The following is a 57671-nucleotide window of genomic DNA, read 5'->3' as shown; positions in this document are numbered from 1 at the left end:
ACTACCTGTGATTTTGTACGTTCTGCAAGTATCTCTGCCAAAGCCCGTGGATCGTCCGCACAGTTCTTCAGAACACTGACCTTAATCAGTTCTCTTGCATTTAATGCCTCTTCAACAGCTTTTGTGAGCTCAGGCGTCATACTATTTTTTCCAATCTGAAAAATCGGATCCATCGTCATCGCAAGGCTTTTCAAATATGCTCTTTGCTTTGTCGTCATCTTTTTACTCCTTCATCTCTATATCGTCATTTATTTATAGTAATCAAACTGTAATCCATACATACGCACGGTATCACCTTCCTGAATTCCAGCTTCTTCCAATTCATCCAGAATACCTGTATCTTTTAAAAACTTCTGGAAAAAAGCAAATCCTTTCTCCGAATCCAGATTTGTGTAACCAAGCATTTTTTCAATCTTTGGACCTTCTACAACATAGATTCCCTCTTCCACTTCGACAGTATACGGAAGATCTTCATATATTAATTCTTCTTCAGGGAAATATTCCTGTTCAAAGATAACTGGTGCTTGGTCTAGTTCTTTTAATCGATCTGAAACATAATATAAGAGTTCCTGAATTCCCTTTCCTGTTACACCTGAAATCGGAAATACTTTGATTCCCTTTGGTTCAAATTCATCTTTCAGACGCTTTAACGGATCTTCCCCATCAGGGTAAATTACATCAATCTTGTTGGCCGCAATAACTTGTGGACGCTGTGCTATCTCAGGATTATAGGCTTCCAATTCTGCATTTATTTTATAAATATCATCTACTGGATCTCGTCCTTCAGTACCTGCCGCATCAACAACATGTATCATAAGTTTTGTACGTTCAATATGGCGTAAGAACTCATGTCCAAGTCCTACACCTTCAGATGCGCCTTCAATCAGGCCCGGAATATCTGCCATAACAAATCCTCTTCCATCAGGAAGATCGACGACTCCCAGATTCGGATTCAGAGTTGTAAAATGATAATTTGCAATTTTAGGCTGAGCATTTGTCACACGTGACAGCAATGTGGATTTCCCTACGTTAGGGAATCCTACAAGTCCAACATCTGCTATAACTTTCAATTCCAGATTTACCCAGAGTTCACGGGAAGGCTGCCCTGGCTGCGCATATTTAGGAACCTGCATGGTCGCTGTTGCATAATGTTGATTGCCCAGGCCACCTTTTCCGCCTTTTAATATAATCTGGCGTCGATTATCCCCAGACATATCGGCAATGACTTTTCCAGATTCTGCTTCTTTTATGACTGTGCCTTCTGGAACCTTCAATATAATATCTTCTGCATCTGCACCATGACATCTGCGTTTCCCGCCCGGCTCTCCATCTTTAGCGGTATATTTTCTTTTATGACGAAAATCCTGCAATGTATTCAGTCCTTCATCAACCTCAAAAATAACATCGCCGCCGCGTCCTCCATCGCCACCGTCTGGGCCTCCATTTGGTACATATAACTCCCGGCGAAAGCTTACATGGCCGTCACCGCCTTTTCCTGATCTGATAAATATCTTTGCTCTGTCTGCAAACATATACTTATTCCTCTCTTATTTACAAAAAAGAGTGCTGCTATATAACTGAATGTCAGTTATCCTGCAACACTCTCTTCAACTCATAACTACTTAAGCTACCGGATAGATAGAAACCTGTTTCTTATCTCTTCCTTTTCTCTCAAATCTTACAACGCCATCTACAAGTGCGAACAATGTATCATCACCGCCACGTCCAACGTTAACACCTGGGTGAATCTTTGTTCCGCGCTGTCTGTAAAGGATATTACCAGCTTTTACAAACTGTCCGTCTGCTCTCTTGGCACCAAGTCTCTTAGACTCAGAATCTCTACCATTCTTTGTAGAACCAACACCTTTTTTATGAGCGAAAAACTGAAGGTTTAATTTCATCATGGTTGCTGCACCTCCTCGAATGTTAAATCAATATATTCTGCATAGTTTTCATCATCCACCATTTGTTCCAATCCGAGAATCATAGTTTTTAACAACAACTCTGCTTCTTTCGAAGGTGAATCACTTAAATAAAAAGCAATTATCCCTTCTTCCTGATCACTGTCCACAGAAAACTCATCTTCTGCATACAGATCAATCGCATTTATTGTATTCAGCACCAGCACTGAAGCTGCGGCACATACGATATCCTGTCCTTCATCCGCATATTCAGCATGCCCTTTTGTCTGAAACCCTATGCATTCTTTTCTGTCGTTCTGAAAAATGGTTACATGAATCATGGATCTTCTCCAAATTAAGCATTGATTTTGTCAATCTTTACTGCTGTATACTGCTGTCTGTGACCGTTTTTCTTATGGTATCCAGTTTTTCTCTTATACTTGTAAACGATGACTTTCTTAGCTTTGCCGTTCTCTACAACAGAAGCTTCTACTGTTGCTCCTTCAACGGTTGGATTACCAACTTTTAATTCGTTGTCACTTACTGCAAGCACCTGGTCAAATGTATAAGTTTCACCAGCTTCTACACCAAGTTTTTCTACTTTAATGATATCGCCTTCGGCTACTTTGTACTGTTTACCACCTGTTGCTATAATTGCGTACATATGGCACCTCCTATTATCATTACTCGCCAACTACGGTGTCCGTTACGGACTTATAAACCTCGTTGTGCGGCATACTGGTATATAATAGCATATGATCTTTCAAAAATCAAGTATTCTTATGAAAATTTATTTGCAAAAAAATCAATGCACTTACTACTAGAATGATCCCGAATATATTGTAGATATTCAACGTCTCCTGATACAAAAGGACACCCCAAAGACTGGCTGCGACTACTTCAAAAGAAGCTATGATTGGAGCTTTGCTGCTCTCCATATATTTAAGTCCAATGGAATAAAAGATATATGGAAATGCCAGTGTTACCACACTCCCTACAATCACCAATGGCATTTTGGAAAGATGATCCGATATTAAGCGAATTGTGTCAACTGGTTCACAAATGATCAGCGTTGCAAAAGATGCAAATAAAAATGTATAAAATGTCAAAGTAAGCGAATCATATTTATCCATTATTGCTTTTCCAAGGATTGTATAGAGAGAATATCCTAGCCCTGAACAAAGACCAATGAATAAAGTGATCATCTTGTGTTCTCCCAGACCCGTGTCGGACAGTCCGACAACCAGAACACAGCCGACAAATGACATCAGTAATGCAACAATCTTCTGAAACGTTATCTTTTCCTTAAAAAATATTACTGATAAAATCATAACAAAAAAAGGAGCTGTATATAATAAGACCACTGCTACAGAAAGAGATGCCCTCTGTACAGTCTCTGCATATGCCAGGTTATTGACAAACAGACTTCCGATCCCTGTTCCCAAGAACCATTGAATATCTTTTTTTTCAATTTTTAATTTCTTACGATCTGTAAGCAATAGAAATATTGCTAAAACAATCGTTGAAACACAGATTCTGACAGCCGTTATCTGACGAGTATGGAAACCGATATCTGCAATATATCGAGTAACTATTCCCATAGATCCCCAGAGGACAGACGCAAGTAAAACAAAAAATGGAGCAGTTTTCTTCATAGATTCTCCTTAAAGATACTCTCTTTATAAATTTAACAATTTGCAGGCATTTTTAGAAAATATCATTTCTTTTTCTTCTTCTGTCAACGGCATATTGGATAGGATTTCTACAAATTCCTTCTGCCCTCCCCACGGTGAATCCGTTGCAAATAATATTTTATCTGCGCCATGATTTCTCACGATCCGAACAAACTGTTCTTCTGGCATACGATCTAACACTACTCCAGTATCAAAATACACATCTTGACCGACCAGATAATCCTCCACATCATCCCACAGTTCATTTCCACCCATATGGGCAAGAATCATCTTTTCAGGTTCCACTTCTTTTAATACCTCGCAAGCCATCTGTGGTGTACAGTGAACATCTTCTGGACACTTCGGATCTACACCTGCATGTACAACAATAATAAATCCCAGCTCAGATGCATAAGAAATTAATCTTTTGAAACATATATCATTAAAATACATATCCTGATAATCTGGATGCAGTTTTATTCCTTTCATTCCCATAGATTTGATTTCGCGAAGCTGTTCCTTATAATTAATACTTGCAGGATGAATACCTCCAAAAGAAATAACCGATCCTTCCAGATACTTCGCTGCGAACCGATTGACCGATTCAATCTGCGATACTTTCGTGACTGCCGGAAGTGCCACTGAGATATCAATACCAGCTTCTTCTGTTGATTCCAGCAACCCATGATAAGTGCCGTCTGTAAATGGTCTGATCTGACAGACATTTTGTAAAAATTCTATGGTTCCTTTCGCTATCTTATCTGGAAACATATGTGTATGAAAATCAATAATCATCTAATCCTCACATTCTTTCATCTTATCATAGCAATATCCAATGATATCACGTCTTGTTATAATTCCAATAAAATGTCCCTGATCATCCACAACCGGGACAAAATTCTGTTCCATAGCTTTACCGATCAAATCTTCCATATTGGATTTTGCAGTCACACATTGATAGTCAAGTCTGCGCTCGACTTTCATAATACTAATATCTTCTGCATCTTTCAAATTCAATATATTCCACTTTTTCAAAGACCACAAAAGATCACCTTCAGTAATAGACCCTACATATTTCCCCTCTTTATTTAAGATCGGTACAGAAGAATACTTGTGGTATTCCATGATCTCCAGCGCCTGCCGCAGAGTATGGTAGTCATAAATATACGCCAGTTCGCTTTTAGGCTTAATAAAAAACAAAATATTCATGATGAAGACCTCCCCAAGTCTTTATAAGTTAAATCATTGTATTAACAAATATGTCATAAATCGCATTAATTGCAACACTGAAATCATGGTTTCTTACACCAATGATAATATTCAATTCACTGGACCCCTGATCAATCATTTTTACATTCACATTTGCATGTGCCAACGCAGAGAATATTCTTCCAGAGGTTCCCCTAGTCGCACGCATACCTCTTCCTACAACAGCAATCAAAGCAAGATCGGATTCTAACTCGAGAAAATCCGGCTCTACAGCTCTGTGAATACCTGCAATAACTTTCTGCTCTTTCTCTTCAAATTCATCCTGATGAACAAAAATTGTCATTGTGTCAATTCCAGAAGGCATATGCTCAATAGAGATATCATTTTCTTCAAAAACTTCCAACACTTTTTTACAGAATCCTACTTCCGAGTTCATCATTGCCTTTTCTACCGTAATAGAGGCAAAGTCTTTCTTACCGGCAACTCCTGTGATTACGAATCTTGGCTTTCTGCAAGTGTCTTCGACAATTAATGTTCCTTTATCCTCTGGTGCATTTGTATTACGTATATTAATAGGAATTCCTTCCTTTCGAACTGGGAAAATCGCATCTTCATGCAAAACAGATGCTCCCATATAAGACAATTCTCGCAATTCCCGATATGTAATCACATCGATCGATTTTGGATTCTTTACAACCCTCGGATCTGCAATCAGAAAACCTGATACATCTGTCCAGTTTTCATACATCTCTGCGTGAACAGCTTTTGCAACAATCGAACCTGTAACATCTGATCCGCCTCTTGAAAATGTTTTAATTCTTCCGTCTGGCATAGATCCATAGAAACCCGGAATAACAGCACGCTCTGTCTTGGCAAGTCTCGCAGAAAGAATTGCATCCGTTTTTTCACTGTCAAAATTGCCATCTTCATCAAATTTAATTACATCTGCAGCATCAATAAATTCATATCCCAAATATGCTGCCATAACGATACCATTTAAATATTCACCTCTTGATGCAGCATAATCTCTTCCGATCTTACGGCTGAAGTTGGTACGGATCGTCTTAAATTCATCGTCCAGACTAATCGACAGACCAAGGCCCTGGATAATCTCATCATAACGTGCCTTAATTGCCAATAGCTGCTTTTCTACTTCTTCTTCATATTCATCATGGTCTAAAATAGCAATCCCATAACAACTATATAACATATCCGTAACCTTTGTATCATCTGGCGTACGTTTTCCAGGTGCTGAAGGAACAACGTATTTTCTACTTTCTTCCTTCCGGATAATTCTGCCAACTTTTTTAAACTGCTCGGCACTTGCCAACGAACTTCCACCAAATTTTACAACCTTCTTCATCTTTTCTGTAATCCTCCAAACTGCTTTTTCTACTGGTTTTACTTATACTCTTTCCATATATTACATCATTTTCCAGACATCTGCAATGGACTATCTTCATGAAATTTAATACTGAACAACATCTGCAAATGTAGCATTTGATGCTTTTTGCAAATCAGCAGGTCTTAACTTAATCTGCATTCCAAGTTTTCCCCCACTTACATGCATATACTCTAATGCTTCTGCTGATTCCTGAATAACCGTTGGAAATTGCTTTTTCATACCAATTGCCGTACATCCTCCACGCACATAGCCTGTAACTTTTGTCAAATCCTTCAGATGAAGCATTTCCAAAGATTTTTCACCGACAACTTTAGCTGCTTTCTTAAAATCAATCTCTTCTTCAATCGGAATTACAAACACATAATGCTGTCCTGTCTTCCCCGTTGTCACCAGGGTCTTATATACAAGCGAATGATCATATCCCAATTTATCTGCCACCTGGATTCCATCTGTAAACTCATCACATTCATATTCCTCATATTCATAAGGAATCTTTTGACGATCTAACATACGCATTGCATTAGTCTTTACTTCTTTTTTACTCATAAGATTCAACTCCTAATATGATATCTGTTCCTAATGATTCCAGCGAAACAAAAGCCTCTTCTGATGAAGTATCCGAATTCTCAGCATATACTTCCAATCGATGAAAATGAAGCGGCACTTCTTCTGGATTCTCCCCAATATATGACAAAAAAGCTTCCATAACAAGATTCGGCTTCAGATTCTGTTCGCTTCCTGTAGCTAATAAAAGATATATATTATCTTCTGACACCTGCATTTTATAGATCATCGGTTTGATATCTACTTCTTTTTCACTACGTTTTGTTTTCTTCCATACAACAATTTGTGGTTGGGCCATAAAGGAATCAACCTTTTCTGACCAATCCCGCGGAACAGGTAGCATGACATCAGACGACTTAAAAGACTCCAAAAGTGTCACTTTATAATCGGCAGCATCAACAATAGTCATACCACTATATTTCTTATCATCCGGGATCTGTCGAAAGCTTACGATCTCAATCCCCTCTACCATAACCTGATTCATTCTGCGTACAGCCTCTTTTGAATCAATCGGTTCCTTTAATTCGATATCCAGATACTCACCATCACTAGTAATGCCTACACCCAGAGGCTGCGCAAAAGACATAATCATATGCGGGCTGTACCCGCCAGTGAAAGCGATAGGAATATCCGCCCGCCGCATAACCTTCTGAAAGAATCGCATAACATCCAGATGACCTATAAACTTCATAATCCCATATTTTCGAAATTTAATTCTTGCCTTCAAAACAGACACCTCCTCCGAATGTTGCTGCTCCACAACCAGAGCACTGGATCCTACAATTCGGTGTGGTTTCCCCCCTCATTGCACGTTCCCATTCTCTTCTCAAAAATGCTTTGGTTACTCCGATATCAATAAAATCCCATGGGAAGATCTCGGATTCATCGCGTTCTCTTAAGTTATAGAACCCTATATCAATTCCCGTATTTTCAAATGCTTTCATCCACTTTTCGTTATCAAAAGTCTCACTCCAGGAATCGTAGATACATCCTGACTGATAGGCTTCCAAGAGCACTTTACTGACTCTCCTGTCTCCACGGGCAAATACACCTTCCAATACTGTAACTTCCGCATCATGCCAGTGATACTTTAAGCTCTTACGGTTTAATTGCTCTTGAAATTCATGTTTTACAACTGCTGCTCTGGCAATGTATTCCTCATTCGTATACATTCTCGCCCATTGAAAAGGAGTAAAAGGCTTTGGAATAAAGAAAGAAGTACTTGTCGTTATCTGACACTTTCCATTACGTTGATCCTTAGGAATCTCATAATAACGTCTTGCAATCTTATCTGCAAGCCTTGGGATCTCTTTCATGTCCTCTTCTGTCTCCGTCGGAAGTCCCAACATGAAATAAAGCTTGACCTTATTCCATCCACCTTCAAATGCCTGTCCGGCACCATCCAGAATAATTTCTTCTGTAAGACCTTTGTTGATTACATCTCTCATACGCTGAGAGCCAGCCTCCGGCGCAAATGTCAGACTGCTCTTACGAATATCCTGAACCTTCCCCATTACATCCAGAGAAAATGCATCGATTCTAAGAGAAGGCAAAGAGATATTGATTCCCTGATCTTTAAATTCATCTATCAAAAAAGTAACGAGTTCTTTTAACTGACTATAATCACTGGAACTTAAAGAGCTTAATGAAATCTCTTCATGTCCGGTATTTTTTAACATATCGTATGCACATTGCTTGAGCATCTCAACATCACGTTCTCGTGTTGGGCGATACAACATACCAGCCTGACAAAACCGACATCCCCGGATACATCCCCGCTGAATCTCTAATACCACTCTGTCCTGTGTCGCTTTAATGAATGGAACTACAGGAGCCTGTGGATAAAACGTTTCGGTCACATCTAATACCATCTGCTTGTGAATCTTCTCTTTTGCGTGTGGATTATTCGGAATAAATGAAGCAATCGTCCCATCCTCTTTATATTCTACATCATAAAATGCCGGGATATAGACACCTTCTATTTCCGCAGCTTTTTCAAAGTAGTTCTTTTTAGAACCACCATTTTTCTTGTTTTCTTTATAAAGATCCATCAATTCATAATATACGGTCTCACCTTCACCGATATAGAACATATCAAAAAATTCGGCAAGCGGTTCTGGATTATAAGTACAAGGTCCTCCCCCAATTATAATCGGATCATCCTCCGTACGTTCACTGGATTTTAATGGAATCCCGCTAAGATCCAGTACCTGAAGAATGTTTGTATAACACATTTCATACTGAATCGTAATTCCCAGAAAATCAAATTCTTTGATTGGATCCTGTGATTCTAAGGCGAAAAGTGGGATATGCTCCTCTCGCATGATTTGATCCAGATCCATCCAGGGGGAATAGACTCGCTCACACCATATGTCCTCTCTTCGGTTAAACATATCATACAATATCTGTATTCCCAGATGAGACATTCCAATCTCATAGACGTCTGGGAAACACATCGCAAATCTAATATCTATGTTTTCTTTAGATTTCATCACGGAGTTTACTTCTCCTCCGATATAACGTGCTGGTTTTTCTATTTTCATTAAAATATCATCACTTAACGCCAGTTTTCTCACTAATTAACACCTCATTATCATAAAATTAACATAAACTCTGACCATCTATCTGCTCACTTCTTCAAATTGTACTATAACAAATCAGATATGTCAAAAACGATATTCGGTTTTTCATATATAAGCAAAGAAAAACGACCAACTATCATAGCTGATCGTTCCCTAATTATATTATTACTTTACATCGCTTCCCATTTCTTTCTGTTTTCTCGACTCTTTCCCAGAATTGTTAAATACTTCTCGATCTAAAGCTTTATTTTGATTAGCAACAATCGTTGTACATACTGCATCACCTGTAATGTTAACAGCAGTTCTGGTCATATCCAGAATACGGTCAATACCCATGATAAGACCGATTGCTTCTACCGGAAGTCCTACGGAGTTAAATACCATTGTCAGTGTAACAAGGCCAACACTTGGAACACCCGCTGTTCCAATAGATGCCAGAGTTGCAGTACCAATAACCGTTAGATAATCTGTCAAACTAAGATGAATCCCAAATGCCTGTGCCGCAAAAACAACTGCCACACCTTGCATAATTGCTGTTCCATCCATATTGATCGTAGCACCAAGAGGAATCGTGAATGAAGAAATCTTCTTAGACACACCCATCTTTTTGCTCAAAGTGTCAATGGACATTGGGATCGTCGCATTAGATGTTGCCGTTGAAAACGCAAATGCCATGACAGGGAAGAAATTCTTAATGAATATAATCGGATTCAGCCCGGTAAATACTTTCAATAGCGCCATATATACTACGAAACACTGAATTGCAAGAGCAATCAATACACCTATCATATATTTCGCCAGTGGAACAAATGCGCTGAAACCAATATTCGCAAAAGTTCTGGAAATCAGGCAAAACACCCCTATTGGTGCCAGACTCATGACCATCATAGTCATTTCCATCATAATATCATTGAACTGACTGAAGAAGTTACCGACGGTCTCTGTGCGCTCTCCTAATTTTGCAAGAATAATACCTACAATCAACGCAAACACAATAATCTGTAGCATATTTCCATTCGCAAGTGAATTGATCGGATTATCAGGAATAATATTCAATAATGTATCCGTAAGGCTTGTAGCTTCCATGCTCTGCACATCCGCCGCATTGGACTGAACCGCACTCATATCCAATCCAACACCTGGATTAATAATATTTCCAACAGAAAGTGCTACCGTAACAGCAAGGGCTGTTGTAAAGAGATAAAAAACCAAAGTACGCACACCGACAGTTCCTAATTTCTTCGTATCACCGATAGACATACTTCCACATACCAGAGAACAGAATACCAAAGGAACAACCAGCATCTTCATCAGACGAATGAAGCCTTGTCCAATTACATATAATATTCCTTCTACAATTATGTCATCTTTTATATGGCTGGATGGTACCATATAACATAATATAATTCCAAATATTGCTCCCAAGATCAACGAAATAAATATCTTCGTTGTAAGCCCTATCTTTTTCTTTTCTTTTGCTTTTTTCATATTACACCACCTCATTCATATATTCCTTTAATGAATCCTTCCAATCCGGCATCTCATAAACATCTATGATCCTAAGGATAAAATTATCAAGCACCGCATATGCCGGTCTGGCAGAAGAAAGATCAGATTCATTGGTAGGAACGGTTTTTAATTCTGCATTCTTACCTGCAAGTCTCAATATCTCCAGCGCAAATTCATATCGATTACATACACCTTTGCAAGTAGCATGATATGTTCCATATTCGTTGGTCTGAATCAGATATAGAATAATTCTTGCAAGATCCTTGGCACTTGTCGGAGAACCAAACTGATCTGATGCTACAGATAGTACCTTCCCTTCCTCAGCAGCTGCAAGGACTCTGGTCACAAAATTATTTCCTCTTCCATAGACCCAATTACTTCGAACGATAAAATGCTTGTGTGTGAACTCTTTTACATAATTCTCGCCAGCTCTTTTCGAACGTCCATACACAGTCTTGGGATTGGTATCATCAAACTCACTATAAGGAGTCTTACTCAGTCCATCGAACACATCATCTGTGGACAGCTGCACCATCTTCGCACCCACCTTACGTGCCACGATACTCAAGTTTCTCGCACCCAGTGCATTGACTCTATATGCCAGTTCCGGTTCCCTCTCACACAGATCAACATCCGTAACTCCGGAACAGTTAATAATGACATCTGGACGATTGATCTCTCCGAAACTAAGTACTTCGTCTGTCTTAGTGATGTCCAATTCTTCTTTATCTGTGTTAAACACTTCCATTTCCAAAGGATCAATCACATCGTTAATTGCAGTTCCAAGCTGCCCGTTCGAACCTACAATCCATACTTTTAACATATAAAAACCTCCTCAACATACGAAAAGCGTTGATTTTACTATAATCAACGCTTTATCTTCTCATTACGAATATTATATCAATTTCAATAAACAGTGTCAAGTTATAGGTTTTTCCATACTTCTGCCACATCCAGATCATAAGTAATTTCTTCCACAATGCGATCGCTGTCTACATTCAACACTTCCTTTTCCTGGGTCTTCATAGTTACAAACACCGCAAAAAGCATAAAACATAGAAATGCACGTAACCCAAGTGTTCCCCGTACAGGTATCTGGTCTTCTCCATATATTTCTCGATATGCCATTCCATAACGAGGATGAACGGCCGGTATTGATCTACGGTCACTATAAAGTTCCCTCGTCTGCTCCAATAATTGCCTTCTACGCTTTTCTGAATCATTCAAGAATATCACCCCGATAAACTATATGATTCAGAAATCCTTTCTATTCATCTTCAGACACTAGCGTTCAGCCAATTCTTTGATAATATCTTCCCAGGTAATTCCTTTTTCTACCATTAATACCATGGCATGGTAGAGGAAGTCCGATAATTCATACTTTACCTCTTCCGGATTCGGATTCTTTGCCGCAATAACAACTTCTGTAGCTTCTTCTCCAACTTTCTTCAGAATCTTATCAATTCCTTTGTCAAACAGATAATTCGTATAAGAACCCTCTTTTGGATTCATTTTTCGGTCGACAATAGTAGCATATACCGACTCAAATACCTTTAACGGATTGGTCTCATCATAATCCGTTCCTGCAAGCGGCTGGAAAAAGCATGTTGGATTTCCTGTATGACACGCCACACCAACCTGATCTACCTTTGCAAGCAATGTATCATAATCGCAGTCAATTGTCAGAGACTTTACATACTGAAAATGCCCACTTGTCTCACCTTTGACCCAAAGCTGTTGTCTACTCCTGCTAAAATAGGTCATCTTACCTGTCTTAATCGTCTGATTAAACGCTTCTTCATTCATATAAGCCAGCATCAATACTTCCTGTGTTTTGTAGTGTTGAACAACCACAGGAAGTAAGCCCTGCTCATTGGTTTTAAATTGGGAAAATTCCATAATACTCTCAAAAGAAGTCATTGCAATATCTTCTTTTCCACATTTCGTCTTAAATGCATCAAAATCCATATCCGTCTGACTGACATATTTCCCGGACAGTCCTTTCACACCAGAACATTTCAGGATTTTGAATAACTCATCTTCTTCCATCGTATCCGTCACAATTACACATGGAACATCCGTTACATTAACAACAGAATTCAAGTCTAATCTATGCATAAATACAATTTCACTGCAGCATTCCTGAATAATGTGCTGATGTTTGAATAATGCATCAAAATCCTGCAAGGAAACTGCCAGTTTTTCCTTACCAAATCTCTTGGCAGCATCTTCCAGAAGCTTTCCACTTCCTTGCTTTGAAAAATTGACCATTGCTCGTTTTGCACCTGCATATAATATTTTCTTAATATCTTCCTGTCTCTTTACATTACCACCAGCTACCATTGGAATACGAATCACACGATTCATACGTTTCATCAAATCTATCGACTCATCATGTTCCTCATCCGATTCTGATAAATCAAATATCAATAATTCATCCGCTCCATTGTCACTATAACTCTTCGCAAGTGCAACAGCATCTTCTGAAATTACAGTATGGTCATCGAACCATTTTACAGCTTTTCCTCCTGCAATAAACAGGCAAGGAATCAATTTTTTAAAATTCATATCTATCTTCTCCTTTTATAGGCTTCCTTTTGTCGTCCATGCTTCCTGTATTCTCGGCTCATCCATCGTTGCCATGTCCAGAGCTTTTCCAAAACTTTTAAACAGTGCTTCTGCCTTGTGATGATTGTTCTCGCCATCTAAAACACGAAGATGAATATTCATCATGGCACTATAAGATACCGCATAGAAGAATTCCTTTATCATTTCAGTGTCCATATCTCCAATGCAATCGACCGTAAATTCAGAATCAAATCTTAGATACGGTCTTCCTGACAAATCTACGGCACACAATGCCAAGGTCTCATCCATTGGAAGGATAAAATGACCATAACGCCTAATTCCGACTTTATCGCCAATTGCTTCCATTATTGCCTGTCCTAACACAATCCCAGTATCTTCAATAGTATGATGGCAGTCCACCTCGAGATCACCTTTTACCTTTACAGTTAAGTCAAATAATCCATGTCTGGCAAATCCATCCAGCATATGATTAAAAAAGCCGACCCCTGTATCAATATTTGTTTTTCCGGTGCCATCCAGATTCAATGTTACCATAATATCTGTTTCTTTTGTTTTTCTTGTACAACTGGCTGTCCGCTCCATATTACGCGCCTCCTATTTTATCTCTGTTCTTATTCAAAACGAACCTTGATGGAATTTGCATGCGCAGTTAATTGCTCTGCTTTTGCAAAATTCTCAATATCTTCATGGATCTCTTCCAGCGCTTCTCTTGAATATGCAATAATGCTTGATTTTTTGATAAAATCATCCACTGATAATGGAGAGAAAAATTTTGCAGTTCCATTCGTAGGAAGGACATGGTTTGGTCCAGCAAAATAATCTCCCAGAGGCTCACTGGAATATTCGCCTATAAAAATCGCTCCGGCATTGCGGATTTTTGTCATCACATCATAAGGATTCTTTGTCTGAATCTCCAAATGTTCTGACGCAATATCATTTGCAATCTCAATCACTTCTTCCATGGTATCTGCCACAAGGATATATCCATAATTATCCAAAGACTTCTGTATAATTTCTTTTCGGGATAATACTTTTACGAATTCATCCACTTCGTCCGATACCTTTTGTGCCAATTCTTCACTTGTCGTTACCAGAATTGCAGATGCTAATTCATCATGTTCTGCCTGCGACAGCAGATCCGCTGCAACATATCTGGGATTGGCCGTATCATCTGCAATGACGAGAATCTCACTTGGTCCTGCAATGGCATCAATACTGACATGACCATAAACTGCTTTCTTCGCCAACGCTACATATATATTGCCAGGTCCCACAATCTTATCTACTTTTGGAATACTTTCCGTACCATAGGCTAATGCTCCGATTGCCTGCGCTCCTCCTACTTTGTAGATCGCATCTGCACCTGCCTCGCAGGCCGCAATCAGAGTATTCGGCGTAACTTTACCATCCCTTCCCGGAGGTGTCACCATAATAATTTCATCCACACCGGCTACCTTTGCCGGAACAATATTCATCAATACAGAAGACGGATAGACAGCTTTCCCGCCCGGCACATACACGCCAACTCTATGTAATGGTGTTACCTTCTGTCCAAGCATCGTCCCATCTGGTTTACTGTCAAACCAACTGTATTGTCTCTGCTTCTCATGATAAGTCTTAATATTATGCAGTGCCTTTCGGATAATGTCGACCAATGCCGGATCTGCCAGATCATATGCCTCCTGAATCTCTTCTTCTGTAACCCGGATATTCTCAGCAGATATAATTGCTTGATCAAACTTCTTCGTATAATCAAAAAGTGCCTGGTCTTTTTCTGTTTTCACGCGTTCTAAGATCTCAGCGACTCCCTGTTCATACTGACCATAATTATTAGGACTTCTCTTTAAAAGATCTTCCAAAAGATTCTGTCTCGTATCTTTATCCAAATGTTGTATTCTCATACAATCGCATCCTTTCTATATTATCTATATCTGTATCTGTGTACGAAGCTTTGTAAGAAGTGACTTAATTCTGTCGCTTTCCATACGCATGCTCACTGGATTCACGATCATTCTTGCAGACAGAGGACATACTTCTTCTAATACTTCCAGACCATTTTCCTTCAAGGTAGACCCAGTCTCAACAATATCTACAATTACTTCTGACAATCCTACAATCGGAGCAAGCTCAATAGAACCATTTAACTTAATGATCTCTACCGTCTGATGCTTGGTATTATAGAAATAGTCCTTAGCAATGTTCGGATATTTCGTCGCAACGCGAATCAACTCATGATGTTGAAGTAATGGTGCTGCATCCTTATAACCACAGACACACATTCTGCACTTTCCATATCCAAGATCAAGCACCTCGTGGACTTTACGCCCCTCCTCAAGGATGGTATCTTTTCCTACAACTCCGATATCAGCTGCACCATACTCTACATAAGTAGGAACATCAGGACCCTTTGCAAGAAAGAATCGAAGTTTTAATTCTTCGTTTGTAAAGATTAATTTTCTTGAATCTTTATCTTTCATTTCCTCACAGGTAATTCCAATCTTTTCAAATAATTCCAGTGTCTGTTTTGCCAGACGTCCTTTTCCCAAAGCAAATGTAAGGTATCTCATGTTGTCACTAACTCCTATCTGTACTATTCACAATCTTATGCTCACCAGTCACCAGATTAATCATGGTAATTTCCCCTGATTTCTTGATGTAAATCAGATTGCCGGCATAATATTCTTTTCCATATGCTACATAATCTTCTAATAGCTTTCCTTTGTCTTTCTTAATAAGTTCTGCATTCTTTGCCTTTCTTCGGAAATCTTTTGCGAGGGCAATAGCCTCTCTTTGTTTTCCTTCATCGTATATGATCATTGTATTCTTTCTGGTATATACAATGCGAATTTTCTGGCGAGTCAAAGCATTCATCAATTCATCCAGTACAATAGCAAAGCCTATAGACGGAGATTGCTTGCCGAACTTTTCAATCAAATGATCATATCGTCCACCTTTTACAATCGCATCTCCTGTTCCGAATGTATATCCCCGGAAAATAATACCTGTATAATATCCATACGTACCTGTCATACTCAAATCAAAGTTCACGAACTTTTCTACCCCGTATAGCTTTAATGTATCATAGATCTTTTCCAGGCGGCGAATTGCCATTACACCTTTTGAATTCGGTGCAATATTTTTAGCATGAACGAGAATATCTACGCCACCGACCAACTCGTTTAGTGCAGCGAACGCCTCTTTAGAACTTCTCTTCACCTGGATACTCTCAAGAAATTCTTCTACTCCAAAGTAATTACGATTATTGATCAATTCTCTGACACGCTCTTCTGCTTCTTCATCCAGGCAGGCATCTTCTATCAGGCTCTGAAAGAAGTCTACATTTCCCACATTTAACTGAAATTCTTTTAATCCTATCGTAAGCAGAGATTCAATGACCAGTGCAAGCATCTCAGCATCTGCCTCAACAGAATCATCTCCCATTAACTCAGCACCCATCTGAGTTGTCTCACGCAGACGTCCCTGATAATTAGAATGGTTTACAAACGTGTTTCCGGTATAACAAAGACGAATCGGCAATTCTTCTTCTTTGAATAAGGTTGCAACTGCACGCGCGATGGACGGAGTGATATCCGGACGCAGTGCAAGTGTATTCCCGTCTTTATCAAAAAACTTATATAAATCTTTGGATGGAATGGTACCAATCTCTTTTCCAAACACATCAAAATATTCAAATGTCGGTGGCTGGATATCATGGTATCCGTAGAGGTGAAATACCTTTTTAAGACGTCCTTCCAGCGCAAGTCTTTTTCCACATTCTACATTGTATATATCTCTGACTCCTTCCGGAGTATGCAATACTTTTTTCATATTTCCTCCAAAATCATTGTAATCTTTCCACTTTAACATGCTACCACGTTAAAAACCTTATTGAATTATAAGCATTTTCCTACTCTTTGTCAAGTTCCTCTCTCAGTTCCAAATCTAAGTTTATTGCGTCGAGATAAGGGACGTAACATCCATGATGAAATTCCATAAAAAACCGGTCATCCAACTCTTCCAAGCGAAAACTTTTTCTGCCGCCTTCTTTTGCCCTCTTCCAGAACACCAACAATTCTTTAAGGCGCATATAATATAAAATATTTTTCGCTGAATAATAGATTAATATAAAAGCAATTCCATCCTGTTTTTCAAAATTAATCATGAACTGAATCTGATGCTCATGAATATTCTGCAGTGGAAATGTATCCGCCACACATTCCTTTGCGTCAAAACACACAGGGATGCCTTGAACTGCTCCAATATAATCAATCGTACTTCTCTGATCAAAATATGCCAACGTAATATGACGATGTTCCTTATCCATTTTTACCGGCGTGATTGGTGTCGGAATCTTCTGCATCAACGCCAGTCCTTTTTCCAGATACCATTCATTGGTCCGATTGACCATCTCTTCTAATGTTGAACCTCTAAGGCCTCTTGAGTTCCATGTTGCCATGCTGTCTCCTTTATTACTTTCCAAAATTCTGTCGGTACTTTCGCTGTATAAGTTTTTCTCGAAACATCTTCAAACGGAGATGTCAGCTCTGGAAATTCAAGCTGATATGCATGCAGCAGCTGAGATGTAACCTTATACTTTTTCCGAAAAGAATCATTCCAGACGCAATCTCCATACTTGTAATCTCCCAAAAGTGGGTGTCCTTCAGATGCAAGATGAGCACGGATTTGATGAGTTTTTCCGGTAATCAGATGAACACGCAGCAATGTCATCGAATCATTCCAGGCAATCGGAACATATTCTGTCTCAATCGGAACATCACCAGACTTACTTACCGTTACTTTATTCGTTCTCTCATCTTTTTGAATATATCCATAAATATGCCTGGGCTTTAGAATTCTTCCTTTTACAATGCACAGATAATACTTTTTCAATGTTCTTTCTTTCAAAAGATGTCCCATGGTCTGTAGACAAATGAGTGTCTTTCCAGCCACAATCAATCCGCTGGTATTGCGATCCAGTCGATTACAAATAGAAGGTCTGAATGTCTTCAAATCCTCTTCGCTGATTTCTTTCTTATTAATAAGATATGATATCACATATTCTACTACAGAAATATCACTCTTTTCAGCCCTTTGTGACAACATACCAGAAGGCTTATTGATTAGCAGTATCTGTTTGTCTTCATATACAATATCCAAAGGAACAGATTCTATTCTATCGACAGAAGAATTCTGGAATGGAGAAGAAAACTTTTGAATTGTTTCATCAGCCAAAAATAACTTCACACTGTCTCCAACAGATAATTTTTCATTTCCCGTTGCTTTCTTACCATTCAGCACAATATTTTTCTTTCGAAGCATCTTATATATGAAACTGCATGGTGCCTCACTTAAGTATTTTTTCAATAGTTTATCCAGTCTTTGTCCAGCTTCATTAGGTTTTATTACAATCTCTTTCATAGTAGTCCTTTTTAGAAACACTTATATTACATAGAAATACTTAAGATAATATTCTTAATTTCTCGTTCTTTCTTCCTTGAGTTCGGCTTATCGACCGCCGCAATATTATTCATTCCCTCTGCCCGCGATAAAAACGCAACATAATCATGAAATATTTTCACCGTCATCTTATCATATCGATGATTTTTTAAAATATTCTTGATATGCTTTGCAAGTGCTGTTTCATCCGTCTTAGGGCTGCTCGTATAACCACATACTATATGGTCTGAGATTACGATTGCATCAACCGGCATTACTTTTTCACTGCTTGTGATGACCATATCATAAACTTGTGTGAGAAGATTAGCTTTCTCATGAATTTCCTGATATTTTTCCGGCTCAATACTCTTATGCGGTGCCATTGTAATAAACTCAACTAACATCTTTGCTGCCGGAAGGCAGCCTACAACCGCAATTACCGTAAACAAATTCAAACGTGTTTTTGTCTGTACATATCCCAGTACAAAAATTGCAATTACAATTCCAAATTCCAGAATAGACCAAATCAGATATTTTGTTTTTTGTGATTTGATATACCCCGGATGCCCTTTTTCAATTTTCATCTTTAAGTACACTCCCTGCTATATTTCACTTATTTTGTTTGCAGCTCCCATAATATCAGTTATCCATGTATATGGCAGCAGTTTCGTCAATCCCCTTGCGCTCTTCATTGCATATCCATAGACAGATACAGGTTTTTTCCTCACAGAATCCATGAGTGCCAGTTTTACCACTTCTTTAGAAGACACTTTCACAGATGATTTAAAGGAATTTGGCAAAGATCCTGAGCGTTCAAAAAATTCTGTATCAACAGGTCCCGGACATACGGCTGTTACAAAAATGCCCCTACTTTTCAGTTCTGTTCTCAACGCCAGCGACAAACTGTACACATACGATTTCGAAGCCGCATACACAGCAAATCCAGGCTGCGGAGCAAAAGCAGCCGCAGATGCAACATTAAGAATTCTACTTCCCTTCGAAAAATAAGGCAGACAGATTTGAATCATTTTTGTCAACGCTTTACAATTCAAATCAATCATTCCACTTTGTTCTTTTATATCAACCTTTGCAAAGCATCCCATCTTGCCATATCCTGCCGCATTCACAAGCATGCGGACATCTGCCTGATGGCGATCCAATTCTCTTTCCACTCGTTCAAATATATATTCTCTTTGAAGATCACCGTCAAATGTTCTGACCGGAAGCGTCAATTGTTCCTGAAGCTCTTTTAAACGTTCGGTTCTCCTAGCTACTACCCATAATTCATCCAGATTCTTATATAATCTCGAAATCTGGCAGGCAAACGCTCTTCCCATTCCAGAGGATGCGCCTGTTATAATTGCGATTCTCACTGCAATCATCTCCTTGTATCTCTGTTATTATTTTGTTTTCTTTTTGTGAACATTGCGAATTGCTTTTTTCTTTTTCGGCTTGCCTTTTTGATTCCTGTCATTCTTTTGGTTCGGAATAAAATCAGAATGTCTTGGACGTATCAGACAATGCTTGTCATATCCGACCAGATCCATTCTTCCTGCTTTTTTCAAAGCTTCCAGTACCAAATCATAATTCTTTGGATTACGATACTGAATAAGAGCTCTCTGCATCGCCTTTTCATGAGGATTTTTCGGCACGTAGACAGGTTTCATATCTCGTGGATCCACACCCGTATAATACATACATGTAGATATCGTCGACGGAGTCGGATAAAAATCCTGCACCTGTTCTGGCATATACCCAAGATCTCTCAGATATTCCGCTAATTCAATTGCTTCCTTCATCGTTGAACCCGGATGCGAAGACATCAGATACGGCACCAGATACTGTTCTTTGTGAATTTCTTGATTAATCTTTTTATATTTTTTTACAAAAGCCTGATAAACGCTGTTTTCAGGTTTTCCCATCTTCTGAAGAACTGCATCCGACACATGTTCCGGTGCAACTTTTAACTGTCCACTTACATGAAATTCACACAATTCGCGGAAAAATGTATCATCTTTATCTGCCATCACATAATCAAATCGAATTCCCGAACGAATAAATACTTTTTTAACATTTGGCAGTTCTCTTAATTTTCTCAGTAATTGAATATAATCCTGATGATCCGCTTTCAGGTTCCGACATGGACGTGGGAACAAGCACTGCTTCTCCTTACATACTCCTCGAGTCAACTGCTTTTCACAAGAAGGATGTCGAAAGTTCGCTGTAGGTCCCCCTACATCGTGTATATAGCCTTTAAAATCCTTATCCCAGATAAACTGTCTCGCTTCAGCCAGCAGTGATTCGTGACTCCTTGTCTGCAGAATTCTTCCCTGATGAAAGGTCAAAGCACAGAAATTGCAGCCGCCAAAGCATCCACGATTGCTGATTAGACTAAACTTCACTTCTGAGATTGCCGGAACCCCTCCCATCGCTTCGTAAGATGGATGGTAAGTACGCATATAGGGGTAACTGTAAATTCTGTCCATTTCCGCCTGGCTCAATGGTCTGGCCGGCGGATTCTGAACCACATAGAGATGCTCTTCATAAGGCTCTACCAGACGTTTTCCCACGAAAGGATCCGTATTACAATACTGTGTATAAAAACTTCGGGCATAGTTCAACTTGTCCGCTTTTAAATCTTCAAAACCAGGAAGTGTAATCGCATCATATACACTATCCAGATTCTTAGCTTTATAAACAGTTCCTGGAATAAATGTAATATCTTTGACATCAATTCCACTATCCAACGCCTCAGCAATCTCTACAATAGATCGTTCTCCCATTCCATAAGACACCAAGTCCGCACCCGAATCCAAAAGCACCGACCTTTTTAAGCGATCAGACCAGTAGTCATAATGTGCCAGACGCCTTAAGCTTGCTTCAATTCCTCCCAAAATAATCGGTGTTTTCTTATATACCTGGCGAATCAGATTACTATAAACAACCGCAGCATAATCGGGCCTCTTTCCCATAACGCCGCCAGGGGTAAATGCATCTGTTTTTCTACGTTTCTTGGATACCGAATAATGATTCACCATAGAATCCATATTACCGGCAGAAACAAGGAATCCTAATCTAGGCTCACCATATTCCATAATGCTGGATTTATCCTTCCAATCCGGCTGAGCAATGATTCCTATCTTGAATCCATGTGCCTCCAGAACACGTGTAATAATTGCATGGCCAAACGATGGATGATCCACATATGCATCTCCAGATACATAGACGAAATCTACCTGCTTCCAGCCACGAGCTTCCATATCCTGTCTGCAAATAGGCAAAAAACCTTTTTCCATTCTTAAAGCACCTCATAAGTTTCTTTTTTTATTTCATCAAAACTAAATATATAATAATCTGCAAGTTCTCGTTTTTTTGCTTCTTGTGGTCTTGAAAAATCATCATCCACAGCGCATACTTTCATCCCAGCATTTTTTCCTGCCAGAATTCCCATTGGAACATCTTCAAAGACCAGGCACCGCTTTGGATCTACACCTAATTCCTGAGCAACCCTAAGGTATACATCGGGAGATGGCTTCCCAGCTGAAACTTCACAGGCACTTCGAACCACATCAAACAGTTCTGCCACATTCAAAGCTTCCAGTGTATCATCTGCAAGCCCTTTATCATTACTCGTGGCAATGCCAATTTTCTTCCCAAGGTTTCGCATCTCCAGAATAAATTCATAGACACCTTCTTTCAGAAATACTTGTGTCATATATTTATCATGCGCCATATCCATCCATTCATCCATAACCTGCTCTCGTGTACAATTCAGCTGTGGGTATGTATCCAGAAAAAACTGGGCCACTTCAATATAACTCTTTCCTTCCATGTCTTCATGGAAATTTTCAGGCTTTGTCAAATGATATTTTGCCAGATAATCATCATCAATAGATGGCCAGATCCACATAGAATCTACCAATGTTCCATCTAAATCAAATATAATTGCATCAACATCTCTAAGCATCTTAGTAGGCAATCTCTTCCAACTCCTTCTTCGTAAGCGGCCGATATTCTCCTGGTTTTAGGTTTTCATCTAGCTGAAGCTGTCCCATACTTTCTCGTTTAAGATAGACAACCTCTTTTCCCACAGCTTGAAACATACGCTTCACCTGATGGTACTTACCTTCCTGTATCGTTAATAATATCTCCGATTCTTCGCCACTTTTCAGTATTTCCAATTTTCCCGGTCTTGTCCACTCTTCTTTTTCACAAGTTCCGATATTCACTCCTCTGGCAAACGCCTCTACATCATCCAGTGTCACTTTCCCCGAAACTTTCGCGAAATAGATTTTATCTACATGTTTTTTAGGAGACAACAAAAGATGAGATAGCTGCCCATCATTCGTGATCAGCATCAGTCCCTCTGTATCTTTATCCAATCTTCCAACGGGGAAAAGATCCTTTCTCTTTTTTCCCCGAATCAGTTCAACGACCGTCTTATCCTTCCCATCTTCAGTCGCAGAGATGACCCCAGCCGGTTTATTCAACATATAGTATTCGAAAACAGCATAGGAAATTTCTTCTTTGTCAAGGGTAACACAGTCTTTTGTTTCATCCACTTTTAATTCCGGCGATTTTATAGTGTTCCCATTTACAGCCACTCTTCCCTGACGAATATATTTTTTTACTTCCTGGCGTGTCCCGACCCCCATATCCGCCATATACTTATCCAAACGAATCATCAACACAGCCTCCATCCCGGCAAATATTTATTTTTAAGAGTTCCATTTGTAAGCTTTCCCCATCCAAGCGGATAACCATCCACACATACAAGCTGCCATCCCTTTTTACTGGTTCCCGTCAGATCTTCGACGTCCACTGTTTCTCCCTTTAAATACCTCGCAACTCTGCAATCTTGCGCCGCCAGATCAATGCAATGCGCATACTCTTCTTTTTTCAGGCACATAGCCAAAGCCTGACTTGGTTCAAAACGATTTTTTTTCAGCTCCCCGAGCAACAATCCTGTTCGTAAAAAACGAATTCCTCGAACATCCGGAATATCTTCCGGCATATAATAGATTCGTTCTCCATGAATATCCAGGCGTGAGCTATCCAACTCCCAGGAGACATCTTTCATAAACTTTTCCAGATCCTCAGGAATTCTTTTGGCATTCTTCTTTTTTAATTTTAATTCTTTTTCCCGCAATGAGTCTCCCTTTTGCAAAAGAGCTACATAATGTCCCTCACCTTTCATTTTGTGAGGAAAAATTCGCACAGTTCTTTTAATATCTTCTATCTTTCCTTCTGTAAACTGTAGCATTCCCTGGCAGAATCCTTCGTATGGTAAAACATCCAGAATCCGAAACTCTGGATATTTCTCAAGCAACTGTTCAATAATTCTTTCATTCTCACGGCTATCGAACGTACAGGTCGAATAGAGCATCATTCCCCCTGGTTTTAGCATTCTTGCAGCCTGGAGGATAATACTTTTCTGAATATTACTAAAAAATTCTGGTCCATGTTCTTCCCAGGCCTTTACCATTTTTTTATCCTTGCGGAACATTCCTTCTCCAGAACACGGAGCATCTATAAGGATTTTATCAAAATATTCTACGAAATAATCTTCCAGCCTTCCCGGTTCCTCGCTCAATACCAATACATTTCCAATTCCAAAAACTTCAATATTTTTCAAAAGGCCTTTCGCTCTGGAGCTACTGATATCATTCGCGACAAGTACTCCTTGTCCCTGAAGCTTTGCTCCCAATTCTGTAGCCTTGCCTCCAGGTGCCGCACAGACATCCAAAACCCTGTCCCCTGGCTCAACAGGGAGCCGATTGGCCGGTGTCATTGCACTTGGCTCTTGCAGATAATATAATCCAGCAAAATAATACGGATGCTTGGCAGGAGATATCCGGTCCCCATCATAATAAAATCCATTCTCTATCCACGGAATCGGTGTAATCTCAAACGGACATATTTTTTGAAATTCTTCTACAGAGATCTTCCCCGTATTGACACGAAGACCATAGTATCTTGGCTCATCATAACAGGCAATATATTCATCAAACTCTTCACCCAAGAGTTCTTTCATCTTTTCTTCAAACACACTAGGCAGATTCATTATTCTTCCTCCATATTTACATACATAGCTTAGTATAACATATTCTTTCGTATAACTCTAGAAATAAGCATACTTTAATTTCTTATTTTCCAAAGAACGCAAAACGTAATATGGATTCACACTAATCTCTTCCCCGTCCTTATATGAATAGATTCCTACATGAAGATGTACAGCGAATTTGCCTTTTGTACCTTCCGGGCCATATCCAGAATCTCCCATATATCCCAACAGTTCCCCTGCTATCACTTGTTCTCCTTCTGAAATTCCGGCATAAGAGTCCAGGTGGGCGTAGTAATAATAAGTACCACTCTCTGATGTTATGCCAATTCGATATCCTCCTTTTTCAAGCCATCCCAGGTTTGTGACAGTTCCATCCGTCATACTCACTACTGGATAGATTCCCCTTTCATTGATCGATGCCATAATATCGGTCCCTTCATGTCCAGTTGTTCCTTTGTATTTACGCTCCATCATCCAGCTGTCTGTATAGAATGTTTTCAGTGACTTATCCACAGTCGATTCGGGAATTGGAAAATAACTCACTTCTTTTTCCACATTTTGGAGTAATGTTTTACACTCATCCGATAAAAGCTCTTCTTTTTCTCTCATAGATGACGAAAAAAAATCCCTTCGATATTCTGTATCTTTGATTGTTTTCTTTTGTAGACCATAATACTTTCCCATTTCCATAAGATGACCTGTTTCCAACACAGTAAAAAGAGAGAGCAAAAACAATAGAACTATAATTTTTCGTGTTTTTTTCTTTTTCATAAAAAAACTCTTTTTAATCACTATATGAACAGGACCAGTCCCCTATTCACCAGGGAACCGGTCCTATAAAATTTTAAAATATTAAGATCTTTTATTTATAGTTTTTGAGAATTCATTATTCCTTATAGCGAATCTTTCTTCATAAAACATCTATGCACTCCATAGAATAAAACAAAAGCAATTTTCCGGTGTCCCAATATGTCAATTCAACGTTTTCTGTCTACACTATCCGTCCTTCTTCTGTTTCTTTCCATGCTAATTTTTCCACAAGGTGTATTCCAAGGGGCAAGCTCTGGAATTCTTCTGTGGTTCAATACAGTACTTCCTACACTCCTCCCTTTTATCATACTGTCTAATCTATTGCTTCGTACTCCGGCTATCGACTGGATCGCCAGCTTCACAGCTCCTTTTATGTGCAGATTCTTCCATGTATCCTCATATGGTGCATTTGCGATTTTAACGGGTTTTTTATGTGGTTATCCAATGGGAAGCAAAGTAACTGCTGATCTCCTGAAACATAATTATATTTCAAAGAATGAAGGGCAATATCTACTTTCATTCTGCAATAACACAAGCCCGATGTTCATTATCAGTTACATTGTGTGGCAGAATTTGCAAAATAGTGCCTTAACACTTCCTGTTTTATTTATCCTTATGCTTTCTCCTATATTTTGCAGCTTTTTCTTTCGAAGATTCCACCAGATTCCTTTCAAAACATCAACATCCGTTCATCCGTTTTCAAAAGTCCATTATGGCTCAGAGACTCTTGAAAACCTTATAGACAAATGTATCATGGACGGATTTGAAACAATCACAAAAGTTGGTGGGTATATCATGCTTTTTTCTATTCTTATAGCATTAATAGAATATATTCCTTATCACTCTGTTCTCATCACTTCCATTATTTTACCATCACTGGAAATTACAACAGGAATAAAGATTCTATGTTCCGCACCAATCAGGCCGAATACCCAGATTGCATTCGTTCTCGCCCTCACTGCATTCGGCGGATGGTGCTCTGTCGCTCAGACAAAATCCATGATACACGGGACTGGTCTTTCCATTCTTCCTTATATAATAGAAAAGCTGATTACCGCATTGGTAACCAGCCTGTTTGCTTCCATCTATCTGTTACTGTTGATCTAATTCTTCATCATCTATCTCATATTCCATATCCGAACCCTGGTCGCCATACTCTGCTTCCAATCCACGGGATGACTGCTCCGGTATCTCCAATTCTGAACGATTGTTGCGAACCATGTCATAGCATTCCTGCAAAGAATTCACAAGACCATCATACTTGGTTGTATAGCTATCCAATGTATGACCGATAATGCTTTCTGCATTCGCCAACAAATCATCCGTGTACTGCAATGCGCCAATTCGAATATCATTAGCATCACTAGTTGCATTATCCAGAATCTGCTGTGCCTGTTCTGTTGCTGCCGTAACAATCTCATTAGCCTGCGCATACGCCTGCTGCATGATCTCATGTTCACTGACAAGCTCACTTGTATGAATCTGTGCTTCTTCGATCAGACTGTCTGCTTTTGCCTGGGCATCTGCAAGGATTGCATCTTTATTTGCAATAATTTTCTGATATCTCTTAATCTCATCAGGTGTCTTCATGCGTAGCTCACGAAGCAATTCATCCATCTGATCTTTATTTACAATAATTTTCGATGTAGATAACGGCTGGAACTTACAACTGTCGATATACTCTTCAATCTCTTCAATAATCTGTTCAATACGGCTGCTCATAATTTACACTCTCCTTTTTTGATTCATCTTCTCTTCTATTCTGTCTGCAACATAGTCTGGTACAAACTGAGAAATGTCCCCTCCAAAAGCTGCCACTTCTTTTACCGTGGTAGAACTTAAATATGAATACTTCAAATTAGTCGTCAAAAATACAGTCTCTACATCCGGTTCCATCTTATGATTCGTCTGAGCCATCTGCAATTCATATTCAAAATCTGTAATCGCCCTCAATCCACGAATAACCATTCCTGCATCCATCTTACGGGCAAAATCTACTAACAGCCCTTCAAACGGAATTATCTTTACATTCGGCATATCTTTTGTTACTTCATCTAACATTCTAACACGTTCTTCTACGGAAAACAACGGACTTTTTGCTTTATTATTCAAGACTCCGACAATTAATTCATCCACCAATTTTGCAGATCTTTTTATCACATCCAAATGTCCAAATGTTACCGGATCAAAACTTCCCGGATATATTGCTCTTAACATATGTCTTTCCTTCCTGCCGACTCAATAAATACGTGTTTATTCGTCTTATACTCTTTGGTTTTAATAATAGAAAATCCCAGATCTTCCACATAGTCAAATTCTGTATTCTTAGATGCCTCAACAATAATAACTCCATCTTCTGCCAACAGGCTGGAATCTGACAAATATTCTAAAACTCTTCGTTCAAATTCATGTCCGTAAGGAGGATCCATAAAGATATAGTCAAACTGCTTTTCCCCCTCTAACTTATATAATGCTGTCATTACATCCATCGACATCGTCATTCCCTTAGATTCCAAATGCGTACGTTTCAAATTGTCCTTTACGCACGCCATTGCTTTTGGATTCTTTTCTACAAAGACAGCCTCCATGGCACCTCGACTCAAAGCTTCGATTCCGATACCTCCACTTCCTGCAAACAAATCCAAAAATATGCAATCATACAAATATGGTGCAATCATATTGAATAATGTCTCTTTGATTCGATCTGTCGTCGGTCTGGTATCCATACCGTCCAATGTCTTTAACGTAATTCTTCTTGCATTTCCTGCAATTACTCTCATAGAAATAACCCCTTATACTTATGCAACTTTCTTGTCCATTATAAATTTCTAACAAAAAAAAGTCAATTCATTCCCAAACAGATGATATTATTTTTTTCCATATGTTCCCAGATGGCGATAGCGATTCAGACATGCATATATCTCTTGCTTTCTTGGCATCGCCATATTCCCCGGAAGATATCCTCCGTCAGATACTATTCCAAAACCCTGATGAACCAGTTTTTTATATAGTTCTTCTATTATATATCCCAAAGTCTTTTCACCATCAAACACATTCTCCTCAAGATATTTCACAATGTATCCTAGAGATGTCAATTGTTCCACATCCATCAGTTGCTCTACATATCTCAAATCTATCGTCTCATGATTAAGCATTATGCCATCCCGGCCTAATGTTTTTAGCTTAATTCTTCCTCGCTTACTCAATCCCTGATTGACTTGAATCTTTCTGTCAAAAGAAGGCATCACTGGTTTTTCTTCCGGTAACTGAAGTTTTGGATAATTCTGTGCTGCATTTTTTGCAATTGCCGTGATTTCCCTTGGCACATAACGATCCATCTGTATAATAATATCGGCCACTTGAAAATACGCTCCAGAACTGCCTGCAACAAGAATTGTTGAGATTCCAAACTCTCCATAAAGATCCCTCACTCGTTCAATAAATGGAGTAATTGGCTCCATATCCCTGTGAATGACTTGCTGCATCAATTCATCTCGTACCATAAAATTTGTAGCACTCGTATCCTCATCGATCAAAAATGTCTTCGCACCAGCTTCTATACTCTCCACCACATTGGCCGCCTGGGAAGTACTTCCGCTGGCATCTTCCGTATCAAATGTCACCGTATCTTTACCATTGGGAAGATCATTAATAAACATAGAAATATCTGTATGCCTGATACTTCGTCCATCTTCCGCTCGAATCTTCATCGCAGTAGGATCCGTCACGACATATTCTCTTCCATCACCAGCAATATGTGGATACACACCGGCTTCTAATGCTTTTAAGAGTGTAGACTTCCCATGATAGCCTCCACCTACAATCAATGTGACACCCTTTTGAATACCCATTCCAGTAATCTTTCCCTTATGAGGGAGATTCATCTCTACCTTCACAGATTCTGGTGAACGAAACGGAACAGCTCCCTTCATAGGACGCTGTGACACTCCAGATTCCCGCGGAAGGATCGAACCATCCGCCACAAAAGCCACCAGGTTATACTCCTCCAGATGAGACCGAATATATTCCTGATCTACCGACAGTTCCATGACCTTTTGGACTTTTTGTTGATCCAATCTGTTATAATATAATGTTTTTCCCACACATACCGGGAGAAAATCATAGAAAATTTTTATTAATTCTCTGGCATTAATCGTACGGCCATTCGCCGGAAATCCGACCTCAAACCGAACTATGATATCTCCCGTTTTTTCCTGTACAGTACAAGCTGTTCTCTCCAAAATCTCCTGACCACATCTGGAAACAGAAATCACACCGCTCTTGCCTGAACCTTTCGCCTGAAAAGAATATTGTTCAATTTGTTTTGCAAAAATACGAATCAAATGATCTTGAAGGGCAATTTTTTTATAATTCCGATCATACAATTCTGCCGGAAATCCAGCAATTTTTCCAGGTACTTTGATGCTTAATTTTGAGGGTGCCGCAAACGGATCTCCCTGCACATGATCAATAGATAATACATACGCCTGAAACTGATAGGTTCCCCTGGTATCCTTATAGGCAGGATAACTTCTATGATCAATCTTATTCAATAATTGCCTTAAATCTTCTGCCGACTTCATCTATCCACTCTTCTCCTAATATTCTATTGCTTCTTCCCGTGTCATCCAAAAATGAATTCCTGTCGTCGAATCCATCCATCGATCCTCGTTAAAATCTCTTACTTCCACCCATTGTCCTTTTCGATAGACAAAGTTCTCATCTACCAGGGACCAGGCTTCCTCGAACTCTTCTGTAGAATCAAAGCTTTTAATTGTCAGAACTTTTGCTTTATTACATCTACAAGATGGAAGTGTCGCCGATGTCCGTTTCGCGTCTGCCGGAATCAACAGCTGTACCAGACGGTCATTCACACATTTTTTATACCCCAGAATCGGTCCAGTCTCCGGACAATGCATGCGAAACCACTGGGTTCTGTCATCTGATAGAATCCCGTCTAATCTTGCATATTCCAGAACAGCCCCGAACAAATTAGCCCCACATATATTTGCCTCTTCAAGATCACAATACCGAAAAGATGCTGTCTTCATGTTCGCATTCCGAAAATCCGCCCCATGAAGCGGACACCCGTCAAATAATGCATTTTCCACGCTGCTATTGCAAAAATTCACACCATTTAATATGCTGCCATGAAAAGAACTCAATGTAAAATCTATTCCACTTAAATTCCATCCGGTCAAATCTGCATGATGAATTTCCACTTCCCGGAACTCTAGTTTCTCGTCAGGCTTTTTCTTTGCAATGCTTTCTTTTAACTCATCTATTGACACACTACGCATAATAGCTATCCTCTTTTATAAATCTACGATTCTCGCTCTGTGATGGATCGCCGGAAGAAATTTATTCAGCAGATCTTTTGTCTTAAACTTAAGATGGCTGGTATTGATGCCAGGATTACATCCAAACCATTCCGATTCAGCCACTTCCTTATCTACGATTACCTGCACATAATCATCTTCATCCGTCAATAGACCTGCCACACTGGCAGACCCCGGCGTAGTACCCAGATGTTCCAACATCTTTTCCGGCGGAGCAAATGACATGTGAGACACTCCTAATTTTTTGCTGAAAGAGGAAGTATCAAATGCCTTATTTGCAGGCATGACCAGTAAGAAAAATGTTGTCTTCTTCTGGTTACATAAAAATACATTTTTTCGGATCTCTGTCCCAATTGCCTGATCAATCGCTGCGCACTCTTCCATAGATGCGGCTGGATCATTATCTACCTGCTCATATGGAATCTTTAATTTATCTAATGTTTCATACATCTTTCGTTCTAAAGGCATTCTTTCATCTGTTGGCGCAGATGTTCTGATTTCACTGATATACATAATCTATTCCTCCATATTTATCTTGTCCTTTTTTTAACATTATATCGAATCTCTATTATCTTTGCAATTTTTTTGCTATAATATTAGATAATTGTAAGTAATCCGCAGACATCTTTTAACAAAGGAGAACTAATCATGAAATATATACTCGCATCCGCCTCTCCCCGTAGAAAGGAACTCATGGAACAGGCGGGTTTTCGCTTTGAGGTAATTCCATCCATGGTGGAGGAGAGAATCACAAAAACAACACCGTCAGATGTGGTCATGGAACTTGCATTCCAGAAGGCACAAGACGTGTTTAAGCGCCATCAAAAATCTTCCGGTGGTCGACAAGACTATGTTGTCATAGGTGCTGATACCATAGTCGTATATCGCAATGAAATCCTGGGAAAACCAGCAAATAAATCCGAAGCCTTTGATATGCTGTCTATGCTGTCAGACCGAACACACCAGGTCTATACTGGTGTATCTCTGATTTATTTTCAAAATGGGCAGATTCACACCAACACTTTCTACGAATCTACCGATGTTACTTTTTGTCCGATCTCCCGTGAAGATTTGCATTCTTATATCGAATCCGGCGATCCATTGGACAAGGCCGGTGCGTACGGAATTCAGGGTTCATTTGCCATCCATGTAAAATGCATTAAAGGAGATTATAATAATGTTGTCGGTCTCCCAATTTGCCGATTATATCAGGAATTAAAAAAGAGAGTCAGATAGCATTTCTGTTATCTGGCTCATCTTTTGAGGAAATATATTTGATATGTCTATTTCTCGTATTTCTCAACAGCTTCTTCAATTGCTGCACGCATGATAAGCATCAATTCATCAATCTGTTTCTTTGTTACGATCAAAGGCGGAATCATACGATTTACTTTATCTCCGATCGCTGTGATAAGTGCCATACGATCCAGACATCCGTGTTTTACTTCTACTGCGATTGGAAGATCGTATTCACATCCAACCAGAAGTCCACGTCCTCTTGCTTCTACTACATGTGGAAGTTTTGCAAGTTCTTGCTTCATGTACTCTCCCATCTCTCTTGCATTTCCACTCAAATCTTTATCAAGAATTTCTGTCACTGATGCAAGACCTGCTGCACAGGCAACGCAGTGTCCGCCGTATGTAGAACCATGTGTTCCTTTTGTAAATGCTGTTGCTACTTTTTCAGTTGCACAACAAGCAGCCAGCGGCATTCCGCCACCAATGGCCTTTGCCATAGAAACTGCATCTGGTTTTACACCATATCCCATATATGCCATTGGAGCTCCGGTACGTCCCCATCCTGTCTGAACCTCGTCAAACAAAAGGAGCATATCATTATCATCACACAACTTACGCAATCCTTCTATAAATTCCTGAGTTGCAGGATGTACTCCACCTTCTCCCTGTACAGGTTCAATCATAATAGCGATAGTATCTTTTGTAACCTTAGAAGCGAAATCTTCCAGGTTATTATATTCAGCATAGCTGAATCCAGGAAGCATTGGCTTAAATCCCATCTGAATTGCGTTATCTGGTTGTCCTGTTGCAGACATAGCACCATAAGTTCTTCCATGGAATCCATGTTTTGCTGTAATGATGTGATATCTTTCTGGACCATAGTTATCAACACCATATTTTCTTGCCATCTTAATCATACATTCATTTGCTTCTGTTCCTGAGTTCTGATAGAAGATCTTATCCATACCGATGGTATCACATATCTTCTTTGCAAGAAGTGCCTGTGGAATAGTGTAAGGATAGTTGAATGTGTGCATAATATCATCCATCTGATCCTTGACTGCTTCTACAACCTTTGGATTTCTGTTACCTGCACTGTTAACTGCTACACCACCGTAAAAATCAAGATATGCGTTTCCTTCCTCATCATACAGATACATTCCTTCTGCTCTTTCTGCAATAAAGTCATAACGTTCATATGTCTCCACCATGTATTTATTTACGATATCTTTCAACTCTTGTGGTGTAAGACCCGTATCCTTTAATCTCATTGTAAAATCTCCTCTCTTCCATACATATTTATTTAAACTATAATTCAGGGCAAAAGAAAAAGGCACCGTATCTACGATACGGCGCCTTTGCCTTTAACGACTTAAAGTATATACCTACATTTTTTTATAGTCAATACCTTTTTTACATTTTTTCAAGATAATTTTTTAACATTTTTTACATATTTTCACATTCAAAACTGCCTATTTCACATGCTGAACTAATTCAAAAAGATCTGCTTGCTGAACTAAAAATAGAGTGTCATTCGACACTCTATTTATTGCACATATTAGTTATACTTACGTTTTCTAGCAGCTTCAGATTTTTTCTTACGTCTTACACTTGGTTTCTCGTAATGTTCTCTTTTACGAATCTCCTGCTGAATACCAGCCTTCGCACAGTTTCTTTTGAATCTGCGTAAAGCGCTATCTAACGTCTCGTTTTCTTTAACGATTACATTTGACATAGTCTCACACCTAACCTCCCCTCCAGTCCTATATTGTGCATCATACGACTGTTCGGGTATTTTTCTTGCACTACATTAGATTATAACACATATTTCCACTTCGTCAACATTTTTTTCGTTATTCTCATATATTTTATGTCAATTATATAACGAAGAACTATGCCAATTGTTGTTCCAGAACCTCTGCTGCTTTTGCAAGAGCCGCGTCAATGCCTGCAGGATTCTTTCCGCCGGCCTGTGCCATATTCGGACGTCCACCGCCGCCTCCGCCAACTAAAGCTGCTGATGCCTTGATCAGATTACCAGCATGTGCGCCCTTATCCATAGCCTCTTTTGTAGCCATTGCCATAAGACTTACCTTGCCTTCGTTAGCAGAAGCAAGTACAACAACTCCTTCACCTAACTTTTCTTTCAGTTGATCACCAAGGTCACGCAGACCATTCATATCTACACCTTCCACCTTTGTTGCCAACAATTTTATACCTTTAACTTCAACCACCTGATCCATTACATCACCAAGTGAATCCTGGGCAAGTTTACTCTTCAGGCTCTCTAATTCACTGTTCAATGCTTTATTATCAGACAAAAGGTGCTGAATCTTCTCAGCGAGCTGATCAGGATTTGCTTTTACAAGACTGGAAGCTTCCAGAAGTTTCTTTTCAAGTTCATCATAATATTTTAACAATCCTTTTGAAGTTAATGCTTCGATACGTCTAACCCCTGCGGCAACTCCAGTTTCTGACACAATCTTTAAAGCTGTGATCACTCCGGTATTCGCCACATGAGTACCACCACAGAACTCGACGGAAAAGTCTCCCATGCTTACTACACGAACGATATCGCCGTATTTTTCACCGAACAATGCAGCCGCCCCAGTCTTTCTTGCCTCTTCAATCGGCATATTCTGTGCTACTACAGGAAGGCATGCTGCAATCTTTGTATTCACAATATCTTCTACCTGTTTCAATTCCTCTTTGGACATTGCAGAGAAATGTGTAAAGTCAAAACGAAGTCTGTCTGCATTGACGGAAGATCCCGCCTGCTCTACATGAGTACCAAGCACCTGACGAAGTGCCGCATGCAGAAGATGCGTTGCACTGTGATTTTTTGCACACAGGCCACGATTCTCTTCTTCTACAGTCAATTCTGCCTCATCTCCAACTTTTACCATTCCTTTTGATACATGACCAATATGTCCGACCTTTGTTCCTGCAAGATGAATACATTCTTCTACTACGAATTCGCCATCTGCAGTCCTGATTACACCGATATCACCTTCTTGACCACCCATGGTAGCATAGAAGGGAGTCTTATCAACAATGATAGTTCCTCTTTCTCCGTCAGATAATGCATCTACCACTTCTGCGTCTGCTTTGGATGCATCGGTCGTAAGTGCAGTAATCTTAGAAGTAAAGATAAGATCTTCATATCCTACAAATTCTGTTGCAAGTGCGGGATCCAGTTCATCATATACTGTCGCATCTTTTCCGGACATCGCATGTGTACCAAAGGTACCTTCTGATTTGGCGCGCTGTTCTTTCTGTGCTTTTTTGAAACCTTCCTCATCATAAGTAAGCCCCTTTTCTTCCAGAATCTCGCTGGTCAGATCTATCGGGAATCCATAAGTATCATAAAGCTTAAATGCATTTTCTCCAGAAAGAACCTTTTCTTCATTTTTTGCCATCTCTGCTTCCATTTCTGCAAGAATAGACAATCCCTGATCAATAGTCTTATTAAACTGTGCCTCTTCTTTAGCAATAACATTAAAGATAAAGTCTTTCTTTTCTTCCAGTTCAGGATAACCATCTTTTGAACCGTCAATGACAGTCTGTGCCAATTCTACTAAAAATGCACCTTTAATATTCAACAATCTTCCATGACGGCAAGCACGACGAAGCAAACGACGAAGAACATAGCCACGTCCACTGTTGGATGGCATAATTCCATCAGAAATCATAAATGTCACAGAACGGATATGGTCAGTAACAACACGGATAGAGACATCCGTCTCATCATCTTTTCCATATTCTACGTCTGCAAGACGACAGACATGGTCACGTAAAGCCTTAATTGTATCAATATCAAACATGGAATCCACATCTTGTACAATACAAGCCAGACGCTCCAACCCCATACCAGTATCGATATTCTTCTGAGCTAATTCAGTATAATTATTGTGTCCGTCATTATCAAACTGTGAAAATACATTGTTCCAGATCTCCATATAACGATCGCATTCACAGCCTACTGTACAGTCAGGACTGCCGCAGCCATACTTTTCTCCACGATCATAATATACTTCAGAACATGGACCGCACGGGCCGGAACCATGTTCCCAGAAATTATCCTCTTTTCCAAACCGGAAGATTCTTTCTGCTGGAATTCCAATCTCCTTGTTCCAGATCTCCCATGCTTCATCATCCTCCAAATAAACAGAAGGATACAGTCTGTCAGGATCAAGCCCCACAACCTCTGTCAGGAATTCCCATGTCCAGTGAATGGATTCTGTTTTAAAATAATCTCCGAACGAAAAATTACCAAGCATTTCAAAAAAGGTACCGTGACGTGCTGTTTTACCTACATTTTCAATATCTCCGGTACGAATACATTTCTGGCAAGTTGTCACTCTTCTTCTTGGTGGAATCTCCTGTCCGGTAAAATATGGCTTTAATGGTGCCATTCCTGAATTGATCAACAATAAGCTCTTATCATTATGTGGCACCAATGAAAAACTTTTCATAGCGAGATGTTCTTTACTCTCAAAAAATTCAAGGAACATCCTTCTTAATTCATTTACTCCGTATTTCTGCATAATATCCTCCTGTTCCCTATTCATATGCATTCATGACCCATTCCTATATATGACCCATACGTATACATGAAATATTTTAGATTCTGTAAAATATTTAAATAACTAAGTTTTAATTATAAAGAGAAGCAAGCGGTTTGTCAACGCTCCGCTTGCCCCTTTGTAGTTACTTTAATTCAATTTCTTCTAATTCTTTTGGAGGTAATTTCTTTGTAGAACCATCTACGAACTCTTTTACCTTCTTCTGTGCTTTTGCAACCTGAAGATTGGTACCTGCACCTGCTACACATCCGCCAGGACATCCCATGCCTTCGATCAGACATCCATTCATTCTGCCAACCTTGGCCATAGATAATATCTTCTTACATTCTGCCAGACCTTCTGCATGTTCAATCTTAACTTCCACATCTGGATAATATTCTTTGACACACTGTTCAATTGCATCAGCAACACCACCTGCAACCGCATATCCACGTCCTGCACCCGTTGCATTATGGAAGGAAGATTCTGCTTCATACTCCAGAAGATCAATATCTTTTGCATCAAACATTGCCTGCAATTCTTCAAAAGTAATAACAAAATCTACATCACTTCTTACCGTTCTTCTCATGGCTTCCAGCTTCTTCGCAGCACATGGCCCGATAAATACCACTCTTGCATTCGGATGTTCTTTCTTAATTGTACGGGCAGTTGCCACCATCGGTGTCAGTTCCTGAGAAACCTGGTCAATCATATCTGGGAAATACTTTTTCGCAAGCATCGCCCAGGAAGGACAACAAGAAGTTAATAAGAATGGCAATTCTCCGGTAGCTACTTTATGTACATAATGACGTGCCTCAGCGATTGCTCCGATATCAGCACCCAGTGCAACTTCATATACTTCAGAAAATCCAAGTTCCTGAAGAGCTGCTTTTAAGTTTCTCGGCGTAATATTATCTCCAAACTGTCCTGCAAATGCCGGTGCGATCTCCGCAACGATCTCATCGCCCTCTGTCAGAGCTCTTGCAAGTTGGAAAATCTGAGACTTATCAGAAATAGCTCCAAACGGACAGCTTACCATGCACATTCCACAGGAAACACATTTATCTACGTTGATTTTTGCACGTCCCTGTTCATCTGTTTCAATTGCAGAGACACCACACGCCTTTGCACATGGACGTTCCTTTTTTGAGATTGCATCATATGGACAGACTGTTTTACATTTTCCACAGCTAATACACTTCTCCTGATCGATAAAAGAACGACCATTGACCATAGAGATCGCGCCTCTTGGACAGACTTCCATACATGGATGCGCCAGACAGCCTTTACACATATTGCTGACTTCATATCCTTTCTCCTGACATCCTTCACAGGCTGATGGAATCACCTGCATAAGCGGCGGTTCATAATATTTATCTGAGATGTTGCTGGCTTCCACACCTGCAGTCAGATGAACCGGTTTGTTTTCTGGACGCAGAGATAAGCCCATTGCAAGACGAAGACGCTCTCTTACTACAGCACGTGCACGATAAACACTCTCTCTGTATTTAATCGTATCATCATTCACGATTTTATATGGAATTGCTTCCATATCATCATTCAGAGTATCTGCATTCGCCTTAAATCCCAGTCTGGCAACTTCCTCAAATACTGTTCGTCTGAGTTTTCTAACTGTCGTGTCCAATCCTCTCATCATAGTTCTCATATCCTCCTGGTATAACGTATCATTTTTTACAGATTCAACTATAATTATTTGTTAATGAATTGTCAACCATTTCTCTTGTTCCTATTTTAAAACATTTTCTTAATTAGAGAAGGAAGATATTATGTTGTCTGCAAGTCTCCCGCATCTCTTTTGGCCAGATGCTTGCCTGTACTTCTCCTACATGTGCACGATCCAAAAGGAGCATACATAATCTGGATTGTCCAATACCGCCGCCGATTGTATAAGGCAATTCTCCATTCAACAGCATCTGATGATATGGAAGATCTTTTCTCTCCTCGCATCCTGCCTTTTTCAGCTGCTCTTCCAGTGATTTTTCATCAACACGAATCCCCATACTGGAAATCTCCAAAGCACTGTTCAGATTCTCAAACCAGAACAGAATATCTCCGTTTAACTGCCAGTCATCATAATCAGGTGCACGTCCATCATGAGGTTTTCCACTTGCCAGTTTATCTCCGATCTGCATTAAGAATACGCAGCCATATTCTTTGGTAATCAGATTTTCTCTTTCTTTTGGCGTTTTATCCGGATAACGATCCTCTAATTCCTGAGAGGTGATAAAGAACACATCATTCGGAAGTTTCTTTACGGCATTGGGATACTTATACCAAACCTCATGCTGCATATGCTTGATGATTTTAAAAATAGTTCTCACAGTTTCTTTTAGAGTATCAATATTTCGTTCTTCCTTCGTAATAACCTTCTCCCAATCCCACTGGTCCACGTAACAGGAATGGAGGTTATCCAGTTCTTCGTCCCGGCGAATGGCATTCATATTGGTATATAACCCTTCTCCTGGCTGAAAGCCATACTCATGCAAGGCCATACGTTTCCATTTTGCAAGGGAATGTACCACCTCTACAGTCTCTCCGGGAATTCCAGCAATATCAAACTGTACAGGACGTTCCACACCATTCAGGTTATCATTCAGTCCACTACTCTTTTCTACGAACAACGGTGCTGAGATTCTCTCGAGATTCATTTCCTTCCCTAATTCTTTCTGAAATGTATCACGAATGTACTTGATTGCCTCCTGCGTTTCTCGCACACCCAGACGGGGATCATATTTTTCTGGTAATATTAATGACATATTCTTCTTCCTCTTTTCCTTCTTTTATTCTTCTGAAAACACTCTCTGTGCATAATACACTGATTGCATTGCATCTTTCCCATAGAAATCGGCACCAATCATATCCGCATAATCTTGATTCAGCACTGCCCCACCAACCATAACTTTACATTCTGGCTTTTTCTGATGCAGAAGCTTAATTGTATCTTCCATGCTGACAACCGTGGTCGTCATCAATGCACTCAAACCAATCAGCTTGACATCTTCCCGGATTGCACAATCTACAATCGTTTCCGGTGGAACATCCTTTCCAAGATCAATCACATCAAAACTGTAGTTTTCCAGCAATACTTTCACAATATTTTTCCCTATATCATGGATATCTCCCTTTACCGTTGCCAGAATCACTTTATCTTTTTTCTGAACATCTCCGCCGTTCTGGGCAAGGACATCTTTCAGCACCGCAAACGCAATCTTTGCTGCATCAGCACTCATCAACAATTGCGGTAAAAAAATGGTTCCTTTTTCAAACCCCTTTCCTACAACGTCCAAAGCTGGAATTAAATGTTGATTGATAATCTCCAATGGTTCTTGGGACTTTAACAATTCTCTGGTTGCATGATGAGCTTCTTCTTTTAATCCTTTTTCAATTGCAGATTTTAGAGTAAGCTCTGAAGACATTATTGATGTCGTAGAGATTTGCTGATTTCCATATTTTTGAATATATTCCTCACAATTTTCATCATAATTCATCAATGCGCAAAAAGAATAATAAGAACGCATCATATCTTCAGAAGATGGATTAATAATTCCTGCACTCAGACCATTCTGCATTGCCATAGTATAAAAATTGGAATTAATCGCCGGACGATAAGGAAGTCCAAAAGAGATGTTGGACACCCCCAACACTGTGCATACACCGTATGCTTCCCGTACCCCTTTTAATGCCTCCAATGTTACCTTTGCGCCATCTGGTTCAGAACTGATTGTCATTGCAAGGACGTCAATGACAATATCTTTTTTCTGAATACCATATTTTTCTGCTTCTTTTATAATCTTCCCAGCAATCTTAATCCTTCCTTCTGCAGTATTAGGAATTCCTTCTTCATCAATGGTCAGTCCAATCACCACACCACCATATTTTTGAATCAAAGGAAAAACCTGATCCATAGATTCCTGCTTGCCATTCACAGAATTTACCATCGGTTTCCCATTATATATACGCATCGCAGCTTCCATAGCTTTAATATCTACCGTATCAATCTGTAATGGAAGACTGGTTACACTCTGTAGCTCAGTAATAACTTCTTTCATCATGGCAACTTCATCTATATCCGGAAGACCGACATTAACGTCCAGAATATGCGCACCTCTGTCTTGCTGTGTGATTCCTTCTTTCAATATGTAATCCATATCGTGTTCTTTTAAAGCCTGCTTGAACTTCTTTTTCCCGGTCGGATTAATTCTCTCTCCGATGATCATAGGCTTCTGCCCTAACAAAACCGCTTTTCCATAAGAAGATACAATCGTTTTATCTGTAGGAACCGGTCTTTGCAGCTGACGGCTCTGAACACCTTGAATCATGACACGGATATGTTCCGGTGTAGTACCACAACATCCACCGATCACACTGGCTCCTAATTGCAGAACTTTCTGCATCGTTTGCGCAAATTGTCTTGGAACTACATCATAGTATACTTCACCATCCCTTTGTTTTGGAAGTCCTGCATTCGGTTTTACAATGACCGGAATAGAAGTGTACTCCATAATCTCACTTAGAATCGGGAGCATCTGCTCAGGCCCCATTCCACAGTTAATTCCTAATGCATCGACTCTTAATCCTTCCAACATAGCAACAACTGACGGAACATCTCCGCCTGTCAAAAGCTTTCCTTTTTCATCAAAAATCATTGTTGCAAATACCGGCAAGTCTGTATTCTCTTTTGCGGCGAGAACCGCTGCTTTTACTTCATAGGTATCACTCATAGTCTCAATATGAATCAGATCCACACCAGCATCTTCTCCATATTTTACCACTTCTTTAAAAGCCTCATAGGCATCTTCAAACGCAAGATCCCCCATCGGCTTCAGCAGTTTACCAGTCGGTCCTATATCCAATGCCGTATATACTTCTCGTCCGTCATGTACTCCTAAAGATGCTGCTTTTTTTACATTCGCTACAGCAGCTGTCACAATATCTTTTAATGCATATTTTGAATCATGGAATTTTAATGCGTTAGCACCAAAAGTATTCGTTAGAACAATGTCACTTCCCGCCTCATAATATTGACGATGAATATCAACGATTTCTTCTGTATGTTCCAGGTTCCATACTTCTGGAAGTTCTCCTGGCTTCAGTCCTTTCGACTGAAGCAAAGTTCCCATTCCACCATCAAAATACAACAATTCTTTTCCCAGTCGTTCTAATAACATTCGTCTTCTCCTTTGTTGTCATCTCATCTGTTCATTCTTCCGCAATCCCCTATGGACATCTCCGATATATACAATCTTTTTTGTCACAAGCTTCACACCCTTTCATATGGCAAGGCTCTTTGCTTCGACTCACACCAATGACGGCTGTCACAGATTTCGTCGGCGTCAACATACTGCTGTCTGTCATAGTTAAGCCGATGGTTTTTGCTGTATCCAACATTCGCAAGATCATTTTCTGATGTTCAATAGGAAAGTCTCCATATCCCGGACTGAATCTCGGTCTAAGATAGAGTCTTTCTTTTTCTAATTTTTTCCCTATGTTCTGCTGACACTCATCCAGATATTCTTCCAGCATAGCTGCTGCACATGCCTGCAGTGTAACCACTCTGGCCATATCTGTCAACGTGTACTTTCGCAACAGCATATCTACTCCTGCACCAAGTGTCGCTCCTAATATGACCGCTGATTGACACCCCGCCAAATTCTTTCCCAGATTTTTACTGATAATATCCAGCTTCCCAATTTGCAAACGATCTGCCTCCTTGAAGGATACGTCAAAAATGCGATAGATGATTCGCTTTCCCGCTATCTGGTCCAGTTCCGCAAACGAACTTTCCACCAAAGCAAGTGTATGATCATCTACCGCATGGCTTCCATATCCCAAGTAACGAATCGCCTCTTTCGTCCTTGTATCCATAACCCCGTCCTTCTACATATCTCTTGCGAACTTCTTACATACTATCGTATAATTTCTCGTACTGTCTTGCAGAATTATTCCATGAGAAGTCCTGTGCCATAGCACGTTCAACAATCTTATTCCAGTCACGCTTTTTATCATAGTAAATGCGCTCTGCATAACGTATCGTCGCAAGCATCTCATGCGCATTGTAATTTGAAAAACTAAAGCCCGTACCAGTCTTTTCATATTCATTATATGGTTCTACCGTATCTTTCAAACCACCAGTTTCTCTTACAATCGGCAACGTTCCATAACGAAGACTCATCAACTGACTCAATCCACATGGTTCAAACAGAGATGGCATCAAAAATGCATCGCAGGAAGCATATATTTTATGGGAAAGTGCATCTGAGTAATAAATGTTTGCAGATACCTTACCTGGATATTTCCACTCGAAATGGCGGAACATATTCTCATACTGTGCTTCTCCTGTTCCAAGCACTACCAGTTGAATTGCATCCTGACAAAGCTCATCCATCACATAGGCCACGAGATCAAATCCTTTTTGATCTGTCAAACGAGATACCACACCAATCAACATCGTATGGCTGTCCTGAGTCAGATTAAGTTCTTTCTGCAGAGCAATCTTATTTTTGACTTTTTCTCGCCGGAAATTGCTAATCGAATATTTTTTCTCAATCTTTGTATCTGTCTCTGGGTTATATTCATCATAATCCAGACCATTTACAATACCTGACAAACAATTAGAGCGGGCATTCATCAGCCCATCCAGCCTTTCGCCATAGAATGGCATCTTGATCTCTTCTGCATAGGATTTACTTACCGTTGTGATCTTATCCGCATATACAATTCCGCCCTTCAGATAATTAGCATCTTTATATGCTTCTAACTTGTCCGGGGAAAAATAATACTCCGGAAGTCCCGTAATATCCCCTACTCTCTTAGCATCCCATGTGCCCTGGAATTTCAGATTATGTATCGTCATAATAGTCTTGATTCCGCGATAAAACTCATTGCCATAACGGAAATTATCCAGATATACAGGAACCAGCCCTGTCTGCCAGTCGTGGCAATGAATGATGTCTGGTCTGAAATCGATCAATGGAAGTGCGCTTAACACTGCTTTCGAAAAGAATGCAAATTTTTCAATATCGGCATACATATCGCCATAAGGTGCAAAACCATTGAAATAATATTCATTATCTATAAAATAGAATGTAATTCCTTCATATTCGTATATTAACACCCCTACATACTGCTTTCTCCAATTCAAATCCATGTAGAAGTGGGTATGATAAGTAAGTTTTTCCATCCACTCTTCTTTCATACACATGTATTTTGGCAGCATCACCCGAACGTCATATTTTTCTTTATTGAAATATTTGGGCAGAGAACCAACTACATCCGCAAGCCCACCCGTTTTTATAAAAGGTACTGATTCTGACGCTGCAAATAGTATTTTTTTCATAACTTTTCCTCCAAACCTCACAAATATAAATATATTATACCGTATTTTTTTTTAGAAGAAAAGTACCAATCAATTTTTATATTCTAATCTAATTGTATCCGCAATTAATGCGATAAATTCGGAATTTGTGGGTTTCCCTTTTCCATTGCTTACTGTATATCCAAATAAATCATCTAACGTATCTAATTTTCCTCTGCTCCAGGCAACTTCAATAGCATGCCTGATCGCTCTTTCCACTCTGCTTGCAGTTGTCTGATGCTTTTTCGCTACGGTGGGATAGAGGACTTTTGTAACTGCATTCAGCACATCCATATCCTCTACAGCCATCATGATCGCATCTCTGAGATAATGATATCCTTTGATGTGTGCTGGTATCCCTATTTCATGAATCATATCAGTGACCTTCGTTTCCAGATGAAGTTCCGGCTTTACTTCTTCTTGTTGACTCACTGTATTCTGAGGTTTTAATTCATGGCGAATAATCTCATTGGCATGTTTAATCCTATTTAATACTGTTTCATTATTAAAAGGTTTCATAATGTAGTAACTTGCACCTCTTTTAAAGGCATCTTCTGTAATTCTTTCCTGTCCAACCGCTGTTACAACAATAAAATCAGGATGTTTTTTCAATTCTTTATCATTTCCGATCATTTCCATTACGCTCAATCCATCCATTTTCGGCATAATTAGATCAAGCAGAACTACATCCGGCTGTTTTTCCTTGATCAGTTGGTACATATCCTCCCCATTGTTCGCCTTCCCGACCAGTCGTAATTCCTTATCGCTGCTTATTATTTCGTCAAGCAGATCCAGAATTCTTTCATTGTCGTCGGCTATTGCCACATTTATCTCTCCCATTTTCTGTGATGCCTCCTTCTCTTACATCAAAAACCGTCGAGTTTGATTATATAATTTGACATATCTCAAATCAAGAAATTGCTGTCGTAAAAACTTGACTCTAATCGACAAGTTTTTTATTATTTGACATTTTTCAGCATATTTTCGATAAATACACCATATCCTTTTGTAGCATCTTGTACAAACACATGTGTTACTGCACCCACAAGTTTTCCATTTTGAATAATCGGACTTCCACTCATTCCCTGGACAATTCCGCCTGTGATTTCAAGAAGTTTTTCATCTGTCACTTCAATGACAATTCCTTTATTGATCTCCTGAGTTCCTTTGTCGATTTTTGTAATACGAATCTCGTAATCTTTTACTTCGCCTTCAACAGCGCACCGTATAACTGCCGGTCCTACTTCGATTTCTTCTTTTGATGCAGTTTCCATCGGTTTAAGATCCGTAAAAAGAGAATCAATACGATCAATTGTTCCAAATATCCCGCAATCAGTATTTTCAGTTATAGTGCCAAGTACATTATAATTATTATAAACAATAATACCTTCCATGCCGCCAGGTGTTCCGTTTTCTCCTTTCTTAATATCTTTGATACTGGTCTCATATACGGTCCCATTGTCAATTTCTAACAGCGTATTGGTATCCACATCATGAATTCCATGTCCTAATGCTCCAAAGCGACTGTCTGCATTTAAAAAAGTGATGGTCCCCAGCCCTTGCGCATTATCTTTGACCCAGATTCCAAGTTTATATCCCTCTTGACCACATGACACTGGTTTTAATTTTATATCAATATACTCGTCATCCCTTCTAACTTTCAGAATGGTCTCTTTCTTGTCCAAATGTTTGACAGCTTCCTGTAATTCTTCCTTATCGCGAATCTCTTGATCATCCAAAGCGACAATATAATCTCCTGCTTTTACAAGGTGGGCTCCGGACTCATACTCCATCCCATCCTCCCCTGTAATTGGTTCTGTTCCCAGCACCATAACGCCTTCTGTCTCCAGATAGATTCCTATCGGCATCCCGCCGGGAATCACCATGTTACCAGAAGCCGTCTCTGCATTTACTTCTTGCTGTAATTTATTCTGCTGATATTCATTCATGTAATATCCACTGCTTATAGCAACCGTAAATGTTGTAATCATAATCAGAATTCTTCGATACCAGTATTTTCTCATCGTACAACCTCACTTTACTTATTATCAGACAAAAAGAAAGATAGATATCCATTTTGGATATCTATCTTATTATGTGATGTTTTCAATAATTTACTCTGTTTTACTTCATCTGATTCGCAAGTTCTTTCATCTCAACAGCACTTTGAATCACAGTGTCTGTGATTTTTGCTCCGCCAAGAATTCTTGCCAGCTCATGAATAGATTCTTTTTCATCCAATGGGAAGATACTCGTTCTGGTAATTCCTTCTTGTGTCTTCTTCTCTATCATGTAATGATGGTCCGCCATTGCTGCAATCTGTGCCAGATGCGTAATACAGATTACCTGGTGTTTTCTTCCGATTACAGCCATTTTTTCAGAGACTTTTTGTGCTGTTCTTCCGCTGATTCCCACATCAATTTCATCAAAAATCAATGTTTCAATATCATCACGCTCTGCCATGACCGTCTTGATGGCAAGCATAATTCTTGATAACTCGCCGCCAGATGCAACATTCGCCAAAGGTTTTAACGGCTGTCCAGGATTCAAAGATATCATAAATTCAATATCATCAATTCCTTCTGCAGTATAATTTTTAGTCTTCTCAAACTGAATCTTAAACTGAACACCCTCAAAATTCAGATCCTTAAGTCCTTCTTCAATTGATGTTTCCAGGATGAATGCCTGTTCCTTGCGAAGTTTTGACAATTTTTCTGCCGATTCTTCAAAAGATCTTTCCGCCTGCGTACATTGCTCTTTTAACTCTTCAAGATAATGGTCAAAATCCTCCAGAATCTGAATCCTCTCTTCCTGCTTTTTACAATAATCACAGATTTGTTCTATACTGTCACCATACTTTGTCTTTAGATGATTCAGTTCATTCAGACGGTTTTCCGTCTCATAGAACTCTTCATCAGAGAATTCGCAAGTCTTGCTGTATTCTGAAAGCTCACGGTTGAAATCATTCAACAGGCTGTCTACTTCAACCAACTGTTCATACAGTTCTGAAGCTTTTGCATCGTATTCAGCGATTTCTGAAAGAGAACGAATCGCGCGGCTCAATGCTTCACTGGCATTATCATTTCCCTCACTAGTGTATGTATATGCTTCATTCACTGATTCTACGATTCTCTTGCTGTTCGTCATTCGACGATATAAAACCTCCAGATCTTCATCTTCTCCTGGCTGAAGATCAGCATTGTGGATCTCATCCACTTCAAACTTAAGAAAGGAGAGTTCTTTCGCGCGCTGAGCTTCATCCGTCTGCATCTCATTCAGTTTTTTTATACAAGCTTTATATTCCTTATATGCCTTCTCGGTCCTTTGCCGCAATTCACCGATTGAATCTCTGGCAAATGCATCTACAATTCCAAGATGATTCTTTTTATACAACAGAGACTGATGCTCATGTTGTCCGTGAATATCAATCAGAATTGCTGCCACTTCTTTCAAAAGGCTGATTGACACTGTCTCGCCATTGATTCTGCTGACACTTCTTCCAGTCATCATGCGTCGACTAAGTGTCACCATCCCATCTTCCGGATAGATATCTAACTTGTTCAACTTTTCCTTCTGGTGTTCATTTTCTACCAGAAATGTTAATTCTACAAAGCCATATTCTGCGCCTTGCCTCAAAATATCTTTCGAATACCTTCCTCCAAGTGCCAGATTCACTGACCCTAGAATAATAGACTTTCCTGCACCAGTTTCCCCGGTAAGGATATTCAGTCCATCTTTGAATTCCACTTCTATTTCATCAATCAGTGCAAGATTTTTTACATGCAAACTCTGTAACATTCTGCCTCCTATAAGACAATCTTACTAATCTTATCCATCACTTTTATAGTATCATCAACACTTCGGATCGCACACATAATCGTGTCATCTCCGGCAATACTCCCTACAACTTCATTCCATTTCATAGCATCAATTGCTGCACATACCGCCATTGCCATTCCAGCCACCGTTTTAATAACAAGTATATTTTGTGCCATATCCATAGACACGAATCCATCTTTCAATACACGAATATATTTTTCACTCATGCCGTTTTCAGCGCTCTGATGTACTGCATAACGCTGCTTGCCATTTTCAGCCGGCACTTTCGTTAATTTCAGATCTCTGATATCACGGGACACGGTTGCCTGCGTCACTTTGAAACCTTCTTTGTTCAGATATTCTGCTAATTCTTCTTGCGTTTCAATGTAATTTTTATTAATCAGTTCAATAATCTTTGCATGTCTGTTTACTTTCATGACGCTAATTTCCTTTCATCTTTCTACGTAATGTTTCCAAAAAGCTGATATTACTTAACTTCATAATCGTTGTAGATGCTTCTGACTTTTTCACCGTGACTCTGTCTTTGGTCCTAAGGACTACCGTATCTGCTCCGTCAAACGTAACAAATACTTCTTCTTCCGAATCATTACGGCCTTCACCAATCTCAATTACAATCTCATCTTCTGCTGACAATACAATACTGCTTGTATTCAACGCATGAGAACAAATCGGTGTAATAACGATCAATGATGCAGTCGGCTCAACAATTGGCCCTCCAGCCGATAAATTATATGCAGTGGAACCTGTCGGTGTCGACAATATAACTCCATCTGCTTCATAAGAATTCAACAATTCCCCATTCACATATAATCGAAAATGAATAACTCGCAGCTCTCCTTTACGGGATACCACAATATCATTTAAGGAGACATCACAACTTCCGTCATCAAAGATCCCTTGCAGCATCATTCGTTTTTCAAATGTATAGTCGCCTTTCAACATTTGCTGAAAAGCTTCATTGATATGTGTTACTTCAACCTCTGTGAGATAACCAAGTGTTCCCATATTAATTCCCAAAATCGGTACTTCTCGCTTCCAAAGCATACGAGCCACTTCAATCAGGCTGCCATCTCCCCCAATCACGATTGCGCATCCGATTTCAGCTGGCACGGAATCCCGAATAATCTTTTTATTTTCATCTTTTTTGCATAAAATGCATTCTTTTCCAGCAGATTCCAACAGATTCATTATCTGATTGGTAATAGCGTGATCTTTATCTTTTCCGTCATTTGTAACAATTAAAAACCTGTCCATAATCTGTGTTCTTTCCCCTTAATTTTTTGCAAGAGTGTCAAATGCCTGATCTACAATGTCCTGTATGTCAACATTGCCAGTTATTTCCCCGGAGCCCTCACATTTTTCCAAATGAACCAGATATTCTATATTTCCTTCTGGTCCTTTGATTGGCGAAAACTCCAGATTCAATACATCAAAACCAATAGATAACGCATACTCAATAACAGTTGTTATTACTTCCAAATGTGTACTTTTCTCCCGTACTACACCTTTCTTTCCAACTTTTTCTCTTCCCGCCTCAAACTGCGGTTTAATCAAAGCAACAATCTGTCCTTTCTCTCTAAGATAATTACGGATTGGCAACAGGACTTTAGTCAGTGAAATGAACGACACATCTATAGATGAGAAATCAACAGGTTCACCAATATCTTCTGGTGTCACATAACGAATGTTTGTCTTTTCCATACATACAACTCTATCATCTTGTCGAAGCTTCCAATCAAGCTGTCCACGTCCAACATCAATAGCAAAGACCTTAACTGCTCCATTCTGCAGCATACAATCTGTAAACCCGCCAGTAGAAGATCCGACATCTGTACAGACCTTTCCCGCCACGCTTACGTCGAAATTCTTAATTGCTTTTTCTAATTTCAAACCGCCTCTGCTCACATACGGAAGTGTATGTCCCCTCACTTCAATCTGAACTTCTTCTGCAAAAGTCGTACCTGCCTTGTCTTCCCGTTGACCCTCCACAAACACATTGCCTGACATTATGATTGCTTTCGCCTTCTCACGCGATGGAGCAAGATTTCTTTTTACAAGTAATACATCTAAACGTTCTTTCATACTCTCTCCTACATTTTATCATATAGTTCCTGAATTCTTCTGGTCATCGTCTTAACATCAATTCCAGTTTCTTTCCGTAATACTTCAATACTTCCATGCTCTATATAGTCATCTGGAAGTGCCAGTGGAAGTACTTTTACATTTAAATTTTCCCTGGATACATACTCCAATACATGTTCGCCATAACCACCTGTCTGCACATTTTCCTCAATCGTTGCAATCAAACGATGATTCTTGCCAAGCTTTCGAATCATTTCTTCATCAATCGGTTTTACAAATCTTGCATTCACAAGCGTACAAGAATATCCTGCCATTTTCAGCTGTTCCCGTACTTTTACCGCGTCTTCGAACATATGACCAACAGATACAACTGCAATCTCTGATTCTTCATAAATCATCTCACTCTTTCCAAGCATGATCGGTTCTCGAAATTCTTCATATTCATCATAAGCACTTCCTCTTGGATACCGAAGCGCAATTGGCCCATCATAAGACAATGCAAACCGAAGCATATCCGCTAACTCCCATTTGTGTTTCGGCGACATGACTACCATATTAGGAATATTACTTAAATAAGACAAGTCAAAGATTCCCTGATGCGTCTCTCCATCACTGCCCACCAATCCTGCACGGTCAACAGCAAAAACAACCGGAAGATTCTGAAGTGCTACATCATGAATCAGCTGATCATATCCTCGCTGAAGGAAGGAAGAATACACAGCAAATACCGGATGCACTCCTCCGGCTGCCAGACCTGCTGCAAATGTAACTCCATGTTCTTCTGCAATTCCAACATCAAAAAAACGTTCTGGATACATCTGTCGGAATCGTTTTAGACCAGTCCCATCCGTCATAGCTGCCGTAATCGCGACAATATCCGGATGGTTTCTGGCCTCATCACAAAGGACTTTACCAAAGACATCCGTATAACTATCTCTCTTTTTGGGACTTTCTGGCTCTCCAGTCTCAATCTGAAATGGTCCAATTCCATGGAACTTATCAGGCTGTTTTTCTGCAGGTTCATATCCTTTTCCCTTTTCGGTAATCACATGAAGCAGTACAGGTCCCTCTATCTTCTGTGCGTCATGAAATGCTTTACACAGCATCGATAGATTATGTCCAGGAATCGGCCCCAGATAAGTAATTCCCATATCTTCAAAAAACATACCAGGAACGACTAGCTGCTTTATACTGCTTTTTGTCCGGTGGAGTTGATCAATTACATGTTCTCCTACCACAGGAATCTTATTCAGTGCATTGGTTACTCCTTTTTTTAAGCCAGTGTAGATATCTGCTGTTCGAAGTCCTGCCAGATACTTAGACATTCCTCCTACATTTTCTGATATCGACATCTTATTATCATTCAATACAATTATAAAATTAGTCTTTAGAAGTGACGCATTATTCAGTGCTTCATACGCCATTCCTCCAGTCAGTGAACCATCTCCGATCACTGAGATAACATGATATTTTTCTCCTTTGATATCTCTGGCATGAACATAACCCAGCCCCGCCGATATAGATGTAGAGCTGTGCCCGGTATCAAACGCATCACAGGCACTTTCTTTGCGCTTAGGGAAGCCACTCATTCCTCCATATTTACGCAGATCATCAAATCCCTCTTTTCTTCCGGTTAAAAGCTTATGTGTATAAGCCTGATGACCGACATCCCAGATAATCTTATCTTCTGGAAGCTGAAAGACCAGATGCATAGCCATTGTCAATTCCACGACCCCAAGATTAGACGCAAGATGACCACCTGTCTTACTAATCTTTTCAATCAAAAAATGTCGGATTTCTTCCGCTAACTGATCTAACTCATCTGGATTCAGTTCTTTAATATCATTTGCCTTTTGTATACGTTCTAACATAATCAGGTTCCCCTCTATTTGTCTCTGTGAATCAGTTGAATCAACAACTGTTCCAGATATTTATTTTCTCCTGATAACTGATGCAAAAGTCCAATTGCTTTTTCCGAAAGCTCCTCTACGACCTTTCCTGCCTCAGTTGTTCCCATTAATGTGACATACGTCGTCTTTTCATTCTTTTCGTCACTGTGAATTGGCTTTCCAAGCACTTCTTCTGTACTAGTCACGTCCAGGATATCATCTTGAATCTGAAAAGCAATTCCTACATAGTGAGCAATTTTTTCCACTTTTTTTACTTCTTCCTCAGTAGCACCAGCCAAGATTGCACCAATCATCATTGATGCCTCTATCAACGCTGCTGTCTTCAATTCATAGATTGTGTCCAACACCTCTTTGATCACGGCATGTCCTGTCTCTTTTACATCAATCACCTGACCGCCGATCATACCATATATTCCGGCCTTTTCTCCCAAAACCGTCAATGCTCTTCCAATCAAAAGTCCATCTTCTGGATCTGACACAAAAGCTTTAAAAGCAGTCTCAAATGCATAATTAAGCAAGGCATCCCCCGCCAGGATTCCCATATCTTCTCCATAGACCACATGCGTTGTTTTTCTTCCACGTCTATACTCATCATTATCCATCGCCGGTAGATCATCATGCACAAGAGAGTAAGTATGTATCATCTCAATTGCTGCCATAAATGGCTGAATCGCTTTGGAAGTTCCCTGAAACAAAGAGTATGTCTCTTGCATCAGCATTGGCCGCAGACGCTTTCCACCAGCCAGAAGACTATAACTCATCGCTTCCATTATGACGCTTTGATATCCCTTCTGTTTTGGAAGATATTCCTGTAAGATACCCTCGATATTCTGAACTTTCTGCTTCATTTGTATCTGAAAATCATCTTTAGAACTCATGAGTCTCTCCCTCTTCATCTAATATCAGCATTTTTTTCTCTACTTTGTCTATTTTATCATTACACTGTTTTAACAGATCCATACCTTTATGGTATAACTGAAAAGAATCTTCCAGAGAAATTTCTTCTTTTTCCATCTTCTGGATCGTATCTTCCAGTTGACCAAAAAGTTCTTCCAGATTCTGTCCCTCTTGTAATTCTGCCTGATTAGCCATGCTGCTCCTCCTTCACCTCTTCCACAACAGCGTGTATTACTCCATCTGTCACATACACGGACAATAGATCCTGCGGACGCACTTGCTCAATACTTTTAACAACAGTTCCTGATTCACTTTCTACATACGAAAAACCATGATTCAGCTTTTGAATCGGCGATAATCCTTTCATAATCTCCATGTAAATAGCCATCCTGTGTCTGGCATCTCTGACCTTCCCATCCATCAACGCCCGAAGCCGATCTTCTAATTCCACGATTCTTTGCTGATGTTCTTGTAATTTGTAACGTGGATGTAGATATTTTAACCTTGTCTGTAGTTCTTTCAGACGAAGGCGTTCCATCTGTATCCTCTGAGTCAGAAGTCGATTCATTTTGAATTGATATTCCTGTAATCGCTGCTCGGTCTGCCGAACATCACTGACCGCTAATTCTGCAGCTGCTGACGGAGTCGGTGCCCGAAGATCAGCCACATAATCTGCAATTGTAGTATCCGTCTCGTGACCAACCGCAGAGATTATCGGAATACTACAGTTAAAGATTGCTCTGGCAACTTCTTCTTCATTAAATGCCCACAAATCTTCTATCGAACCACCGCCACGGCCCACAATCATTACGTCAACATCTGCTTTTTCCAGCATCTGGATTCCTCGTACAATGCTTTCCTTTGCTCCCTCTCCCTGTACCTGGGCAGGATATAGTATCAGCTGGACATAAGGATTCCTACGCGCAGTAATATTCATAATATCCCGGATTGCAGCTCCTGTGGAAGCCGTTACTACACCAATCCGTCTGGCATAGGCCGGGATCGGCTTTTTATACTCAGGCGCAAACATACCCATCTCTTCCAGTTCTTTCTTCAACATCTGAAAACGTTCATAGAGAAGCCCATCTCCATCGAGATGAATTTCTCTGGCATAGAGCTGATAGGAACCACTTCGCTCATAGACATTTACCGATCCCAGAACCACTACCTGCTGACCTTCGCTCATACGAAAAGAGAGTCCGCCTCGCTGCCCTGCAAACATAACACAGGCAATCGTTCCAGACTCATCTTTTAATGAAAAATATATATGTCCTGATGTGTGATACTTACAGTTCGAGACTTCACCCTTCACATAGATACGGTTCAGCATATAATCCTGGGTAAACATATTTTTAATATATGCATTTACCTGTTTTACAGTATATACATTTCGAGCCATTATCTACCTCTGCTTATTATTCTGCAAGTTTTCCAAGCACAGCATTTATGAAAGCAGGGCCTTCATCACTGCTATACTTTTTCGCTAATTCTACTGCCTCATCAATTGCTACGCCTGTCGGTACATCTTCATCCCACTTCATCTCATATACAGCAAGTCTGAGAATCGTCAGATCCACCTTGTTCATTCGACTGGTCTTCCATCCGGTAGTATGCTCATTAATCAACGAATCAATTTCCGCAATCTTCTCCGCAATTTTAGATGATTTGGTTCGAATATAATCCAGATCTTTTTCCCTGGCATCCTCTAATTGTTCAAAATAAAGCTGTAATTGTTCTGGCATTTCCTGCTCTGCATTAAACTCTACTCCAAACAATACCTTAAAGATATGTTCTCTTAACTCTGTTCTCTTCACTTATACTTCCTCCGGCACATCTACCCCGGCCACACGGATATTCACGTCAGCAACTTCAAGACCTGTCATATTTTCAATTGCCGCTTTTACCTTCTCCTGCACCTTAGCTGTAGTCTCTTTGATACTATACCCATACTTCAGGTTCAGCGCCAGTGAAACGGTAACAATTCCTTCCAGTACATCAACTTTTACTCCTTTAGACAGAGACTTCATTCCCAACTTGCTAATCAACTCTCTGGTCGCATTCCCGGCCATTGATGACACACCGTCCACTTCCATCGCTGCAAGACCGGCAATGATAGATACAACATCATCTGCGATCTTAACCTCTCCAAGATTCTCGTCAGCTTTTATTGTATACGTACTTTTCTCTTCTTTACTCATTCTAGAAACCTCCTGTCTCATCTTACAATTCATTTTATTATATCAAATTTATACACATTTGCAAAGTGGGGACGGGGGTTTTTTCATTTTCCCCCGTCCCAAATTAAATTTACCGTGTCCCTATCTGCCAAATTCGGATAATTCTAGTCCGTTGTTTCTTTCCAATGTCATACGGATGCTCCAGTCATTGACGAACAGGAGTAACGGACGTCCTTTCAGATCTTTTACTTTCTTCATATCTGAAGTTCCAGTGAGTTTATCGAGATCTATATCTGTATTTTCTATCCAGCGAATGTGTTCATATGGCAGAGTATCCAGACGGATCTCTACGTTATATTCATTCTCAAGTCTGTATTTCAGTACATCAAACTGGAGAACACCAACTACTCCAACGATAATTTCTTCCATTCCTGTATTGTATTCCTGGAATATCTGGATTGCACCTTCCTGAGCGATCTGGTTGATACCTTTGATGAACTGCTTTCTCTTCATGGTATCTACCTGACGCACTCTTGCAAAATGTTCTGGCGCAAAGGTCGGGATTCCTTCATATGCAAATTTATCACCGGATGTCGTCAGAGTATCTCCAATGGAAAAGATTCCCGGATCAAATACACCGATGATGTCTCCACCATATGCTTTTTCAATCATCTTTCTTTCACTTGCCATCATCTGCTGTGGCTGAGAAAGCCGTACTTTTTTGCCGCCTTGTATATGAAATACATCCATTCCTGCTTCGAATTCACCGGAACAGATTCTCATAAATGCAATTCTGTCTCTGTGTGCCTTATTCATATTCGCCTGAATCTTGAATACAAATGCAGAGAATTCTGATTCTTCCATCGGATCTATCGCCCCCTGATCAGACATTCTTGGAAGGGGTGAAGTCGTCATTTTTAAGAAATGTTGTAAAAATGTCTCTACTCCGAAATTTGTAAGTGCTGATCCAAAGAATACAGGTGACAATTCGCCTTTACTGACTAATTCCTGATCAAATTCTGCACCGGCACCATCCTGAAGTTCAATCTCTTCTTCAAGCTTCTCCCTTTGTTCTTCTGTCACCCAATCTGTAATCTCAGGGGCATCGATTGCGATCTTCTTTACTTCACCCTGTGTTGTTCCCTTATGGGTATCGGAAAAAAGTTCTACTTTCTTCGTTGCTCTGTCATAAACCCCTTTAAATTCCTTACCTGAACCAATCGGCCAGTTTACCGGGCAGGTTGCAATTCCAAGCTCGCTTTCAATATCATCCAAAAGCTCGAATGTGTCCAACGCCTCACGATCCATCTTATTAATAAATGTAAAAATTGGAATGTGACGCATAGTACATACCTTGAACAGCTTTCTGGTCTGTGCCTCGACACCTTTCGATGCATCAATGACCATCACCGCAGAATCAGCCGCCATCAGGGTACGGTAAGTATCTTCCGAGAAATCCTGATGTCCAGGCGTATCCAGAATATTAATACAATAGCCACCATAATTAAACTGCAATACGGAAGACGTAACAGAGATACCTCTTTCCTTCTCAATTTCCATCCAGTCAGACACGGCATGCTTTGCAGTGGCTTTTCCCTTGACACTTCCGGCCTGATTGATGGCTCCTCCATACAACAGGAACTTTTCTGTCAATGTTGTTTTACCGGCATCCGGGTGGGAAATAATTGCAAATGTTCTTCTTTTTTTAATCTGCTCCTTTACTTCATTCGTAATCTGTGACATATATATAAACACTCCTATAAATAATATAACCGTTTTTACACGCTATTAGTCAGTATAACACACCTGTTTTCATTCCTCAATTACGAATTTTCGGAATCTATCAAAGAATCCCGAATCCACCATTGTCAGCTTCCTTCGGATGCATAAAATAAAAAAGGAAACCCGAAATGGATTTCCTTAATCTATTCATGATTTATTCCGATTTTCCTTCATTATATACAGGCGTGATTACGATATTCTGCGCTGCCACTCCGGTCTTTCTGGTAACAATATCTTCAATCTGGGCCCGATTCGCATCACTCAATTCTGCGGCATTGACAACTACATCCGCAGTATCGGCTGTTAAACTGACGACAACTTCATCAAACCCTTTGGATGCAAGCAATGTCTCTGCCGCTGCTTCTTTTTCTGCCAATTCAGTCATTGCTACCATCTGATTGACTGCTTCCTGTTTCTGTTCATCACTTAGATTCTCATTATCTATGATTTCCATCAAAGATTCTTTGTTCTTTGCACGCACCTGCTCTCTGGTTACCTTCGCTTCTGCCACAACACCGCTTGCCTCTCCGCTTGTAAGTACTGCTTCCCCTGGAGTTCCGTCTACGCTGTCACCTGCATCACTGTCCTGACTTTCGATATCACCCGCTGAACTTTCCAGATCTTCCTCCGAAATATCCAAAAGTTCCTGATTCGCCAATTCTGCATTTGTCTGTTCTGCATCATTTTTCTCACCAAATATTTTGCCGGAATAATTCAAGTATC

General features: G+C 39.8%; 59 protein-coding genes (2 of these 59 cut by a window edge). 2 read left to right on the top strand and 57 right to left on the bottom strand.

Annotated features, from left to right (window positions below; translation table 11 throughout):
- From yhbY to ACQRBH_RS07310, 29 genes are all read right to left on the bottom strand, one after another.
- On the bottom strand, positions 1-218 hold the 5' portion of the coding sequence (yhbY, locus tag ACQRBH_RS07450) for a ribosome assembly RNA-binding protein YhbY (protein WP_235231470.1). The gene continues 73 nt to the left of window position 1, outside the view; 218 of the gene's 291 nt are visible here — the first part of the coding sequence; its start codon is at positions 216-218; the stop codon falls past the left edge of the window.
- Between the two features lie 30 nt (positions 219-248).
- Positions 249-1532 (bottom strand): GTPase ObgE, encoded by a 1284-nt coding sequence (obgE, locus tag ACQRBH_RS07445; RefSeq protein ID WP_235231471.1) that lies wholly within the window; start codon positions 1530-1532, stop codon positions 249-251.
- A 90-nt stretch (positions 1533-1622) separates the two neighbouring features.
- On the bottom strand, positions 1623-1904 hold the full coding sequence (rpmA, locus tag ACQRBH_RS07440; RefSeq protein ID WP_016219110.1) for a 50S ribosomal protein L27: 282 nt from the start codon (positions 1902-1904) through the stop codon (positions 1623-1625).
- On the bottom strand, positions 1901-2242 hold the full coding sequence (locus ACQRBH_RS07435; RefSeq protein ID WP_427761276.1) for a ribosomal-processing cysteine protease Prp: 342 nt from the start codon (positions 2240-2242) through the stop codon (positions 1901-1903). The genes rpmA and ACQRBH_RS07435 overlap by 4 nt, the downstream gene beginning before the upstream one ends.
- 14 nt (positions 2243-2256) lie before the next feature.
- Positions 2257-2565, bottom strand: coding sequence for a 50S ribosomal protein L21 (gene rplU / locus ACQRBH_RS07430; RefSeq protein ID WP_235231473.1), 309 nt, complete (start codon positions 2563-2565; stop codon positions 2257-2259).
- Between the two features lie 106 nt (positions 2566-2671).
- A complete protein-coding gene (locus ACQRBH_RS07425; protein WP_427742034.1) occupies positions 2672-3556 on the bottom strand; it encodes a DMT family transporter in 885 nt (294 codons plus the stop codon).
- 24 nt (positions 3557-3580) lie between these two features.
- Entirely contained in the window at positions 3581-4369 is a 789-nt protein-coding gene (locus ACQRBH_RS07420) for an amidohydrolase family protein (protein WP_347376270.1), read from the bottom strand.
- On the bottom strand, positions 4370-4783 hold the full coding sequence (locus ACQRBH_RS07415) for a CBS domain-containing protein (RefSeq protein WP_235231476.1): 414 nt from the start codon (positions 4781-4783) through the stop codon (positions 4370-4372).
- A 28-nt stretch (positions 4784-4811) separates the two neighbouring features.
- Positions 4812-6146: an aspartate kinase gene (locus ACQRBH_RS07410; protein WP_235231477.1), complete on the bottom strand. Its 1335-nt coding sequence runs from the start codon at positions 6144-6146 to the stop codon at positions 4812-4814.
- 105 nt (positions 6147-6251) lie between these two features.
- Complete coding sequence (ybaK, locus tag ACQRBH_RS07405) at positions 6252-6734, bottom strand: Cys-tRNA(Pro) deacylase (RefSeq protein WP_235231478.1); 483 nt, start codon at positions 6732-6734, stop codon at positions 6252-6254.
- A complete protein-coding gene (locus tag ACQRBH_RS07400; protein ID WP_427761275.1) occupies positions 6727-7479 on the bottom strand; it encodes a TIGR03936 family radical SAM-associated protein in 753 nt (250 codons plus the stop codon). The genes ybaK and ACQRBH_RS07400 overlap by 8 nt, the downstream gene beginning before the upstream one ends.
- Positions 7463-9328: a TIGR03960 family B12-binding radical SAM protein gene (locus tag ACQRBH_RS07395; RefSeq protein WP_427742035.1), complete on the bottom strand. Its 1866-nt coding sequence runs from the start codon at positions 9326-9328 to the stop codon at positions 7463-7465. The genes ACQRBH_RS07400 and ACQRBH_RS07395 overlap by 17 nt, the downstream gene beginning before the upstream one ends.
- A gap of 171 nt (positions 9329-9499) precedes the next feature.
- Positions 9500-10822, bottom strand: coding sequence for a dicarboxylate/amino acid:cation symporter (locus ACQRBH_RS07390; RefSeq protein ID WP_235231481.1), 1323 nt, complete (start codon positions 10820-10822; stop codon positions 9500-9502).
- 1 nt (position 10823) lies between these two features.
- Positions 10824-11666, bottom strand: a complete 843-nt coding sequence (gene rfbD / locus ACQRBH_RS07385) for a dTDP-4-dehydrorhamnose reductase (RefSeq protein WP_235231482.1) — start codon at positions 11664-11666, stop codon at positions 10824-10826.
- Positions 11667-11767: 101 nt separating this feature from the next.
- Positions 11768-12037, bottom strand: coding sequence for a hypothetical protein (locus ACQRBH_RS07380; protein WP_328282581.1), 270 nt, complete (start codon positions 12035-12037; stop codon positions 11768-11770).
- Positions 12038-12127: 90 nt separating this feature from the next.
- Entirely contained in the window at positions 12128-13411 is a 1284-nt protein-coding gene (hisIE, locus tag ACQRBH_RS07375) for a bifunctional phosphoribosyl-AMP cyclohydrolase/phosphoribosyl-ATP diphosphatase HisIE (protein ID WP_235231484.1), read from the bottom strand.
- Between the two features lie 15 nt (positions 13412-13426).
- Entirely contained in the window at positions 13427-14014 is a 588-nt protein-coding gene (hisB, locus tag ACQRBH_RS07370) for an imidazoleglycerol-phosphate dehydratase HisB (protein ID WP_427742037.1), read from the bottom strand.
- Between the two features lie 29 nt (positions 14015-14043).
- Positions 14044-15333, bottom strand: a complete 1290-nt coding sequence (gene hisD / locus ACQRBH_RS07365) for a histidinol dehydrogenase (protein WP_427742038.1) — start codon at positions 15331-15333, stop codon at positions 14044-14046.
- 24 nt (positions 15334-15357) lie between these two features.
- Positions 15358-15999 carry an ATP phosphoribosyltransferase gene (gene hisG, locus ACQRBH_RS07360; protein ID WP_235231487.1) on the bottom strand — a complete coding sequence of 214 codons (642 nt, stop codon included), beginning with the start codon at positions 15997-15999 and terminating at the stop codon, positions 15358-15360.
- A 7-nt stretch (positions 16000-16006) separates the two neighbouring features.
- On the bottom strand, positions 16007-17260 hold the full coding sequence (gene hisZ / locus ACQRBH_RS07355; RefSeq protein ID WP_427742039.1) for an ATP phosphoribosyltransferase regulatory subunit: 1254 nt from the start codon (positions 17258-17260) through the stop codon (positions 16007-16009).
- Between the two features lie 79 nt (positions 17261-17339).
- Positions 17340-17888 carry a Holliday junction resolvase RecU gene (locus tag ACQRBH_RS07350; RefSeq protein ID WP_427742040.1) on the bottom strand — a complete coding sequence of 183 codons (549 nt, stop codon included), beginning with the start codon at positions 17886-17888 and terminating at the stop codon, positions 17340-17342.
- Complete coding sequence (locus ACQRBH_RS07345) at positions 17846-18850, bottom strand: RluA family pseudouridine synthase (protein ID WP_427742041.1); 1005 nt, start codon at positions 18848-18850, stop codon at positions 17846-17848. Before ACQRBH_RS07345 ends, ACQRBH_RS07350 begins: the two co-directional genes overlap by 43 nt.
- Positions 18851-18876: 26 nt before the next feature.
- Positions 18877-19452, bottom strand: coding sequence for a hypothetical protein (locus ACQRBH_RS07340; protein WP_347376277.1), 576 nt, complete (start codon positions 19450-19452; stop codon positions 18877-18879).
- A gap of 18 nt (positions 19453-19470) precedes the next feature.
- Positions 19471-20250 (bottom strand): SDR family NAD(P)-dependent oxidoreductase, encoded by a 780-nt coding sequence (locus ACQRBH_RS07335; protein WP_427742042.1) that lies wholly within the window; start codon positions 20248-20250, stop codon positions 19471-19473.
- Positions 20251-20268: 18 nt separating this feature from the next.
- The gene (locus tag ACQRBH_RS07330) at positions 20269-22164 is read right to left on the bottom strand and encodes a YgiQ family radical SAM protein (RefSeq protein ID WP_427742043.1); all 1896 of its coding nucleotides are present in this window, start codon (positions 22162-22164) and stop codon (positions 20269-20271) included.
- Between the two features lie 2 nt (positions 22165-22166).
- Positions 22167-22835, bottom strand: a complete 669-nt coding sequence (locus ACQRBH_RS07325; protein WP_235231554.1) for an HAD family hydrolase — start codon at positions 22833-22835, stop codon at positions 22167-22169.
- A 1-nt stretch (position 22836) separates the two neighbouring features.
- A complete protein-coding gene (locus ACQRBH_RS07320; RefSeq protein ID WP_427742044.1) occupies positions 22837-23553 on the bottom strand; it encodes a pseudouridine synthase in 717 nt (238 codons plus the stop codon).
- Positions 23553-24932 carry an RsmF rRNA methyltransferase first C-terminal domain-containing protein gene (locus ACQRBH_RS07315; protein WP_427742046.1) on the bottom strand — a complete coding sequence of 460 codons (1380 nt, stop codon included), beginning with the start codon at positions 24930-24932 and terminating at the stop codon, positions 23553-23555. The genes ACQRBH_RS07320 and ACQRBH_RS07315 overlap by 1 nt, the downstream gene beginning before the upstream one ends.
- A 57-nt stretch (positions 24933-24989) precedes the next feature.
- Positions 24990-25622, bottom strand: a complete 633-nt coding sequence (locus tag ACQRBH_RS07310) for a M23 family metallopeptidase (protein WP_427761274.1) — start codon at positions 25620-25622, stop codon at positions 24990-24992.
- Positions 25623-26537: 915 nt separating this feature from the next.
- Here ACQRBH_RS07310 and ACQRBH_RS07305 point away from each other — a divergent pair.
- Positions 26538-26849, top strand: coding sequence for a hypothetical protein (locus tag ACQRBH_RS07305; protein ID WP_427742048.1), 312 nt, complete (start codon positions 26538-26540; stop codon positions 26847-26849).
- Here the strand turns inward: ACQRBH_RS07305 and ACQRBH_RS07300 are convergent.
- The 6 genes from ACQRBH_RS07300 to ACQRBH_RS07275 all read right to left on the bottom strand — a co-directional run bounded on the left by ACQRBH_RS07300 (position 26835) and on the right by ACQRBH_RS07275 (position 31594).
- Positions 26835-27464 carry an ATPase gene (locus ACQRBH_RS07300; protein ID WP_235231499.1) on the bottom strand — a complete coding sequence of 210 codons (630 nt, stop codon included), beginning with the start codon at positions 27462-27464 and terminating at the stop codon, positions 26835-26837. The genes ACQRBH_RS07305 and ACQRBH_RS07300 overlap by 15 nt on opposite strands.
- A gap of 3 nt (positions 27465-27467) precedes the next feature.
- Positions 27468-27959 (bottom strand): pantetheine-phosphate adenylyltransferase, encoded by a 492-nt coding sequence (coaD, locus tag ACQRBH_RS07295; protein WP_427742049.1) that lies wholly within the window; start codon positions 27957-27959, stop codon positions 27468-27470.
- A complete protein-coding gene (gene rsmD / locus ACQRBH_RS07290) occupies positions 27953-28522 on the bottom strand; it encodes a 16S rRNA (guanine(966)-N(2))-methyltransferase RsmD (RefSeq protein WP_427742051.1) in 570 nt (189 codons plus the stop codon). Before rsmD ends, coaD begins: the two co-directional genes overlap by 7 nt.
- Positions 28523-28609: 87 nt before the next feature.
- Complete coding sequence (locus ACQRBH_RS07285) at positions 28610-30325, bottom strand: ABC-ATPase domain-containing protein (protein WP_427742052.1); 1716 nt, start codon at positions 30323-30325, stop codon at positions 28610-28612.
- 15 nt (positions 30326-30340) lie between these two features.
- Positions 30341-31042 (bottom strand): pentapeptide repeat-containing protein, encoded by a 702-nt coding sequence (locus tag ACQRBH_RS07280; RefSeq protein ID WP_427742054.1) that lies wholly within the window; start codon positions 31040-31042, stop codon positions 30341-30343.
- 15 nt (positions 31043-31057) lie between these two features.
- Entirely contained in the window at positions 31058-31594 is a 537-nt protein-coding gene (locus ACQRBH_RS07275) for a prolyl-tRNA synthetase associated domain-containing protein (RefSeq protein ID WP_347376284.1), read from the bottom strand.
- 132 nt (positions 31595-31726) lie between these two features.
- Between ACQRBH_RS07275 and ACQRBH_RS07270 the strand changes: the two genes are divergently transcribed.
- Positions 31727-32317, top strand: coding sequence for a Maf family protein (locus tag ACQRBH_RS07270; protein WP_235231555.1), 591 nt, complete (start codon positions 31727-31729; stop codon positions 32315-32317).
- Between the two features lie 47 nt (positions 32318-32364).
- Here ACQRBH_RS07270 and ACQRBH_RS07265 read toward each other — a convergent pair whose 3' ends face one another.
- From ACQRBH_RS07265 to ACQRBH_RS07160, 22 genes are all read right to left on the bottom strand, one after another.
- Complete coding sequence (locus tag ACQRBH_RS07265) at positions 32365-33591, bottom strand: aspartate aminotransferase family protein (RefSeq protein ID WP_427742055.1); 1227 nt, start codon at positions 33589-33591, stop codon at positions 32365-32367.
- Between the two features lie 287 nt (positions 33592-33878).
- Positions 33879-34055 carry a 30S ribosomal protein S21 gene (gene rpsU, locus ACQRBH_RS07260; protein WP_004054229.1) on the bottom strand — a complete coding sequence of 59 codons (177 nt, stop codon included), beginning with the start codon at positions 34053-34055 and terminating at the stop codon, positions 33879-33881.
- Positions 34056-34212: 157 nt separating this feature from the next.
- Positions 34213-36867: an alanine--tRNA ligase gene (gene alaS / locus ACQRBH_RS07255; protein ID WP_427761273.1), complete on the bottom strand. Its 2655-nt coding sequence runs from the start codon at positions 36865-36867 to the stop codon at positions 34213-34215.
- Between the two features lie 163 nt (positions 36868-37030).
- Entirely contained in the window at positions 37031-38542 is a 1512-nt protein-coding gene (locus ACQRBH_RS07250; protein ID WP_347376287.1) for a 4Fe-4S dicluster domain-containing protein, read from the bottom strand.
- 112 nt (positions 38543-38654) lie between these two features.
- Positions 38655-39662 (bottom strand): aspartate--ammonia ligase, encoded by a 1008-nt coding sequence (asnA, locus tag ACQRBH_RS07245; protein WP_235231508.1) that lies wholly within the window; start codon positions 39660-39662, stop codon positions 38655-38657.
- 24 nt (positions 39663-39686) lie between these two features.
- Complete coding sequence (locus tag ACQRBH_RS07240; protein WP_235231509.1) at positions 39687-42074, bottom strand: homocysteine S-methyltransferase family protein; 2388 nt, start codon at positions 42072-42074, stop codon at positions 39687-39689.
- Between the two features lie 49 nt (positions 42075-42123).
- Positions 42124-42771 (bottom strand): vitamin B12 dependent-methionine synthase activation domain-containing protein, encoded by a 648-nt coding sequence (locus ACQRBH_RS07235; RefSeq protein ID WP_427761272.1) that lies wholly within the window; start codon positions 42769-42771, stop codon positions 42124-42126.
- Between the two features lie 34 nt (positions 42772-42805).
- Positions 42806-44242: a glycogen synthase GlgA gene (gene glgA, locus ACQRBH_RS07230; RefSeq protein WP_427761271.1), complete on the bottom strand. Its 1437-nt coding sequence runs from the start codon at positions 44240-44242 to the stop codon at positions 42806-42808.
- Positions 44243-44311: 69 nt separating this feature from the next.
- Complete coding sequence (gene spo0A, locus ACQRBH_RS07225; RefSeq protein ID WP_427742061.1) at positions 44312-45100, bottom strand: sporulation transcription factor Spo0A; 789 nt, start codon at positions 45098-45100, stop codon at positions 44312-44314.
- Positions 45101-45219: 119 nt separating this feature from the next.
- Positions 45220-46284, bottom strand: a complete 1065-nt coding sequence (gene spoIVB / locus ACQRBH_RS07220; RefSeq protein ID WP_427761270.1) for a SpoIVB peptidase — start codon at positions 46282-46284, stop codon at positions 45220-45222.
- Between the two features lie 100 nt (positions 46285-46384).
- Complete coding sequence (gene recN / locus ACQRBH_RS07215; RefSeq protein WP_427742062.1) at positions 46385-48058, bottom strand: DNA repair protein RecN; 1674 nt, start codon at positions 48056-48058, stop codon at positions 46385-46387.
- An 8-nt stretch (positions 48059-48066) separates the two neighbouring features.
- Positions 48067-48516: an arginine repressor gene (gene argR, locus ACQRBH_RS07210; protein ID WP_235231515.1), complete on the bottom strand. Its 450-nt coding sequence runs from the start codon at positions 48514-48516 to the stop codon at positions 48067-48069.
- 4 nt (positions 48517-48520) lie between these two features.
- Positions 48521-49354 (bottom strand): NAD(+)/NADH kinase, encoded by an 834-nt coding sequence (locus tag ACQRBH_RS07205; protein ID WP_427742064.1) that lies wholly within the window; start codon positions 49352-49354, stop codon positions 48521-48523.
- 18 nt (positions 49355-49372) lie between these two features.
- The gene (locus tag ACQRBH_RS07200) at positions 49373-50182 is read right to left on the bottom strand and encodes a TlyA family RNA methyltransferase (protein ID WP_235231517.1); all 810 of its coding nucleotides are present in this window, start codon (positions 50180-50182) and stop codon (positions 49373-49375) included.
- 8 nt (positions 50183-50190) lie between these two features.
- The gene (gene dxs, locus ACQRBH_RS07195; protein WP_427742066.1) at positions 50191-52053 is read right to left on the bottom strand and encodes a 1-deoxy-D-xylulose-5-phosphate synthase; all 1863 of its coding nucleotides are present in this window, start codon (positions 52051-52053) and stop codon (positions 50191-50193) included.
- Between the two features lie 14 nt (positions 52054-52067).
- Positions 52068-52970, bottom strand: coding sequence for a polyprenyl synthetase family protein (locus ACQRBH_RS07190; RefSeq protein ID WP_427742067.1), 903 nt, complete (start codon positions 52968-52970; stop codon positions 52068-52070).
- Complete coding sequence (gene xseB, locus ACQRBH_RS07185; protein ID WP_235231520.1) at positions 52960-53184, bottom strand: exodeoxyribonuclease VII small subunit; 225 nt, start codon at positions 53182-53184, stop codon at positions 52960-52962. Before xseB ends, ACQRBH_RS07190 begins: the two co-directional genes overlap by 11 nt.
- A complete protein-coding gene (gene xseA / locus ACQRBH_RS07180; protein ID WP_427742069.1) occupies positions 53177-54388 on the bottom strand; it encodes an exodeoxyribonuclease VII large subunit in 1212 nt (403 codons plus the stop codon). Before xseA ends, xseB begins: the two co-directional genes overlap by 8 nt.
- Positions 54389-54404: 16 nt before the next feature.
- Positions 54405-54803, bottom strand: coding sequence for a transcription antitermination factor NusB (gene nusB, locus ACQRBH_RS07175; protein ID WP_235231522.1), 399 nt, complete (start codon positions 54801-54803; stop codon positions 54405-54407).
- Positions 54804-55187, bottom strand: a complete 384-nt coding sequence (locus ACQRBH_RS07170) for an Asp23/Gls24 family envelope stress response protein (RefSeq protein ID WP_235231523.1) — start codon at positions 55185-55187, stop codon at positions 54804-54806.
- A gap of 120 nt (positions 55188-55307) precedes the next feature.
- Entirely contained in the window at positions 55308-56909 is a 1602-nt protein-coding gene (locus ACQRBH_RS07165; protein WP_235231524.1) for a peptide chain release factor 3, read from the bottom strand.
- 193 nt (positions 56910-57102) lie between these two features.
- A protein-coding gene (locus tag ACQRBH_RS07160; RefSeq protein WP_347376292.1) for a SpoIIIAH-like family protein crosses the window boundary here: on the bottom strand, positions 57103-57671 show its 3' portion. It continues 67 nt past the right edge of the window; 569 of the gene's 636 nt are visible here — the last part of the coding sequence; the start codon falls outside the window, past its right edge; its stop codon occupies positions 57103-57105.

This window comes from Bariatricus sp. SGI.161 (assembly GCF_050313695.1).
GTDB lineage: Bacteria > Bacillota > Clostridia > Lachnospirales > Lachnospiraceae > JAFBIX01.
This window is presented reverse-complemented; position numbering and strand designations above follow the sequence as displayed.

Excerpts from the sequence above, each read along its gene's own strand:
- ACQRBH_RS07335 (WP_427742042.1), bottom strand. The coding sequence starts at position 20,250 with ATGATTGCAGTGAGAATCGCAATTATAACAGGCGCATCCTCTGGAATG.
- ACQRBH_RS07310 (WP_427761274.1), bottom strand. The coding sequence starts at position 25,622 with ATGGAAATGGGAAAGTATTATGGTCTACAAAAGAAAACAATCAAAGAT.
- ACQRBH_RS07415 (WP_235231476.1), bottom strand. The coding sequence starts at position 4,783 with ATGAATATTTTGTTTTTTATTAAGCCTAAAAGCGAACTGGCGTATATT.
- ACQRBH_RS07305 (WP_427742048.1), top strand. The coding sequence starts at position 26,538 with ATGCTTTTTTCTATTCTTATAGCATTAATAGAATATATTCCTTATCAC.
- rplU (WP_235231473.1), bottom strand. The coding sequence starts at position 2,565 with ATGTACGCAATTATAGCAACAGGTGGTAAACAGTACAAAGTAGCCGAA.
- ACQRBH_RS07350 (WP_427742040.1), bottom strand. The coding sequence starts at position 17,888 with ATGGCAACATGGAACTCAAGAGGCCTTAGAGGTTCAACATTAGAAGAG.
- spoIVB (WP_427761270.1), bottom strand. The coding sequence starts at position 46,284 with ATGAGAAAATACTGGTATCGAAGAATTCTGATTATGATTACAACATTT.
- ACQRBH_RS07205 (WP_427742064.1), bottom strand. The coding sequence starts at position 49,354 with ATGGACAGGTTTTTAATTGTTACAAATGACGGAAAAGATAAAGATCAC.
- hisIE (WP_235231484.1), bottom strand. The coding sequence starts at position 13,411 with ATGAATTTTAAAAAATTGATTCCTTGCCTGTTTATTGCAGGAGGAAAA.
- ACQRBH_RS07285 (WP_427742052.1), bottom strand. The coding sequence starts at position 30,325 with ATGAAGTCGGCAGAAGATTTAAGGCAATTATTGAATAAGATTGATCAT.
- ACQRBH_RS07240 (WP_235231509.1), bottom strand. The coding sequence starts at position 42,074 with ATGTTATTAGAACGACTGGGAAAAGAATTGTTGTATTTTGATGGTGGA.
- coaD (WP_427742049.1), bottom strand. The coding sequence starts at position 27,959 with ATGTTAAGAGCAATATATCCGGGAAGTTTTGATCCGGTAACATTTGGA.
- ACQRBH_RS07420 (WP_347376270.1), bottom strand. The coding sequence starts at position 4,369 with ATGATTATTGATTTTCATACACATATGTTTCCAGATAAGATAGCGAAA.
- glgA (WP_427761271.1), bottom strand. The coding sequence starts at position 44,242 with ATGAAAAAAATACTATTTGCAGCGTCAGAATCAGTACCTTTTATAAAA.
- recN (WP_427742062.1), bottom strand. The coding sequence starts at position 48,058 with ATGTTACAGAGTTTGCATGTAAAAAATCTTGCACTGATTGATGAAATA.
- ACQRBH_RS07435 (WP_427761276.1), bottom strand. The coding sequence starts at position 2,242 with ATGATTCATGTAACCATTTTTCAGAACGACAGAAAAGAATGCATAGGG.
- ACQRBH_RS07165 (WP_235231524.1), bottom strand. The coding sequence starts at position 56,909 with ATGTCACAGATTACGAATGAAGTAAAGGAGCAGATTAAAAAAAGAAGA.
- asnA (WP_235231508.1), bottom strand. The coding sequence starts at position 39,662 with ATGTCATTAATATTACCAGAAAAATATGATCCCCGTCTGGGTGTGCGA.
- ACQRBH_RS07300 (WP_235231499.1), bottom strand. The coding sequence starts at position 27,464 with ATGAGCAGCCGTATTGAACAGATTATTGAAGAGATTGAAGAGTATATC.
- ACQRBH_RS07200 (WP_235231517.1), bottom strand. The coding sequence starts at position 50,182 with ATGAAAGAACGTTTAGATGTATTACTTGTAAAAAGAAATCTTGCTCCA.
- ACQRBH_RS07275 (WP_347376284.1), bottom strand. The coding sequence starts at position 31,594 with ATGTATATCAGTGAAATCAGAACATCTGCGCCAACAGATGAAAGAATG.
- rpmA (WP_016219110.1), bottom strand. The coding sequence starts at position 1,904 with ATGATGAAATTAAACCTTCAGTTTTTCGCTCATAAAAAAGGTGTTGGT.
- ACQRBH_RS07190 (WP_427742067.1), bottom strand. The coding sequence starts at position 52,970 with ATGAGTTCTAAAGATGATTTTCAGATACAAATGAAGCAGAAAGTTCAG.
- ACQRBH_RS07390 (WP_235231481.1), bottom strand. The coding sequence starts at position 10,822 with ATGAAAAAAGCAAAAGAAAAGAAAAAGATAGGGCTTACAACGAAGATA.
- rfbD (WP_235231482.1), bottom strand. The coding sequence starts at position 11,666 with ATGTTAAAAGTATGGATTGTAGGTTCGAACGGGCAGCTTGGAACTGCA.
- ACQRBH_RS07315 (WP_427742046.1), bottom strand. The coding sequence starts at position 24,932 with ATGAATCTGCCTAGTGTGTTTGAAGAAAAGATGAAAGAACTCTTGGGT.
- ACQRBH_RS07325 (WP_235231554.1), bottom strand. The coding sequence starts at position 22,835 with ATGCTTAGAGATGTTGATGCAATTATATTTGATTTAGATGGAACATTG.
- ACQRBH_RS07410 (WP_235231477.1), bottom strand. The coding sequence starts at position 6,146 with ATGAAGAAGGTTGTAAAATTTGGTGGAAGTTCGTTGGCAAGTGCCGAG.
- spo0A (WP_427742061.1), bottom strand. The coding sequence starts at position 45,100 with ATGGGAGAGATAAATGTGGCAATAGCCGACGACAATGAAAGAATTCTG.
- argR (WP_235231515.1), bottom strand. The coding sequence starts at position 48,516 with ATGAAAGTAAACAGACATGCAAAGATTATTGAACTGATTAATAAAAAT.
- rsmD (WP_427742051.1), bottom strand. The coding sequence starts at position 28,522 with ATGAGAGTAATTGCAGGAAATGCAAGAAGAATTACGTTAAAGACATTG.
- ACQRBH_RS07265 (WP_427742055.1), bottom strand. The coding sequence starts at position 33,591 with ATGAGATTAAAGGATACGGGTCTTACACCACAAGAGTTGAAAGATATC.
- ybaK (WP_235231478.1), bottom strand. The coding sequence starts at position 6,734 with ATGAGTAAAAAAGAAGTAAAGACTAATGCAATGCGTATGTTAGATCGT.
- ACQRBH_RS07235 (WP_427761272.1), bottom strand. The coding sequence starts at position 42,771 with ATGGATACAAGGACGAAAGAGGCGATTCGTTACTTGGGATATGGAAGC.
- ACQRBH_RS07320 (WP_427742044.1), bottom strand. The coding sequence starts at position 23,553 with ATGATTCGTTTGGATAAGTATATGGCGGATATGGGGGTCGGGACACGC.
- hisB (WP_427742037.1), bottom strand. The coding sequence starts at position 14,014 with ATGGAGCGGACAGCCAGTTGTACAAGAAAAACAAAAGAAACAGATATT.
- ACQRBH_RS07280 (WP_427742054.1), bottom strand. The coding sequence starts at position 31,042 with ATGCGTAGTGTGTCAATAGATGAGTTAAAAGAAAGCATTGCAAAGAAA.
- ACQRBH_RS07330 (WP_427742043.1), bottom strand. The coding sequence starts at position 22,164 with ATGGAAAAAGGTTTTTTGCCTATTTGCAGACAGGATATGGAAGCTCGT.
- alaS (WP_427761273.1), bottom strand. The coding sequence starts at position 36,867 with ATGCAGAAATACGGAGTAAATGAATTAAGAAGGATGTTCCTTGAATTT.
- ACQRBH_RS07250 (WP_347376287.1), bottom strand. The coding sequence starts at position 38,542 with ATGATGAGAGGATTGGACACGACAGTTAGAAAACTCAGACGAACAGTA.
- hisZ (WP_427742039.1), bottom strand. The coding sequence starts at position 17,260 with ATGAAAAAAGTATTGCATACTCCGGAAGGAGTCAGAGATATATACAAT.
- xseB (WP_235231520.1), bottom strand. The coding sequence starts at position 53,184 with ATGGCTAATCAGGCAGAATTACAAGAGGGACAGAATCTGGAAGAACTT.
- ACQRBH_RS07170 (WP_235231523.1), bottom strand. The coding sequence starts at position 55,187 with ATGAGTAAAGAAGAGAAAAGTACGTATACAATAAAAGCTGACGAGAAT.
- hisD (WP_427742038.1), bottom strand. The coding sequence starts at position 15,333 with ATGAGAATACAACATTTGGATAAAGATACGAGACAGAATCTTTTGGAA.
- ACQRBH_RS07425 (WP_427742034.1), bottom strand. The coding sequence starts at position 3,556 with ATGAAGAAAACTGCTCCATTTTTTGTTTTACTTGCGTCTGTCCTCTGG.
- ACQRBH_RS07340 (WP_347376277.1), bottom strand. The coding sequence starts at position 19,452 with ATGAAAATTGAAAAAGGGCATCCGGGGTATATCAAATCACAAAAAACA.
- xseA (WP_427742069.1), bottom strand. The coding sequence starts at position 54,388 with ATGGCTCGAAATGTATATACTGTAAAACAGGTAAATGCATATATTAAA.
- dxs (WP_427742066.1), bottom strand. The coding sequence starts at position 52,053 with ATGTTAGAACGTATACAAAAGGCAAATGATATTAAAGAACTGAATCCA.
- hisG (WP_235231487.1), bottom strand. The coding sequence starts at position 15,999 with ATGAGATACCTTACATTTGCTTTGGGAAAAGGACGTCTGGCAAAACAG.
- ACQRBH_RS07345 (WP_427742041.1), bottom strand. The coding sequence starts at position 18,850 with ATGAAAGAGATTGTAATAAAACCTAATGAAGCTGGACAAAGACTGGAT.
- obgE (WP_235231471.1), bottom strand. The coding sequence starts at position 1,532 with ATGTTTGCAGACAGAGCAAAGATATTTATCAGATCAGGAAAAGGCGGT.
- rpsU (WP_004054229.1), bottom strand. The coding sequence starts at position 34,055 with ATGTCAAATGTAATCGTTAAAGAAAACGAGACGTTAGATAGCGCTTTA.